51 protein-coding genes and 3 tRNA genes are annotated in these 57,042 nt (G+C 67.7%); 20 read left to right on the top strand and 34 right to left on the bottom strand.

Annotated elements, in window-relative coordinates:
- Nucleotides 1–316: 316 nt before the first annotated feature.
- The 9 genes from ON21_RS07085 to ON21_RS35645 form a co-directional block, all read right to left on the bottom strand.
- Nucleotides 317–1,210: an NlpC/P60 family protein gene (locus ON21_RS07085; RefSeq protein ID WP_157170748.1), complete on the bottom strand. Its 894-nt coding sequence runs from the start codon at nucleotides 1,208–1,210 to the stop codon at nucleotides 317–319.
- 53 nt (nucleotides 1,211–1,263) lie between these two features.
- The gene (locus tag ON21_RS07080) at nucleotides 1,264–3,744 is read right to left on the bottom strand and encodes a hypothetical protein (protein WP_039796596.1); all 2,481 of its coding nucleotides are present in this window, start codon (nucleotides 3,742–3,744) and stop codon (nucleotides 1,264–1,266) included.
- Entirely contained in the window at nucleotides 3,744–6,269 is a 2,526-nt protein-coding gene (locus ON21_RS07075) for an ATP-binding protein (RefSeq protein ID WP_039796595.1), read from the bottom strand. The genes ON21_RS07080 and ON21_RS07075 overlap by 1 nt, the downstream gene beginning before the upstream one ends.
- Complete coding sequence (locus ON21_RS07070) at nucleotides 6,269–6,820, bottom strand: hypothetical protein (protein WP_083880447.1); 552 nt, start codon at nucleotides 6,818–6,820, stop codon at nucleotides 6,269–6,271. The genes ON21_RS07075 and ON21_RS07070 overlap by 1 nt, the downstream gene beginning before the upstream one ends.
- The gene (locus tag ON21_RS07065; protein ID WP_039796594.1) at nucleotides 6,817–7,077 is read right to left on the bottom strand and encodes a hypothetical protein; all 261 of its coding nucleotides are present in this window, start codon (nucleotides 7,075–7,077) and stop codon (nucleotides 6,817–6,819) included. Before ON21_RS07065 ends, ON21_RS07070 begins: the two co-directional genes overlap by 4 nt.
- A gap of 16 nt (nucleotides 7,078–7,093) precedes the next feature.
- Nucleotides 7,094–8,098: a conjugal transfer protein gene (locus tag ON21_RS07060; protein WP_245562493.1), complete on the bottom strand. Its 1,005-nt coding sequence runs from the start codon at nucleotides 8,096–8,098 to the stop codon at nucleotides 7,094–7,096.
- A 69-nt stretch (nucleotides 8,099–8,167) separates the two neighbouring features.
- Nucleotides 8,168–9,292 (bottom strand): GAF domain-containing protein, encoded by a 1,125-nt coding sequence (locus tag ON21_RS07055; RefSeq protein WP_039796592.1) that lies wholly within the window; start codon nucleotides 9,290–9,292, stop codon nucleotides 8,168–8,170.
- A 377-nt stretch (nucleotides 9,293–9,669) separates the two neighbouring features.
- Nucleotides 9,670–10,563 (bottom strand): ROK family protein, encoded by an 894-nt coding sequence (locus tag ON21_RS07050; protein WP_039796591.1) that lies wholly within the window; start codon nucleotides 10,561–10,563, stop codon nucleotides 9,670–9,672.
- A 50-nt stretch (nucleotides 10,564–10,613) separates the two neighbouring features.
- On the bottom strand, nucleotides 10,614–11,066 hold the full coding sequence (locus ON21_RS35645; protein WP_157170747.1) for a hypothetical protein: 453 nt from the start codon (nucleotides 11,064–11,066) through the stop codon (nucleotides 10,614–10,616).
- A 266-nt stretch (nucleotides 11,067–11,332) separates the two neighbouring features.
- Between ON21_RS35645 and ON21_RS07040 the strand changes: the two genes are divergently transcribed.
- Complete coding sequence (locus ON21_RS07040; protein ID WP_039796590.1) at nucleotides 11,333–12,049, top strand: MerR family transcriptional regulator; 717 nt, start codon at nucleotides 11,333–11,335, stop codon at nucleotides 12,047–12,049.
- Nucleotides 12,050–12,421: 372 nt separating this feature from the next.
- Here the strand turns inward: ON21_RS07040 and ON21_RS07035 are convergent.
- A tRNA-Pro gene (locus ON21_RS07035) sits at nucleotides 12,422–12,498 on the bottom strand.
- Between the two features lie 48 nt (nucleotides 12,499–12,546).
- Nucleotides 12,547–12,620 (bottom strand) — tRNA-Gly (locus tag ON21_RS07030).
- Nucleotides 12,621–13,625: 1,005 nt separating this feature from the next.
- On the opposite strand from ON21_RS07030, the gene ON21_RS07025 reads away from it, so the two are divergent.
- Entirely contained in the window at nucleotides 13,626–14,576 is a 951-nt protein-coding gene (locus ON21_RS07025; RefSeq protein ID WP_039796589.1) for a GGDEF domain-containing protein, read from the top strand.
- 16 nt (nucleotides 14,577–14,592) lie between these two features.
- Here the strand turns inward: ON21_RS07025 and ON21_RS07020 are convergent, their stop codons facing one another.
- Both ON21_RS07020 and ON21_RS07015 read right to left on the bottom strand, forming a co-directional pair.
- A complete protein-coding gene (locus ON21_RS07020) occupies nucleotides 14,593–15,405 on the bottom strand; it encodes an Fpg/Nei family DNA glycosylase (protein ID WP_039796588.1) in 813 nt (270 codons plus the stop codon).
- A gap of 23 nt (nucleotides 15,406–15,428) precedes the next feature.
- On the bottom strand, nucleotides 15,429–15,902 hold the full coding sequence (locus ON21_RS07015) for a ribose-5-phosphate isomerase (RefSeq protein ID WP_039796587.1): 474 nt from the start codon (nucleotides 15,900–15,902) through the stop codon (nucleotides 15,429–15,431).
- A gap of 175 nt (nucleotides 15,903–16,077) precedes the next feature.
- Here ON21_RS07015 and ON21_RS07010 point away from each other — a divergent pair, with 175 nt between their 5' ends.
- Nucleotides 16,078–17,184 (top strand): M48 family metallopeptidase, encoded by a 1,107-nt coding sequence (locus tag ON21_RS07010; RefSeq protein WP_039796586.1) that lies wholly within the window; start codon nucleotides 16,078–16,080, stop codon nucleotides 17,182–17,184.
- Nucleotides 17,185–17,223: 39 nt separating this feature from the next.
- Here the strand turns inward: ON21_RS07010 and ON21_RS07005 are convergent, their stop codons facing one another.
- Nucleotides 17,224–17,865, bottom strand: coding sequence for a mycothiol-dependent nitroreductase Rv2466c family protein (locus tag ON21_RS07005; RefSeq protein ID WP_039796585.1), 642 nt, complete (start codon nucleotides 17,863–17,865; stop codon nucleotides 17,224–17,226).
- Nucleotides 17,866–18,043: 178 nt separating this feature from the next.
- Here ON21_RS07005 and ON21_RS07000 point away from each other — a divergent pair, with 178 nt between their 5' ends.
- The 4 genes from ON21_RS07000 (at nucleotide 18,044) to ON21_RS06985 (ending at nucleotide 21,628) form a co-directional block, all read left to right on the top strand.
- Nucleotides 18,044–19,279 (top strand): NAD(P)/FAD-dependent oxidoreductase, encoded by a 1,236-nt coding sequence (locus tag ON21_RS07000; RefSeq protein WP_039796584.1) that lies wholly within the window; start codon nucleotides 18,044–18,046, stop codon nucleotides 19,277–19,279.
- Between the two features lie 106 nt (nucleotides 19,280–19,385).
- Nucleotides 19,386–19,787, top strand: coding sequence for a YciI family protein (locus tag ON21_RS06995; RefSeq protein WP_039796583.1), 402 nt, complete (start codon nucleotides 19,386–19,388; stop codon nucleotides 19,785–19,787).
- The gene (locus tag ON21_RS06990; RefSeq protein WP_051020424.1) at nucleotides 19,784–21,049 is read left to right on the top strand and encodes an RNA polymerase sigma factor; all 1,266 of its coding nucleotides are present in this window, start codon (nucleotides 19,784–19,786) and stop codon (nucleotides 21,047–21,049) included. The genes ON21_RS06995 and ON21_RS06990 overlap by 4 nt, the downstream gene beginning before the upstream one ends.
- 102 nt (nucleotides 21,050–21,151) lie before the next feature.
- Complete coding sequence (locus ON21_RS06985) at nucleotides 21,152–21,628, top strand: NUDIX hydrolase (protein WP_039796582.1); 477 nt, start codon at nucleotides 21,152–21,154, stop codon at nucleotides 21,626–21,628.
- Between the two features lie 3 nt (nucleotides 21,629–21,631).
- Here ON21_RS06985 and ON21_RS06980 read toward each other — a convergent pair whose 3' ends face one another.
- Nucleotides 21,632–22,468, bottom strand: a complete 837-nt coding sequence (locus ON21_RS06980) for a phosphoribosylaminoimidazolesuccinocarboxamide synthase (RefSeq protein WP_039796581.1) — start codon at nucleotides 22,466–22,468, stop codon at nucleotides 21,632–21,634.
- 217 nt (nucleotides 22,469–22,685) lie between these two features.
- Here ON21_RS06980 and pepN point away from each other — a divergent pair, with 217 nt between their 5' ends.
- A complete protein-coding gene (pepN, locus tag ON21_RS06975; RefSeq protein ID WP_039796580.1) occupies nucleotides 22,686–25,268 on the top strand; it encodes an aminopeptidase N in 2,583 nt (860 codons plus the stop codon).
- Nucleotides 25,269–25,323: 55 nt separating this feature from the next.
- Here pepN and ON21_RS06970 read toward each other — a convergent pair whose 3' ends face one another.
- The 4 genes from ON21_RS06970 to ON21_RS06955 form a co-directional block, all read right to left on the bottom strand.
- Nucleotides 25,324–25,788, bottom strand: coding sequence for a DUF5130 domain-containing protein (locus tag ON21_RS06970; RefSeq protein WP_039796579.1), 465 nt, complete (start codon nucleotides 25,786–25,788; stop codon nucleotides 25,324–25,326).
- Nucleotides 25,775–26,053 (bottom strand): aa3-type cytochrome oxidase subunit CtaJ, encoded by a 279-nt coding sequence (gene ctaJ, locus ON21_RS06965; protein WP_039796578.1) that lies wholly within the window; start codon nucleotides 26,051–26,053, stop codon nucleotides 25,775–25,777. Before ctaJ ends, ON21_RS06970 begins: the two co-directional genes overlap by 14 nt.
- A 104-nt stretch (nucleotides 26,054–26,157) precedes the next feature.
- On the bottom strand, nucleotides 26,158–27,762 hold the full coding sequence (locus ON21_RS06960; RefSeq protein ID WP_051020423.1) for a glycoside hydrolase family 13 protein: 1,605 nt from the start codon (nucleotides 27,760–27,762) through the stop codon (nucleotides 26,158–26,160).
- Nucleotides 27,763–27,980: 218 nt separating this feature from the next.
- A complete protein-coding gene (locus ON21_RS06955; protein ID WP_039796576.1) occupies nucleotides 27,981–28,385 on the bottom strand; it encodes a globin in 405 nt (134 codons plus the stop codon).
- 243 nt (nucleotides 28,386–28,628) lie between these two features.
- Here ON21_RS06955 and ON21_RS06950 point away from each other — a divergent pair, with 243 nt between their 5' ends.
- The gene (locus ON21_RS06950) at nucleotides 28,629–29,333 is read left to right on the top strand and encodes an HNH endonuclease (RefSeq protein ID WP_174372135.1); all 705 of its coding nucleotides are present in this window, start codon (nucleotides 28,629–28,631) and stop codon (nucleotides 29,331–29,333) included.
- A gap of 4 nt (nucleotides 29,334–29,337) precedes the next feature.
- Here the strand turns inward: ON21_RS06950 and ON21_RS06945 are convergent, their stop codons facing one another.
- Nucleotides 29,338–29,904 (bottom strand): helix-turn-helix domain-containing protein, encoded by a 567-nt coding sequence (locus ON21_RS06945; RefSeq protein WP_039796572.1) that lies wholly within the window; start codon nucleotides 29,902–29,904, stop codon nucleotides 29,338–29,340.
- A 190-nt stretch (nucleotides 29,905–30,094) separates the two neighbouring features.
- Here ON21_RS06945 and ON21_RS06940 point away from each other — a divergent pair, with 190 nt between their 5' ends.
- Nucleotides 30,095–30,790: an AzlC family ABC transporter permease gene (locus tag ON21_RS06940; RefSeq protein ID WP_039796571.1), complete on the top strand. Its 696-nt coding sequence runs from the start codon at nucleotides 30,095–30,097 to the stop codon at nucleotides 30,788–30,790.
- Nucleotides 30,790–31,098 (top strand): AzlD domain-containing protein, encoded by a 309-nt coding sequence (locus tag ON21_RS06935; protein ID WP_039796569.1) that lies wholly within the window; start codon nucleotides 30,790–30,792, stop codon nucleotides 31,096–31,098. The genes ON21_RS06940 and ON21_RS06935 overlap by 1 nt, the downstream gene beginning before the upstream one ends.
- A 183-nt stretch (nucleotides 31,099–31,281) precedes the next feature.
- Here the strand turns inward: ON21_RS06935 and ON21_RS06930 are convergent, their stop codons facing one another.
- The 7 genes from ON21_RS06930 to ON21_RS06900 all read right to left on the bottom strand — a co-directional run bounded on the left by ON21_RS06930 (nucleotide 31,282) and on the right by ON21_RS06900 (nucleotide 43,577).
- A complete protein-coding gene (locus ON21_RS06930; protein WP_039796567.1) occupies nucleotides 31,282–31,947 on the bottom strand; it encodes a DUF8185 domain-containing protein in 666 nt (221 codons plus the stop codon).
- Nucleotides 31,948–31,995: 48 nt separating this feature from the next.
- Nucleotides 31,996–32,460, bottom strand: a complete 465-nt coding sequence (locus tag ON21_RS06925) for an acyl-CoA thioesterase (protein WP_039796565.1) — start codon at nucleotides 32,458–32,460, stop codon at nucleotides 31,996–31,998.
- Nucleotides 32,457–37,394 (bottom strand): NAD-glutamate dehydrogenase, encoded by a 4,938-nt coding sequence (locus tag ON21_RS06920; RefSeq protein WP_039796563.1) that lies wholly within the window; start codon nucleotides 37,392–37,394, stop codon nucleotides 32,457–32,459. Before ON21_RS06920 ends, ON21_RS06925 begins: the two co-directional genes overlap by 4 nt.
- Nucleotides 37,395–38,163: 769 nt before the next feature.
- Nucleotides 38,164–39,840, bottom strand: a complete 1,677-nt coding sequence (ettA, locus tag ON21_RS06915; RefSeq protein ID WP_039796561.1) for an energy-dependent translational throttle protein EttA — start codon at nucleotides 39,838–39,840, stop codon at nucleotides 38,164–38,166.
- A gap of 80 nt (nucleotides 39,841–39,920) precedes the next feature.
- Nucleotides 39,921–40,418 carry a single-stranded DNA-binding protein gene (locus tag ON21_RS06910; protein WP_039796559.1) on the bottom strand — a complete coding sequence of 166 codons (498 nt, stop codon included), beginning with the start codon at nucleotides 40,416–40,418 and terminating at the stop codon, nucleotides 39,921–39,923.
- Nucleotides 40,419–40,578: 160 nt separating this feature from the next.
- Nucleotides 40,579–41,547: a serine/threonine dehydratase gene (locus tag ON21_RS06905; protein ID WP_083880445.1), complete on the bottom strand. Its 969-nt coding sequence runs from the start codon at nucleotides 41,545–41,547 to the stop codon at nucleotides 40,579–40,581.
- Nucleotides 41,544–43,577 carry a bifunctional copper resistance protein CopD/cytochrome c oxidase assembly protein gene (locus ON21_RS06900; protein WP_039796558.1) on the bottom strand — a complete coding sequence of 678 codons (2,034 nt, stop codon included), beginning with the start codon at nucleotides 43,575–43,577 and terminating at the stop codon, nucleotides 41,544–41,546. Before ON21_RS06900 ends, ON21_RS06905 begins: the two co-directional genes overlap by 4 nt.
- A 201-nt stretch (nucleotides 43,578–43,778) precedes the next feature.
- Between ON21_RS06900 and ON21_RS06895 the strand changes: the two genes are divergently transcribed.
- Nucleotides 43,779–43,852 (top strand) — tRNA-Arg (locus ON21_RS06895).
- Nucleotides 43,853–44,129: 277 nt separating this feature from the next.
- Here ON21_RS06895 and ON21_RS06890 read toward each other — a convergent pair.
- Together ON21_RS06890 and ectB are read right to left on the bottom strand one after the other, a co-directional pair.
- Nucleotides 44,130–44,495: a group I truncated hemoglobin gene (locus ON21_RS06890; RefSeq protein ID WP_051020422.1), complete on the bottom strand. Its 366-nt coding sequence runs from the start codon at nucleotides 44,493–44,495 to the stop codon at nucleotides 44,130–44,132.
- Nucleotides 44,496–44,636: 141 nt separating this feature from the next.
- Nucleotides 44,637–45,893 carry a diaminobutyrate--2-oxoglutarate transaminase gene (gene ectB / locus ON21_RS06885; RefSeq protein WP_039796556.1) on the bottom strand — a complete coding sequence of 419 codons (1,257 nt, stop codon included), beginning with the start codon at nucleotides 45,891–45,893 and terminating at the stop codon, nucleotides 44,637–44,639.
- Nucleotides 45,894–46,162: 269 nt separating this feature from the next.
- On the opposite strand from ectB, the gene ON21_RS06880 reads away from it, so the two are divergent.
- The 3 genes from ON21_RS06880 to ON21_RS06870 are packed head-to-tail and all read left to right on the top strand — an operon-like array spanning nucleotide 46,163 to nucleotide 48,697.
- On the top strand, nucleotides 46,163–46,894 hold the full coding sequence (locus ON21_RS06880; RefSeq protein WP_083880448.1) for an ABC transporter permease: 732 nt from the start codon (nucleotides 46,163–46,165) through the stop codon (nucleotides 46,892–46,894).
- The gene (locus ON21_RS06875; RefSeq protein ID WP_051020420.1) at nucleotides 46,887–47,714 is read left to right on the top strand and encodes an ABC transporter permease; all 828 of its coding nucleotides are present in this window, start codon (nucleotides 46,887–46,889) and stop codon (nucleotides 47,712–47,714) included. The genes ON21_RS06880 and ON21_RS06875 overlap by 8 nt, the downstream gene beginning before the upstream one ends.
- Nucleotides 47,711–48,697: an ABC transporter ATP-binding protein gene (locus tag ON21_RS06870; protein ID WP_039796552.1), complete on the top strand. Its 987-nt coding sequence runs from the start codon at nucleotides 47,711–47,713 to the stop codon at nucleotides 48,695–48,697. The genes ON21_RS06875 and ON21_RS06870 overlap by 4 nt, the downstream gene beginning before the upstream one ends.
- A 25-nt stretch (nucleotides 48,698–48,722) precedes the next feature.
- Here the strand turns inward: ON21_RS06870 and ON21_RS06865 are convergent, their stop codons facing one another.
- Nucleotides 48,723–49,400 carry a DUF4389 domain-containing protein gene (locus ON21_RS06865; protein ID WP_039796550.1) on the bottom strand — a complete coding sequence of 226 codons (678 nt, stop codon included), beginning with the start codon at nucleotides 49,398–49,400 and terminating at the stop codon, nucleotides 48,723–48,725.
- 239 nt (nucleotides 49,401–49,639) lie between these two features.
- On the opposite strand from ON21_RS06865, the gene lpqS reads away from it, so the two are divergent.
- From lpqS to ON21_RS06850, 3 genes are all read left to right on the top strand, one after another.
- Nucleotides 49,640–50,056, top strand: a complete 417-nt coding sequence (lpqS, locus tag ON21_RS06860; RefSeq protein WP_039796548.1) for a putative copper homeostasis (lipo)protein LpqS — start codon at nucleotides 49,640–49,642, stop codon at nucleotides 50,054–50,056.
- 226 nt (nucleotides 50,057–50,282) lie between these two features.
- Nucleotides 50,283–51,332 carry a PLP-dependent cysteine synthase family protein gene (locus tag ON21_RS06855; RefSeq protein WP_039796600.1) on the top strand — a complete coding sequence of 350 codons (1,050 nt, stop codon included), beginning with the start codon at nucleotides 50,283–50,285 and terminating at the stop codon, nucleotides 51,330–51,332.
- Nucleotides 51,329–52,567, top strand: a complete 1,239-nt coding sequence (locus ON21_RS06850) for an MFS transporter (RefSeq protein ID WP_039796547.1) — start codon at nucleotides 51,329–51,331, stop codon at nucleotides 52,565–52,567. The genes ON21_RS06855 and ON21_RS06850 overlap by 4 nt, the downstream gene beginning before the upstream one ends.
- 44 nt (nucleotides 52,568–52,611) lie before the next feature.
- On the opposite strand, the gene ON21_RS06845 is transcribed toward ON21_RS06850, so the two are convergent.
- On the bottom strand, nucleotides 52,612–52,932 hold the full coding sequence (locus ON21_RS06845) for a hypothetical protein (RefSeq protein ID WP_039796599.1): 321 nt from the start codon (nucleotides 52,930–52,932) through the stop codon (nucleotides 52,612–52,614).
- Between the two features lie 376 nt (nucleotides 52,933–53,308).
- Between ON21_RS06845 and ON21_RS06840 the strand changes: the two genes are divergently transcribed.
- Nucleotides 53,309–53,839, top strand: coding sequence for a DUF4254 domain-containing protein (locus tag ON21_RS06840; RefSeq protein WP_039796545.1), 531 nt, complete (start codon nucleotides 53,309–53,311; stop codon nucleotides 53,837–53,839).
- Here the strand turns inward: ON21_RS06840 and ON21_RS06835 are convergent, their stop codons facing one another.
- From ON21_RS06835 to ON21_RS06825, 3 genes are read right to left on the bottom strand one after another with little or no spacing between them, the layout of a single operon-like run.
- Nucleotides 53,840–54,157 carry a hypothetical protein gene (locus ON21_RS06835; RefSeq protein WP_039796543.1) on the bottom strand — a complete coding sequence of 106 codons (318 nt, stop codon included), beginning with the start codon at nucleotides 54,155–54,157 and terminating at the stop codon, nucleotides 53,840–53,842.
- Nucleotides 54,158–55,306 (bottom strand): fatty acid desaturase family protein, encoded by a 1,149-nt coding sequence (locus ON21_RS06830; RefSeq protein WP_051020419.1) that lies wholly within the window; start codon nucleotides 55,304–55,306, stop codon nucleotides 54,158–54,160.
- A 19-nt stretch (nucleotides 55,307–55,325) separates the two neighbouring features.
- Nucleotides 55,326–56,447, bottom strand: a complete 1,122-nt coding sequence (locus ON21_RS06825; protein WP_039796540.1) for a ferredoxin reductase — start codon at nucleotides 56,445–56,447, stop codon at nucleotides 55,326–55,328.
- Between the two features lie 171 nt (nucleotides 56,448–56,618).
- Between ON21_RS06825 and ON21_RS06820 the strand changes: the two genes are divergently transcribed.
- Nucleotides 56,619–57,042, top strand: a 424-nt coding sequence (locus ON21_RS06820) for a TetR family transcriptional regulator (protein WP_039796598.1), incomplete at its 3' end; no start/stop codon positions are given.

Raw genomic sequence — 57,042 nt, 5'->3', positions numbered from 1 at the left:
AGGCACACCCCCAGGCAACCCCGCCTGACCAGGCACACCCGGCGAACCCGGCACAGCCGGACCACCAAGCGCCCCAGACGAACCCGGAACCCCGGCGTCACCGCCACCATTCGGCTGTCCGGACCCTGGCTGCCCCGCTCCGGGAGACTGCCCCGGCCCGGGAGAAGGACTGCCAGGCGACCCCGGCACCCCGCCCGGCCGCGGCCGCTGCTGATCCGGCCGGTTGGACCACGGCGTCATCGGCACCGGCGGCGCCTCGGCATCCTCGCCGGCTTCTATCTGGGGCTCTACCTCTGTTGGCGGCATCGCTTACTCATCACATCCCGCTGCCGAGTACTCGTTTCACCCGCACGTCGTACGTGCTCGGGATGGTCAGTTCGACCAATTCACCGGTCGCCGCATCGGTGGTGACGAGCCGCGTGTCGCTGACCGCGATGCCGACCTGGGTCGGCGCGTTTCTTCGATAATCCCAGAACACAAGGTCGCCGGACGATACCGCGGCGGGATCCACCCGCTGACCGCAAGCGCCCTGTGCGGCGATGGTGTTCGGCAGAACGACAACTGCCGACACCCCGTCGAGCTGTCCACATGCCCGCCGCGGCGAACCGCTCGATTGCCCCGCACCGTCCGCGTCCAGCGGCTGCGTCGCCGCACTATCGGCAGTCGTGCATCTCCCCGTCGTTTGCGCGACCGATGCCTGGTAGATCACCGATCTCGTGAACTGCGCAGCGTCTCCGCGGCCACCCGAACCGTTCCTGGCTCCAGCCGCCATCAGCTGTGCCACCGCAAGCTGACGGGCACACTCCGCGCCGATCCCCGAGTTGGCGTACAGCAAGGGAGGTTCTTGGCGCGGGGCGTCTTTCATCGCTGTGGCGCAGGCGCGCTGCCAGTCGGAGGCGCTGGTGTCGTCCGGCGCAATGGTCAGTTGCGCGTATGGATTCGTGGTCGGAGTGGCGCTCACCCCACCCACCGGTGCGCTTCTCACGCTCGGCCGGGCCGCCGTCGTTGCGCGACTGGGGGTCACCGTCTGCGAAGGGTCGGGCCCCACCGCACTGTCGCACTGATAGTTCAGGTCGGAGGCGATCGCCGAAGTCGCGCCGCCGATGACCAGCACTATGGCCACCATGAACACGAGTAGGACTCCCACGCCCCCCAACACCACCCATATCCAGAGCGGCATCAGTACGAACGTCAAGAGACGACCGATCATCGACTACCTTTCTGTGATATCAGCCGCACTGTCTTGCCCTTGTCGAGGACTGATCAGCGGCCCCGCGGGTTTCGGAGGGGATTCAGGATCGTGTCCGGAATGGCAGGCAGCGGGTTTGCGTCGGAGTCCGGCTGGGGGAGCGAGACAGCACCCGTGATACTCCGGCCCGCCTGCCATTGATCGGTTTGGGCAGCTTTGTCGATTTCGGAACGCAGTACCCGGAGCCGATCGAAGTCACGAGGATTCTCGGCTACATTCCTGCTGGCCGCCAGGACGTTCAACGCATGCTCGTTGGAGATCCACTCCCTCAACCTGTCCGCCTCGAGCTGAGTGAGGTCCCGGCCATTGACCCGCAACCGAGGGGTGGAACTGTCCCTGATCGGCCCCTGTGCATGGGCCTGCAATGCATCGATCCATTCCTTGGTTGGATTGTTGATGTATTCCCTACCGAGTTCGGCCAGATCTTCCGAGATCCGCACACCGCCCTGATAATCCCCTCGATACCGATCGACGCTGGCCTCCAACGCGTGGAACCTGGCCATGTACATCTCCCGATCATTCGTGTAAAAGTGATTCTCGAAATGCTTCTGTGCGGCAACGAGGTTGGCAAGGTGCTTCGAGGCGAGGGGCTCCGCGTCGGCATGCCGAATGATGTCCGTCCGAGCTTCGAGCGCCCGCTGCGCTATGCGCTCGGGAACTCCTGCCATCAGCAGAGCGTGGTACCCACCGTTCTGCGGGCCGCCACTACCCGACAGGTGCGTGTAGTTCTCCATGGCGAAGGCGGCGGCTCTCTCACTGCGTCTGCTGTTGCCGGAGCGTTGGATACCGCGCCGGGCCGCGTTCGCCCCAGCAATTCGATCGTAAAGGCTAGCGTGTGAGGCCTCTCGAAGATCCTTGGTCTTCAGGCCCTTCTTCTTGAGCTTCTTGTCGACCTGGTCCGTGCGGGAAAACGGATTCAACGGGTTGAGGCGGCCACCGGCAAGCCATGCGGTGAGCGGCGAGCTGTTGATGGTGCTTATCGCGCCGACCATCGCGAGCGGACTCATCGAGCCGGCCGCATTCGAATTGCCCATGCCCAAGCCCATACCCAGTGCGGAGCCACCACCACCGCCGGCACCCTGTGACGATCCACCGCTCTGGATCGCCGCTCCGATGCGGTTGGTGACCCAGTCGTTGGCCTCATCGATATTTCTGCTCAGCCGCCGCACCTGGACGATGGCGACGATCTCGACGCCCGCCCCGATCACGAATATCACCATGATCTGGCCGTTCGCCGCGCGGAACAGGCTGCCCAGCAATAGCTCGTAGATGCCGAGGGCGATGACGAAGAAGGCCATTTTCCCAGCGGAGATGAAGCCGTGGACCACGCAACGGACAGTAAACGTCTGCGTCGGACCGTAAATGTACCCACCGGCCGCGAAACCGAATACCGACGCGAACCCATAGTAGATGAGGTCGAGAACAGCCCACATGATCTTGAAAGACAAGTACGCCGCGAAGGCCAGGAGAATGACCGCGCACAGCAGCAGCAGCAGTCCGGCTCCGATCTGACCGACGCCCGGGTTCTCCACCGCGGCGTACGCGGCGCTGTCGCCGCACGATCTCATCCCGTTCTTCACCCGGTCTTCGCTACCGGCCGTCATGCCGGACGACCACGCCGCCCGGCAGGACGGATTGCTGTCCACGACATGTCCGAAATTCCAGACCTGCAATGGGAGTCGAACGAAATTGTCGGCCATCGTCGCTTGCAGTGTGGCGACCAACTGTTGCGGATTCGGATTGTTGTTCCCATTCAAACCCGCCGCGACCGAGAGTCCCAGGTCGCGCCCCTGTACCAGCAAGCCATGGTCGGACAGCGCCTCGGCCAAGGGGTTCGCCAGGAAGAACACGCCGACGATCGCGACTACGATCATCGTGACGACCTGCATTGCGGCCTTGGCGTACAAGGCGCGAATGATGAAATACCCCACGAAGAACGCGCCGATCGTCACCGCCGTGGCCGCCAGCAAAGGTGTCGCGACCTGCACCGTCAGGTTGCGGGCCATCGCTTGCAATGGCGCGCTGATCAGGTTCAGCCACCCGAAACCCATTGCCTCGCCGGGAAACCAGACTCCAGTCGTCATCGTGACCAGCCAGAGCGCGAACATCGGCATGAGGATGATCCATAGTGCGAAATTTCCCAGGTTCCACACGCCGCCGTGGTCGATCACCAGCATGTAGCTCGAGACGTTGACTCCGTTCGAGTCTTTGACATTCATCCAGCTGGTCGCACTGTTGGGTGTGGCGCCCTGGGCCAGCGTGCCACTCTGCGCAATGGACACCGCGTGTATGAGACCAGGAAAGACGAACAGCCCGAAGAGGGTGAGGCCGATCCACGCGGTGCGGCGGCGACGGCGGGACGCGGCGACCCAAGCCCGGAAGCGCCGGAACACCATTTGCGGTCGCCAACGTTCCACGTCCCAGAACTGCGGTTCCCAGGGCATCCCGAAGGAAGACTGCGGTGCGCGCATGCTGGTCCCGAGCAGCGATCTCATCAGCGCACCGACCGCTCCGGTAGCACCGAACGCATGCCATTGGCACTGGTCGGAGTACTGGTGATCGCCGCAGCACGGTCCGGACGCGCCGGACCTAGCACCTTACCGCGACCGATACGGTTCAGCGCGTCCCGCATGAACATCTCACCACGGCGCTCCTCGGGAATCTGACGTCCGGGACCAACGGGGGGCGAGGTCTCCTCGCGGAGAATCTGCAAGAGAAACGGGGCTTCCTCCAGATCGACGCCAAGCCACTCCAAACTGTTGCGCGCCAGCGTCTCATCGCGCTGCCGGAAGACGAACCGGTTCGGGATGAGATTGTGCGCCGCGCCCTGGAAGTCGGTGGCCGGGTCGTGCGAGGCGAGCCCGATCGCGGCCAGGTGCTTGCGGCCGTCACGGCTGAAGTCGGAGGTGACCGCGGAGCCGACCTGTGTCTGCGTGAAGTGGTGTGCCTCGTCGCCGACCAGCAGGCCGAACCTGCCGTTGTCGGAGAGGAAGGCCTCCCGCGCCGCCACGCCGACCAGTTCGTACAGCGCCGTGCCGAGCCGTTTCGTCAGCGGCAACCGGTTGTACAAGTGTGGCGTGGTGAGTTCCTCGGCGCTCGGCAGTTGCAGATTGTGGCTGCGGACGACGGTCGCGGCGGCGTCGAGACGCAGCGGTCGGAGCTTGGGGTCGAACAGCACCGGTACCCGCTCCACCACGGTGCCCAGCCGCGCCGCGAGATCCGCGTACTCCTCGCCTCGATCGGGGTGCTCCCGTAACCGGCGGACGACGTGGAACAGATCGAGCAGGCTCTTGATCTTGTGCTCGGCCATGCCCCTGGGGGACAGCAGATTGCTCGCCGCGGCGCCCGCACCCGAAGTCGGTGACAGATCCAGCAGCGGAAGGATCGAGTCCAGCGCCCGCTCACCCGCGATGCGCGGGTTGAACAACCGCAGCGGATCCAGCGACACCGTGGGATTGGCCAGGTCGATGACGACCGCGTCGTCGATCGACCGCGCGAAATGCTCCCACTCGCCGACCTGACTGCGGTCGATGGCGAGGAACTGGCCGCCCATGTCGTGCACGAGCACGGCCATCAGTTTGAGGAAATACGACTTGCCCGAACCGAGTTCGCCGGTCACCGCGAAGGAGGCGGACAGGTCGTGCAGCGCGGCCTCCATGATTCCGAAGTGGATCGGTTCGAAATGGCCCGACAGCAGGTTGACGCCGATCACCGGCCCGCTGTCGTCGCCGATCTGACTGGTGGTGAACGGCACGAAGCCGGCCCACATGTCCGAGGGGACGATATGGGCGAAGTCGTCGAAGGCACGGCGCGGCGGGCTGCCGGGAACCAGCATCGACCATAGATCGACCTGCGCCCCGACCGGTGCCGTCATGTCGACCTGGAACCGCTTGTAGCGCCGTCTCAGCGTGTTGACCGCATCCATCGTGGCGTCGCGCGTCGGTCCGCCGATGGCGATGACGGTTGTGAACGAGACCTCTGATTCACCACCGTTGACCTCGAAGTGCTGGTTGTACTCGCCGAGCATGTGCGCCTTCGATGCCAGCGTGTTCTGTGCGAACGAAATCTCCTGGTCGCGTTGATCCATCTGCTCGCCGAGCCTGCGCAGGCTGAGCTCGTTGTTCTTGAGCACCTCCTCGGCGGGCTTGGTGGAGATCCGCATGCCCCAGTCCACGGTGACGTCGCCGAGGCCCTCCAACACGTTCAGGAACTCGCTGCCGCCGGGAAATGTCATGCCCGCGTATGGGAACGAGTGCGGCGTCAGCATCGCCTGGTATGACGGGCGATAATCGAAATCCGGTTGCACCACCTTGATCACGGGGACGAACGACGGCCGGATACGCCGGTTGCTGTCGGTTTGGGCCCCCTCGTCGAGCGCGGCGGAACGGAACACCGCTGCCGTCGCGTCGTCCAGCGCACCGGCCCGCGTGGGCGCCACCGGATCCCCAGCCGCACCGCGGGAGAGATAGTGCTCCCACAGCCATTGGAACAGCGCCGCGGGCACCGGCACCGGATCGAAGTCGCCGCCGATCCTGGACAGTATCTCGTTCGCCTTCTCGTCGTATTGGTCCAGGTCGGCGCGGGAGATCGCGGTCGCGTCGATGGTGGGGGTGCTGCCGCGCCACAGGCGCGACAGCGCGGAAATACTGGAGTTGCTGGCGCCGACCGGAATCGACAGCAGGAAGATACGGGTCTGCGGCATGATGGCGTGCACGCGCTCGTAGGAGGCCACCACCTCGTCGGCGTAGTCCTCACACTCGTCCAGGTCGACGCCCTCGACCATCTTGGTGAGCACGTCGATCGTATTCAGCCGCGCCTGGATCCCGAGCAGCAGCGATCCGCTCGGCAAGTTGGTGACCAGCGCATGATGCGCCATCTTGACGTCGTACTTGTCACCGGCTTTGCGCAAGCCATAGCCGAGCGGATTGATGAAATACGTCGCGGTGACCAGACCGGAATGGGTGAACTGGAGATTGCCGCGAATCGCCGCGGTCGGCTGTAGATCTCGTCCGAGTGCCATCAGGGACGTCCTCCGGGGGGCGGGCCGCTGCCGTTATCGTTGCCTTCGTCGTTGCCATTCAGTCGCAGCCACAGGTCGGTGACTTTTCCGCCGCCACCTATCACCTCAAGCATCCGGACGCCCGACTTCGGCTCGGTGGCCACTGCCGCATCAGCGTGGTCGGGCAGCAAGAGGACCACGCTCTTCTCGACGAATACGGTGTGGCGCACCGAGTCGCTGCCGATCGGCATCCCTGAGGCGGACACCGGCTTGCGGTAGACGACGAGCCTACCGAGCCACAGGGCGCGCGAGGTCATCCGGACGCCCGTGTACGGCACGAGCCCGAGCACGAACACCGCCAGGACGGTCAGCGCCAGACCTGTGATGAAAGTGACGGCCGGATTGACCGGGAGGGTCATGGCGCCGACCGAAGCCACCGACATCATCGCCACACCGGCGGCAACCTGTGGCAGGGTGTAGGGACCGAACGGAAGCTTCTGCCCGTTCTGCGCCTTGCCGATCATCGTGGGCACACGTTTGATCGGCGTGAACACCTTGATGACTTGGGTCATCGATAGCCACCGATAGGGTGATCGGGGACGATGAGGTTCGCGTCCGTGCGCGCGTAGTTGATGGTCGTGGGCAGAATCCAGATCACCACCCCGGCCATCAACCCCGAGCCGAAGACGACGATGATCCGCGCCGGTGACAGCCTCGATTTCGCCGCCTCGGAGATCACCACACCGATCGTGACGATGGCGATGATGATCATTCCGCCCCATCGGACAAAGATCAGGATGCCATAGAGGATGTTGCTCAAATTACCCATCGGGCTGCCTCTCGGATCAGTTCTGTGTCGCCGGCGGAATCGTCACCGACGTCGAGGGGGACGAGGACGAGGTGGGCGGCGCTCCGCCGCGGGAATCCTGACCGACGACCACCGCCAGCGGACTCGACAAGGCGGGAATCGGATCTATGGACACCACCTGCCACTGGCCCGCGTTGCGAATCATGGTGAGCGGGTAGGCCAGCGTCGCGGTCGCTCCCGTATCGGCTTTGGGATTGACGGTGGCCAGCACTTGGGCCTTCGCACCGCCGGAGCCGCAGCTCGAATCGTCCGTTGTGAGCGAGGTCAGCTCGACGGCGGTGAAGGGGGGCGGTTTCAGTGCGGCCAGCCCGGCATCCGGTGTGGTGTAGCGCGCCACGTCACCGTTTCCGGCCAGCATGGCGCTCAGGAAGCCCGCCGCGACCTGCCCCAGCACGGTGTCCGGTGCGCAGGGCGCGCCGTAGGCCAGTTTGAGATCGACGCCCTTGGAGGGGGCTTGGACCAAGGCGGGCGTCGACAGCGCACGCAGCCGCCCATCGGACACCGAGACCGCGACACGGTAGAACTGCCGCTGATCCTGTGCGGTCGCGGCGCCGACTTTGCCGACCCGGACCGATACCGTGACCGACCATACTTCGAGCCCCCCGGCCGAGAGCGCCCGAGAGACGTAGACGACCGACGGGTCGGACACTTGGCGCGCGGATGAAGGCAAGGTGATCTGCTGATTGGAGCCGACATATTCGCCGATCCGATCCTGCTGTCCCGCAACGGCAGTGAGGTATGCGACGACGAACTGCTCGGCATAAGAGCCTGCCAAGTGCGCATGCCCGATGATTGCCGTCGTCGAGTCATCCGACGGCGCGGGCGGCCCGGAGTCGAAGACACTCAGGATTGCATGTCCACCGCCGAGCACCGCGAGAACGGCGAGCACCGCGACCACGATGTTGTCGCGACGACGGCGAGCGGCCATCCGGCGAAGCAGGGCCTCACCCGAATCTGCCGACTCACGAATACCTGTCCTCACTCCCGAAATGGTAGAGAGCACAGGCGTTCCCAACCGGCCAGTAGTTCCCACTCATGGGAATGAAAACTGTCAGCAGGCGGGGTTGCTTTTCATCCTGCCCGCCAGCCAATGCCGCAATTGTTCGTCGTATCCGATCGGCGCGCTGCGCTGCCGCGGCTCCAGCACCTGGCGATGGGTTTCCAGCAACGGTACGTCGTCGGCGACCCGGACCAACTGGGCGATCGCCAGCTGTCTGCTCGAGTACCCGGGATAGGGGTACAAGAGCAGCGATGTGGGCGTGTAACCACCGCCGTAATTGAGTACCCGCAACGTGACACCCGCACTGTCGCCCGACCGCAGCCGGTCGCCGAGTTCGGCCAGCCGCGGACGGTCCTCGGGATGGAAGACGTCGACGGGCCGGAAGAGATAGTCCCACCGTACCCAGGGCGCGGGATCGGTGAGCCAGTGCGAGATGCTGGTGTGCTCGAGCTGCACCACGGCCAGATGCGTTCCCGCCCGCCGATGCGCCTCGCGCAAACCGATCCGCTCCAAGGTCGGCCACGTCGCCTGCGCGTTCTCCGACGTCACGTCCTCGATCAGCCACCAAGCGCCACGGGTGCGCTCGTCGTCGCGCGCGCGAATGGTGATCCGCCACTGAGCCGCACGCCCGAATCCGTGAATCACGTTGGTGTCGAATTGCATTCGCTCACCGGGCTTGGGGTCGTAGAGCAGATCGAGCACCTCGGCGTGCCGGTCGAAACTGGACACCCGGTGGAACAGTTCCGCGATCGACATCCTCGGGACGTACTCTTCGGCGCTGCTGCCGGACAGCCGTGTGATACCACTCGGTTGCTGAATGGTCTGACTACTCAGGTCCCAGATCGCTCCCACCGCCGGGCGCAACGCAGGCACCCGCTCGGACGCCGGGCCCAACCACAGCCGCACCGCGTGCACGTCTCCAGCGGGGCCGAAGATCGGACGGATGAACAGTTGATGCCGTCCCGATCGGGTCTGAATGGCCAGGTCGACGTCTTGCGCCTGATCATGTGCGGTTTGGATCGCCTCGGTCAGTCCGGCGGTCGTCAGTTTGTCGTACAGCGCGGGCGTTTTGGACAGCGTCCGCTGCAGCACTCGCTGCCAGCTCGCGAACTCACGAGGTGCATCCCCCACCGACGCCACGGACATGCCGTCCGGCGCCAACGTCTCGATCGTCACCCATGGAATCACTGCGCCACTTCGCTTCGCACTTGCCCGACCAGCCGTTCCTCCGGGTCCGCCTCCCCGGATGAGACATCTTGTGACACTAGGCAATGTACCGTTATTTAGCGGCTCAATCAACCTGTGACCGCGCTGCCTGTTAGTACGAAGTCTCCATCATGTTCATACGACATGCGCAGCCGAGTTCATTTTGTTCACGTCGAGTTCGAGAGGAACCTCCCTTCGACCGGCGCACAGCGCAACGGCACATCTGTCGCAAACCAGCGAACAAGATCACCGGAAGCCACCGGCCGAAGCCGACGGCATCCCCCCGGCAATCTCACCCGCGGCTGAACTCACTCCCGCCCAGGGCATTACGCCACCGCGGGAAACGATCAGGCATTCCTTCCGACCAGGGCCAGCACACCCGCGCCCATGATCGTCGCGGCGTCTCCGAGCTGCGAGGGAATCACCCGCAATCCGGGCAGGAAGCTCAGCCTGGCATGTATTGCGACCGCCTCGCCGAGCGGTTTCCACAGCACGGGCCCCGCTCCGGCGAGCGGGCCGCCGAGCACGACGAGGTCGAGATCGAGCAGTGCCGCCACCGAGGCGATCGCCCGGCCGAGCGCCGTACCGGCCCGGCCGAGCGCCGCGGCGGGAATGTCCTCACCCACGCCGGCGGCATCGAGCAGTTCCTGCACCGACGTGCCGGCCCAGCCCTGCTCCCGCGCCCAGCGCACCACGGCCAGGCCACCCGCGACCGCCTCCAGGCACCCGCGGCCCCCGCAGGAGCATCGATCGTCGAAGCCGGGAACCAGGACGTGACCTACGTGCCCCGCGTTGCCGGTGCGCCCCACCAGGATGAAGCCGCCCACCACGACCCCGCCGGTGATGCGATCGGAGACACTGATCGCAAGGCTGTCCATCACTCCGCTCGTCGCGCCGAAACCTCGCTCCGCCAGCGCCAAGCAGACGCCGTCCAGCGCGAGTGGAACCTGCGCTTTCGGGAACAACTTCCGCGCCGCTTCGACGATGCCGAACCCTCCCCGCCACTCCGGAACCTCGGCAGGAGCGATCACACCGGCCGCCATATCGATCGGCCCGGCCGAAGCGACACCGAGGGCGGTGACCTCGCCACCGTCCGCGACCTCGAGCAGCAGCTCCTGGCATCGAGCCCAGGCGCCCGTCGCTGGGATCGGGATCCTCCGGATGTCGTCGGTGTCGACATCGTCGGCGACCCGAGTCGCCGCGAAGCCCGACGACCCGATCTCCAATGCCAGCACTGTCATGAGTTACGCACCACCGAAGGACTCGACACGAAAAGGTGGACGCAGCATAGTCACAGACCGTCGGTCCCGGTCGACTTCAGGGGTTGCCCGAGCACGATGTGCCGACGGGGCGCGGGAAGAGTGGATACGGTACGCAGCGGACGCGGCCCGGTGCGGATGATGCGCATCGGGCGCTTGTGGTCGATCGGCGCGGCGCGGTGCCGGTCCAGGTTCTCGATCACGCTGCCGGAGTTGTCGTAGGCGACGCCCGCCCAGATCATCGCGCGGGGACCGTCACCGCGGGTGGTCAGCGCCTGCGCCAACTGGCGGCACTGCACGAGGAGCGGGCAGCTCTGGCAGGTGCGCACCGCTGCTCGCCAGGCATCCGGATTCCCGGTGTCCATGTCCCAGTTGTCCGGGACGTCGGCGCACGGGGGCCGCTGGTTCGACTTTGCCGGAATCGACGAGACCTTTGCTGACGCAATGGATCCCGTGTCCATCGGAAGGGTTCGCGTAATGCTCATAGCCATCTCCGGGGATGCCGAGCACACACCTCTGGCAGGTGCGTGGCCCATGGATCGGACGTCATCAGGGCTGCTCAACAGTCCCCGGAACCCAGCCGCGATAAGCTGGTCTACGCACGGTAGCCCACTGTTGCCCAGCACACAACCTCTTGTGCCGCTATGTAACGGCTCGTTGACCTCGAAGCAACACCCAGCTACCGTGTTTAACGGCACGTTATGAAACGGACCGTTTTCCCCGGGGGCCCTACTATGGTTTCCTTTTAAACATGGCTGCAGACTCTGAATTCACGATCGACGAACTGGCACGGGCAGCCGACACCACCGTGCGCAGCGTCCGCGTCTACCACGAGCGGGGCCTTCTGCCCTCGCCCGAGGTGCGCGGGCGGATCGGGTATTACGGGTCGGACCACCTCAACCGCCTGCAAACGATCAGCCGTTTGCTGGGGCGGGGCATGAAGCTGAACGGGATCAGGGAACTGCTCGAAGCCTGGGACCGGGGTGACGGGCTCGCCGATGTACTCGGCGTGAAGAGCCAGAACGCAGCCGAGCCGGAACCGGAAGCCACCACCGAGCCACAGGACAGCTACGCCGAGTTGCCGGACTACGCGAAGCAGGCGCTGGCCTCCAGCGAGGACCCGCTCGAGGCGTACCGGGTCACGAATCCACGGTGCTGCGATCTGGCCACCAGGCTGCACGACACCGGACTGCCGATGCAGGACACGTTCCAGCTGGTCGAACGTCTGCGCGCCGATTGCGATCGCATCGCCGACCGCTTCGCCACCGAGTTGTTCTTCCGCCTGGCCGGGCAGACCTACGAAGAATCGGCGCGGACCCCGCGGGATCGCACGAAGTTGGAGACCGACCTGGCCATCGCCCGGTTGATCGTCACTCGCGCCACTTCGGAACTGATCGATCAGGCGTTCGCGCGGCATTCCGACCTGCCGCCGGTGACCACCAGCCCGCAGGCGCCTGCCGAACAGTGACGGCGCAAACCGCGAACCGACCGTTCTCCTATTTCCATCCGGCACTGTCGAATACTTAGGTAGACAAATCCGTTCGAGCCTTTCGAGCTGCTCCGGTGGCGGCCGCGCGAATGACTTCTACTCGCGACCGGCGAATCATCGAACTCAGCTCGCGTCTGACCAGTGCCGAAGGGTTGCCACGGGGTGCCCGACAGCCGGAACCGAAGGCGGCAGCGGTGATTCGACCGCTGCGCGCGTCCACCCATGGCCGCCGTCCCGCACGCGCGAAAGCCGGTGGAATACGTAGGTATGCCGATCCGGTGATCAAGACGGCGCGGCAGCGCCGCTACCGGCTGCCGATGGAGACCCGAACACGAACCTCACCCCCAACGATGGTCGGGGTGACAGGATTTGAACCTGCGACCCTCCGCTCCCAAAGCGGATGCGCTACCAAGCTGCGCTACACCCCGTGGCCCTCGCGGCGACGGGGACGGCCGCCGACGAGGATGAATGCTCCGTGGAGCGGGTGACGGGAATCGAACCCGCACCATCAGCTTGGAAGGCTGAGGTTCTACCATTGAACTACACCCGCAGGCATACGACACCGATGGGATCGCCACGATGTCGTGTGCGATCCGACTGTACCGAACCCGGCTTCCGAAACGCCAATCAGCCCCCCGCGCAGCGCGATCTCGCAGGTTGCCGCCAGCGCGCTCCAGGGTTGCCACGCCCAGTGTCGCACGGCGGGCCCGCCCGCACGCGGTAGCGCGCTCGCCGAAAATTTTAAAGGTGATTTTTCAGTGAAACTCTGGCGTGTCGGATTCCGGTGGGCGAAACTCGAATGACACACATGTCACGCCAGGAACGTCGCTCGAGGGAATTCCGATGAGGACCGCACGACTCGCCGTCACGGCCGACGCGCTCGGCGTGTCGCACAGCCACGGCCGCGACACCGAGCAGGGATCCGGGTGGTGCGCGCAGGGACGTCCGCCCGGCGAACCCTCGGCCGTCCGCACGGCAACCCGATCCCCGGGAACGCGGGCGCGGCGACCGGTCCACATCGCACACCCGGAGGCATCCGGACTCGCGGCCCCGGGCCGCGGACGCGACCCGAGCCGGCTCGGCCGGACGACCGACGGCAGGCGACCACCCCGAGCACGCCCGGAACAGCCATTCGCAATTCGACAGGGAAGACGAGGACGTCGCGTGCGAGAACAGATTCTCGTGAAGCAGGCGCGGCGGGGGCCGTGGCTCACGCACCACCCTCGGCACACCTCGTACAGCGTGTCGCCAGCGCGTCGCGGCGCGATTTTGCAGCGAACGGGAATCCGGTGTAACACCAACGCGACGGGAACGATCACATACCCGATCGCCATTCACCAGGCGTCGAGAACACGTTGCAAATCGCCGCTTTTCGATGCCGAGTGGCTTGCTAGGATCCTTTTTGCCGGACGGGGGTATCTGGAAAGGGGGCGGTGAACGTGCGCCGAACCAGGTGGACGCAACCGCGTAGCAGTGGGAACGATCAAGGTGACGCCGGCACCTGTGTGACTACAGGGCACCTCGGTACCGACGTCGCCCACACCGGGTGAGTCCGATGTCGACCGACATCGAGCCCCCGGTAGCCGCCATGGCCCGAGCATGGGCCCGTGCGGTCTGCGCCGAGCCCGGTTCGGGCGCGGCGCCCCAGCAGTTGGAACCGGTGCTGGTCGAGATCGTCGAGCGCCTGCTCACCCTCGCCAGGTCCGAGCCGTTCCCGGTCCCGGAAGCGCGGATGCTCGGAGCGCGGCTCGCCGAGGCGCCGTTCGACCGGATTCGGATGCTGGCGCAGGCCACGCGCTGGCTGCTCGGCTTCCCCTCCGGCACGCCCGGCTCCCTGGTCGCCACCCGCTGGCCGTTCATCGCCAGCCAGGCCATCGACAGCTACGCCCAGGCGCTGCAGGAGCGCGCTCTCGCGCAGCAGGAGCAGAACCTGTCGGCCAAGGTGTCGCTGCGCGTTCAGGAGATCGCCGCGCTGCAGCACCGGTTGCGCCACGAGGCCACCCACGACGCGCTCACCGATCTGGCCAACCGGACGCTGCTGCAGGACAAGGTGCGCCTGATGGCCACCGACCCGACGCGCGGCGTCGGGTTGCTGCTGATCGACCTGGACCGGTTCAAGCAGATCAACGACGGCTACGGGCATGCGATCGGCGACGAGGTGCTGGTCGAACTGGCGAGCAGGCTGCGCGAAGCGTGCCCGCCGGACACGGTGATCTGCCGGTACGGCGGTGACGAGTTCGTGCTCGCGACCAACCCGCACCACAACAACCTCGGTGACCTGGCGCATCGGATCGTGGCCGCGCTGCGCGACCCGGTCTGGTCGTCGGCCGGGCCCGTTCCGGTGTCGGCCAGCGTCGGCACGGCCTACAACCCGCCGGGCAGCCCGCTCGATTTCACCGATCTGCTCCGCCGCGCCGATCGCGCGATGTACTCCGCGAAAACGGCCGGTGGTCGCCGCTTCGCCCTGGCGGACGAGCCGGACATCGACACCGCCGTCGCAGGCTGACCCGGGCCTGTCCGCGTCAGCCGGGCTGGCAGCTGGGGCACCAGAAGAGATTCCGCGCCTGCATCACCTGATGGGCGATCGGCGTTGCGCACAGACGGCACGGGGCGCCCTGGCGGCGGTAGACGTAGGTACGCGGACGATCCGGCGCGTACGAGGGCTCACCGTGATCGTGCTCGGGCCGCACCACGACCATCTTCCCGACGCGTACCCCTACCCGCATGAGCGCGACCAGATCGGACCACATGTCCGCCCACTCGGCCGCGGACAGATCCGTGCCCGGACGATGCGGCGAGATCCGGTGGCGGAACAACAGTTCCGCGCGATAGACGTTGCCGACCCCGGCCACCACCTGCTGGTCCATCAGCAGCGCGCCGATCGGCCTGCGGGAACGATGGATGCGCCGCCACGCCCGGTCCGGGTCGGCGCCGCGCCGTAGCGGGTCGGGACCGAGCCGGTCGGTGAGCGCCGCCACCTCCGGCGGCAGCAGGATCTCGCACGCGGTGGGCCCGCGCAGGTCGGTGCCGAAGCCCGGCTGCCCGTCCGGCCCCCCGTACATGCGCATCCGGACCTGCCCGACCGGCTCCCCCATCGGCAGGGCGGATTCGGTGAACGTGCCGTAGAGACCGAGATGCACGTGCACGACCAATCCCGAGTCGTAGTGGTGCAGCAGGTGTTTGCCCCACGCCTCGGATTTCGTCAGCACCTGCCCGTCCACCCGGGCAGCGTCCGCGGCGAACTTGCCCTGCGGGCTCGATACGCGCACCACACCGCCCGCGAGGCGACGCTGATGCAGCCGCGCGAGGCGGTGCAGCGTATGTCCTTCCGGCACAGCCGATTACGACCTCGGTGCGCTCAGTACGCGGGAACCGCCGGAGCGATGCCGGTCTTCTCGTACTCGGCCAGGATGTCGATGCGACGCTGGTGGCGCTCCTCGCCCGACCACGGGGTGGAGACGAACGCGTCCACGATGGCCAGCGCCTCCTCGGTCGAGTGCATGCGGCCGCCGATGCCGATCAGCTGCGCGTTGTTGTGCTCGCGGGCCAGCTTCGCGGTCTCCACGCTCCAGGCCAGCGCGCAGCGGGCGCCGGGCACCTTGTTCGCGGCGATCTGCTCACCGTTGCCGCTGCCGCCGAACACCAGGCCGAGGCTGCCCGGATCGGCGACGGTCCGGCGGGCCGCCTCGATGCAGAAGGCGGGGTAGTCGTCCAGCGCGTCGTACTCGAGCGCGCCGCAGTCGACGATCTCGTGGCCCGCCTGCTCCAGATGGGCCTTGACGTGATTCTTCAGTTCGAAACCGGCATGGTCGGCACCCAGGTAAACGCGCATGGCAGGCATTGTGTCAGGTGGCCGCGGCGCGGCGGCGAGAGGGCTTGCCCCGCGATCAACACCGCGGCGGGCCTGCGCGAATCGACTGATGTGCCAGTTGTGTTCGCGGCCACAGCGCCCGGTGACACGGCCGACGCCACGACCCCGTTCCCGGCAACTGAATAGAGTTCATCCCATGCAGCCGTTCGAACCCCAGCCGTCCGACCAGGCGGGCCGACAGGCCGACCCGTACGCCCAGCAGGGCGGGTGGGTCCCGGCCCAGAACACGCCTGCCGCGTCCTACGCTCAGCAGTACACCTCGGGCTCGTATCCGTCCGCGCCCCCGGCTGCGTATCCGGCGCCCTACGGCTCCTATCCCGGCGTCCCGGTGCCACCCGCGCCGCCGCAGCGGCAGCCGCGCGGCCTGTCGCCGTTCGGCCTGCCCGCGCGGCACAGCTGGGAGATTCCGATGCTGGTCGTCGTGGTGGTGCTCACCGCGTTCGCGTATCTGATCGCGCTCGTGCTGCTGGCCACCGGGAACTTCGACCAGTACGTCCTCGCGTTCGCGGCCGCACCGCTGCTGCTGTGGTTCGGTCGCGGCGTCAACTACGCGAGCCAGCGGGTGAACGGCGTCAAGATGTCGCCGACCCAGTTCCCCGAGGGTTACCAGATGGTGGTGGACGCCGCCGCTCGCTTCGGCATGGCGAAGGTGCCGGACGCGTACGTGGTGCTCGGCAACGGCCAGATCAACGCGTTCGCCAGCGGACACGGCTTCCGGCGCTACGTCGTCGTCTACAGCGACCTGTTCGAGATCGGCGGCGCCGCACGCGAACCCGACGCGCTGGCGTTCATCATCGGCCACGAGGTCGGCCATATCGCGGCGGGACACACGTCGTATTGGCGGCAGCTGGGCATGTTCCTCGTGCCGTTCCTGCCGATCGTCGGCAACAGCCTGATCCGCGCGCAGGAGTACACCGCCGACAACCACGGCTTCTGCAATCGGCACACCGGTGCGTCCGCCGCGATGGGCACCCTGGCCGCGGGCAAGTACATGAACAGGCTGGTCGGCTTCGACGAGATGGCCGATCGGGCGGCCGTCGAGAAGGGTTTCTTCGTCTGGATGGTGAACGCTCTGTCCAGCCACCCGGTGCTCACCTGGCGGATGTGGGCGCTGCGCGATCGCAGCAGGCACGGGAAGCTGTTCCTGCGGCCCGCGCCGCCCGCGGGCGCCGGCGTGCCCGCGGGCGGCTACGCGAGTTCCTACGGCCAGGTGCCCGCGAGCCCGCCGAAGTCCGCGTTGTGACCGGCCGGGTGCCGCGCACCGGCACCCGGGGCACGTCGCTCAGTCGAACGACGGATCTTCGGTCCGCGTGCGCTTCAGCTCGAAGAAGTGCGGATAGGACGCCAGCGCCACCGCACCGTCCCAGAGCTTGCCCGCCTCCTCGCCGCGGGGAATCCGGGACAGCACCGGACCGAAGAACGCGGTCCCGTTGATGTGGATGGTCGGGGTGCCGACGTCCGGACCCACCTTGTCCATTCCCTCGTGGTGGCTCTTGCGCAGCGCCTCGTCGTAGTCGGTGCTCTCGGCGGCCGCGGCCAGCTCGGCGGGCAGGCCGACCTCCGCCAGCGCGTCGGCGATCACGGCGGCGAGGGACTCCTTGCGGCTCTCACGTTCGTACTCGGCCCGCCGATTGTGGATGCGCGTGCCCATCGCGGTGTACAGCGGCGACAGCACCTTGTCACCGTGCTCCTGCGCCGCGGCGATCGCGACGCGGACCGGACCCCAGCCCGTGTCCAGCAGTTCCTGGTACTGCGGCGGCACATCCTTGCCCTCGTTCAGCACCGACAGGCTCATCACGTGGAACCGGGCTTCGATGTCGCGGACCTGCTGGACCTCGAGGATCCAGCGGGACGTGATCCAGCACCACGGGCACAGCGGGTCGAACCAGAAATCGGCGACGTCCTTGGTGGCTTCGTCGGTCACGGGCGGCTTCCTCTCGATCGCATGGGGACGGGCGGCGGCACACTGCGCCGCCCTACCGACCAACCACGGCGGCTCGCGATTCGTTCCCATCCGCGGCGCCGTTTTCCCGAGCCGCGCCCGCGGCTGCCAGTAGGGTTGACCGGCAGGAGCTTGGTTCCCTTCGGAGAAGGAGTCCGCGATGAGTTCTGACCGGCATTTCGTCATAGTCGGCGGCGGGCTGGGCGCGGCCAAGACAGCGGAAGCGTTGCGGGCCAAGGACTTCGACGGAAGCGTGACGCTCATCGGCGCCGAGGAGCACCTGCCGTACGATCGCCCGCCGCTGTCGAAGGAGCATCTGCTCGGGAAGAAGTCGCTACCGGAGTTCATCGTCGACCCCGCGCAGTGGTACCGCGACCACCACATCGACATCCGGCTCGGCACCACCGTCACCGGTTTGGATCCCGCGGCCAAGACGCTCACCCTGCCCGACGGCTCCTCGCTGTCCTACGACAAGCTCGCGCTCGCCACCGGTTCCACGCCGCGGACGCTGCCCGTCCCCGGCGCCGACGCGCCGAACGTGTACACGTTGCGCACCATCGAGGACTCCGACACGTTGATCGAGCTGTTCAGCGCCGCGACGCGGCGGCTCGTCATCATCGGCGCGGGCTGGATCGGGCTGGAGGTCGCCGCCGCGGCTCGGGCGGCGGGGGTCGAGGTGACCATCGTCGAACGCGCGGACCTGCCGCTGCTGGCGGTGCTGGGGCCGGAGATGGGCGAGGTGTTCGCCGAGCTGCACCGGGCCAACGGCGTCGACTTCCGGTTCGGCGCTCAGGTCGAGGCGATCACCACCGAGGACGCCATCGCGACCGCGGTCGCCAACGGGGTACGGCTCGCCGACGGCAGCACGATCGAAGCCGACGCGGTGCTGGTCGCCGTCGGCGCGCGCCCGAACGTGGAACTGGCCGCCGATGCCGGGCTCGCGGTCGACGACGGCGTGCTCGTCGACGAACACCTGGCCACCAGTGATCCGGACATCGTCGCGGTGGGCGACATCGCTTCCCAGCAGCACCCGGTGCTCGGCAGGCGGGTCCGGGTGGAGCACTGGGCGAACGCACTCAACCAACCCGCGGTCGCCGCCGCGACCATGCTCGGCAAGCAGGCTTCCTACGACCGGCTGCCCTATTTCTTCACCGACCAGTACGACCTGGGCATGGAGTACACCGGGTTCGCCGCGCCGGGCGAGCACGCCAGGGTCGTGGTGCGCGGCGACAAGGCGGCACGCGAGTTCGTGGCGTTCTGGCTGGACGGAGACAACCGCGTGCTCGCCGGGATGAACGTGAACGTCTGGGACGTGACCGACCGGATCAAGGAACTGATTCTGGCGGGCGAGCCGGTCGACCCGGATCGGCTGGCCGACACCTCGGCCGAGCTGTGACGTGGATCACCGAAGAGATGAGTCGAAAGCGCGCGCCGTGCTCCGACCTTCTCGCGGGCGCCAGCGGAGCGCTCCATGCCACCGAACGCCGGAGAGGAAATCGACCATGAAATACATGCTGCTGAAGACCTACGCACCCACCGCGTACTGCGACACACCGATCAACGAATGGTCCCCGGAAGAGATCCAGGCGCACATAGACTTCCAGCGCGCGCTGGGTGCGCAACTGGCCGAGGCGGGCGAGTTGGTGGACGCGCAGGGATTGGCCGGGCCGGAGGAGGCACGGATCGTCAGTTCGGACGGCCGGTCGGCGCCGGTGGTCACGGACGGGCCTTTCCCGGAGACCAAAGAGTTCTTGGCGGGGTACTGGATCGTCGACGTGGACAGCCCCGAACGGGCCTACGAGATCGCGGCGCAGGCCTCCGCCGCACCCGGCCCCGGCGGTGAACCGATCGGCGAGTACATCGAAGTTCGCGCGGTGATGGGCGCCCCCGCCACCGAGCAATGAGCGACCGGAGTGCGGTGCCCGACGACACACCGCTCCCGGCGAGCACCGAGGACCTGCTGCGCGCACTGGCGCCGCAGGTCCTCGGAACGCTCGTCCGCCGGTTCGGTGACTTCGACACCGCCGAGGACGCGCTGCAAGAAGCGCTGCTCGCGGCCGCGACCCAGTGGCCGCGGGAAGGCCTGCCGGACAATCCGCGGGCCTGGCTGATCCAGGTCGCGCAGCGCCGCATGGCCGACGCCGTGCGCGCGGAGGTGGCCCGGCGGCGCAGGGAGACCACGGCTTTCGACCGCGAGGTGACCGACGCCGTCCCTGTGGACCACGACGACACGCTCACCATGCTGTTCCTGTGCTGCCATCCGGCGCTGTCGCCCGCCGCCGCCATCGCGCTGACGCTGCGCGCGATCGGCGGCCTGGGCACCGATCAGATCGCCCGCGCCTTCCTGCTGCCGGAAGCGACCATGGCGCAACGGATCACGCGGGCGAAGAAGAAGCTGGCCACGGTCGAACGGCCCTTCGCGCAGCCGGGTGACCAGCGGTGGCGCGAGCGGCTCGGCGCGGTGCTGCACGTGTTGTACCTGATCTTCAGCGAAGGCCATACCAGCAGCTCGGGGCACACGTTGCAGCGGACGGACCTGTCCGACGAGGCGATCCGGCTCACCAGAGCGGTGCACCGGCTGCTGCCCGACGATCACGAGGTCACCGGTCTGCTCGCGTTGATGTTGCTCACCGACGCCCGCCGCGCGGCGCGCACCGGCGCGCACGGCGAGCTCGTACCGCTGGCCGAACAGGATCGCGCGCTGTGGGACCGGGCGCTGATCACCGAAGGGACGATCCTGGCCACCGGCACGCTCGCGGGCGGCTTGCGCGGGCCCTATCAGATCCAGGCGGCCATCGCGGTTCTGCACGCCCAGGCTCCGCGCTCGGAGGACACCGAGTGGACCAAGATCCTGGCGCTGTACGACCAGCTCGAACGGCTTTCGGACAATCCGATGGTGACGCTGAACCGGGCGGTGGCCACGGCGATGGTGGCGGGTCCCGAAGCGGGTCTCGCGCTGGCCGAGCCCCTCGCCGACCAGCTGTCGGGTACGCACCGGCTCGACGCCGTGCGCGGCCATCTGCACGAGATGGCCGGTGCGGTCGACGCGGCCATCGCCTGCTACACGAAGGCCGCCACCCGCACGACGAGCGTCCCTGAGCGCGACTATCTGACCATCCGTGCGGCACGGCTGCGCCACGAAGCGCGGGTGGACCTCACCGACTGAGCGGATGCCCGAATGGCTGTGGCGGCGCGTCTGCTCCGGCGACGCGCCGTACACCAGCATGCGAGGGCCCTCGGCCGATCGCGACGGGGCAGACTACCCGGTGTGGCAGGCAAACACAGTGCGGGAGTCCTTCTCTTCCGCCGCAACTCCGGCGGCGGCGTGGAGGTATTGCTCGGACACATGGGCGGTCCATTCTGGGCGCGAAAAGACCTGGGCGCGTGGTCGATTCCGAAGGGCGAGTACGAGCCCGAGGCGGAGGACGCCGAGGCCGCGGCGAGCCGGGAGTTCGCCGAGGAACTCGGGCTGCCGGTCCCGGCGGGCACGTGGCTGCCGTTGGGCGAGGTGCGCTACAGCGGCGGCAAAAAGATCCTCACCGTCTGGGCGGTCGAAGGCGATCTCGATCCCGCCGCGGTGGTACCGGGAACCTTCCAGCTGGAATGGCCGCCGCGCTCCGGTCGCCTCGCGGAGTTCCCCGAGGTCGACCGCGCGGAGTGGTTCGACACGTCCACCGCGCGAGACAAGCTCGTCGCGGGGCAGCGGCCCTGCCTCGACCGGCTGGCCGAGTTGCTCGCGAACTGACCGCTACCGCGGCAGGTCCGCCCAGGCCCGGCCGGTGACGAGTTCGTAGGCCTCCACGTACTTCTGGCGCGTCGCCGCGACCACATCGGCCGGGATCTCCGGACCCGGCGCCTCCTTGTTCCAGCCCGTGGAGGTGGCCCAGTCGCGGACGAACTGCTTGTCGAACGAGCGCTGCGTACGGCCCGGCTCCCACTCGTCGGCGGGCCAGAAACGCGACGAATCGGAGGTGAGCACTTCGTCGCCGAGGGTGAGCACATCACCGTCCCAGCCGAATTCGACTTTGGTGTCGGCCACGATGACGCCGCGTTCGGCGGCATGCTCGGCGCCTCGGGCGTAGATGTGCAAGGTCAGCTCGCGCAACCGCTCGGCGACCTCGCGTCCCTCCTGGTTCACCACGTCCGCGAAGGTGATCGACTCGTCGTGTCCTTCGGACGCCTTGGTGGTCGGTGTGAAGATCGGCTCCGGCAACTTGTCGCCCTCGCGCAGGCCGGGCGGCAGGGCGATCCCGCACACCGCGCCCGTCTGCCGGTATTCCGCCAGCCCCGACCCGGTCAGGTAGCCGCGCGCGATGCACTCCACCTGGACCATCTTCAGCGGCTTGACCCGGATGCCGCGGCCGGCGAACTCGGTCGGCACGTCGGTCGCGGAGACCACGTGGTTGGGCACATCGGTGAAGTACTCGAACCACCAGTTCGACAACTGCGTGAGCAGAGCGCCCTTGTCCGGGATCGGCGTCGGCAGCACCACGTCGTACACCGATACCCGGTCGGACGCGACCAGCAACAGCGTGTCGCCGTCCTCGTACAGGTCACGTACCTTTCCGGCGTGCACATGCTTCAACGTCGAGCCTCCGAATCCGTGGGGTGAACCTGCGCTGTACCAGGCACAATACCGTCGCCCCTTACCGCGGCCGCCGGGCCGTCCGCGTCGCACCGCCGTACCGGCGCGCACGTGCCACGAACATTAGGGTTGATCCGGAAAGTCCCGCGCGTCCTGCCACATCGGGGTGGCATTGTGGGTGTCGCCCGTGCCAGTTCTTCGACCACGAAGGAGCCTTATGTCCGCACCCAACCTCACTCGCGACCAGGCGATCGAACGCGCCGCGACGGTGTCGGTCGAGAACTACCGCGTCGAACTGGACCTCACCGACGGCGCGGGCAAGCCGAGCGAGCAGACCTTCTTCTCCCGCAGCACCGTGACCTTCACCGCGACGCCGGGCGCGAGCACGTTCATCGACATCGTGGCGCGCGGCGTGCGCTCGGCGGTGCTCAACGGGACGGCGCTGGACGTCTCCGGCTACGACGAGTCGACCGGGATCACGCTGACCGACCTGGCCGAGCACAACGAGCTTGTGGTCGAGGCCGACTGCGAGTACTCCCACACCGGCGAGGGCCTGCACCGGTTCGTCGACCCCGCCGACGACGCCGTGTACCTGTACTCGCAGTTCGAAACCGCCGATGCCAAGCGGATGTTCGCCTGCTTCGACCAGCCGGACCTCAAGGCCACCTTCGACCTCGCCGTCACCGCACCGGAGGACTGGCAGGTCATCTCCAACGCCGCCGTCGTGCAGACGCTCGTGGCGGAGCCCGGCAAACACGTCTTCCGCACCACCCCGAAGATGAGCACCTACCTGGTCGCGCTCATCGCGGGCCCGTACGCGCGGTGGACCGACGTCTACACCGACGACCACGGCGATATCCCCCTCGGCATCTACTGCCGCGCCTCGCTGGCCGAGTACATGGACGCCGAGCGGCTGTTCACCGAGACCAAGCAGGGTTTCGGCTTCTACCACCGGAATTTCGGCGTCCCGTACGCGTTCGGCAAATACGACCAGCTGTTCGTCCCCGAGTTCAACGCGGGCGCGATGGAGAACGCGGGCGCGGTGACCTTCCTGGAGGACTACGTCTTCCGGTCCAAGGTCACCCGGGCGTCCTACGAGCGCCGCGCCGAGACCGTGCTGCACGAAATGGCGCACATGTGGTTCGGCGACCTGGTCACCATGAAGTGGTGGGACGACCTGTGGCTGAACGAGTCGTTCGCCACCTTCGCGTCGGTACTGTGCCAGTCCGAGGCCACCGAGTACACCAGCGCATGGACCACCTTCGCGAACGTGGAGAAGTCCTGGGCCTACCGGCAGGACCAGCTGCCCTCCACCCATCCCATCGCCGCGGACATCCCCGATCTCGCCGCGGTAGAGGTCAACTTCGACGGCATCACCTATGCCAAGGGCGCCAGCGTGCTCAAGCAGCTCGTCGCCTATGTCGGCCTCGAGCCGTTCCTGGCCGGGTTGCGCGCGTACTTCGCCGACCACGCCTACGGCAACGCCACCTTCGACGATCTGCTGTCGGCGCTGGAGAAGTCGTCCGGCCGCGACCTGTCCACCTGGGGCGCGCAGTGGCTCAAGACCACCGGACTGAACATCCTGCGTCCGGACTTCGAGGTGGACGCCGAGGGCAGGTTCAGCTCCTTCGCCGTCGTGCAGGAGGGCGCGCAGCCGGGCGCGGGCGAGCGGCGCGTGCACCGGCTCGCGATCGGCGTCTACGACGACCAGGACGGCAAACTGGTGCGCATCAAGCGGGTCGAACTCGATCTCGACGCCGCCGAACGCACCGAGGTACCCGAGCTGGTCGGCGTGCCGCGCGGCCAGTTCGTGCTGGTGAACGACGACGACCTGACCTACTGCTCGATCCGCCTCGACGCCGATTCGCTCGACGTGCTGGTCAACCGCATCGCCGACATCGCGGAGCCGCTGCCGCGCACGCTGGCCTGGTCGGCGGCCTGGGAGATGACGCGCCAAGCCGAGTTCCGCGCCCGCGATTTCGTCGCGCTGGTCGAGCGGGGTGTCGGCGCCGAGAGCGAGATCGGCGTGGTGCAACGGCTGCTCATGCAGGCCAACACCGCGCTGAGCAGCTATGCCGAGCCCGAATGGGCCGCGACCACCGGCTGGCCGGAATACGCGAACCGGCTGCTGGAGCTGGCGCGCGAAGCCGAGCCCGGCTCCGACCACCAACTCGCCTTCGTCAACGCGCTGACCGGCGCGAAGTTGTCGGCTTGGCACACCGAGGTGCTGAGCGAGCTGCGCGACGGCGACCCGGCGAAGGTCGGCCTGCCCGGTCTGGTGGTCGACACCGACCTGCGCTGGCGGATCCTGACGGCGCTCGCGGCGGCGGGCGAGATCGACGCCGAGGGACTGGATACGCCGGTCATCGACGAGGAGCTGGCCAACGACCCCACCGCCGCGGGCAAGCGGCAGGCGGCCGCCGCGGCCACGGCGCGTCCGATCGCCGAGGTGAAGGAGCAGGCGTGGGCGACGGTGATGGGCGACGACTCGGTGCCCAACATCACCGCCCGCTCGATCGTCGGCGGCTTCGCGCCCGCCGGACAGGGTGAGCTGCTCGCCTCCTACGTGGAGCGGTATTTCGCCGAGGTCCCCAGCGTCTGGGAGCGTCGCTCCAGCGAGGTCGCCCAGACCGTGGTGGTCGGGCTCTACCCGCACTGGGCGATCAGCGAGGACGCGGTGGCCGTCGCCGACAAGTTCCTGGCCGGCGATCACCCACCGGCCCTGCGCCGGCTGGTCAGCGAGGGCAAGGCGGGCATCGAACGCTCGCTACGCGCCCGCGCTTTCGACGCCCAGGCCTAACTGAAACCGGCGCGTCCGCCCTGATCGGGCGGACGCGCCGGTCCGGGCGTTCTTCTTACCTACCGATGGCGGCGGCCATCACGCGGACGGCGGAGACCACGCCGTCGATCAGCTGGCCCTGCCGGAACGAGCTCAGCGCGGCGGTCACGCCGAGCTGGCAGACACGATCGTTCGCGCGGTCGGCGACCGCCCGGCCCGAGCGCACCTCGATCGCCTTGTCGTTGGGCGAGACGGCGATGAGCACCGAGTGCGCCGCCTCGGGAGTGCCGGGGAAGATCGCCTCCGCGGACGCGGCCGGGTCCTCGCCGAGATCGCCGATGTAGACGTTGAAGCGCACCTTCGTCGCGCGGGTCGCCTCGGTGAGCACGTTGTCCATGAGGAGCCGCTCTTCGTCGTTGAACGGCGCTTCCTTGAACACGTCGCCTGCCTCGTGCACGCCGGAGACGCGTCCGCTACTGGTGATCGCGTATCCGTGCGGCAAATCGGCTTCGACCACCGCGGGCCACTTAGAACCTGCCACTTGCCCGTCCTCCGATCAGCTCCACCGCGGTGGACTCGATGGCCGCATGCTGCTCATGCGGCGTTTCCGCGAAGTGGTGACCCGAGCCGATCACCTCTTCGGTGGCACTCCACAGCACCGGCGATGCGGTCCACTTCTGACCGAGGGCGAAGTGGACCGGCTTCTCGCCAGGCAGCGGCTTACCGAGGAACGACAATCCGGCGATCACGCCGTAGATCACCAGCGGTATGCCGGCGAAGATCAGCACTGTCTCGAGAATGCTCACGGATCAAAGGTAGACGATCCTCTGTAGTAGTTCTCCGTCCGGTCGAGCCGGATCGCCATCCGTGTCGATTCCACCCGCTCCGAGCTGGCATTTTCCGACGCCCCTCAAACCAACCAGGCGGTCGCGTTCGGTGGCAGCTGGCCTCCGTCGGTCGGCGCGCTGGCCAGCAGCACGTCTCCCGGCGGTAGCTGGATGGGCGCGTCCGAGGCATTGAGCACGCAGACCAGTCCTCCCGGCCTGCGGAAGGCGAGACAACCCGGCGGGCTGCCGTACCACTCGATCCGGTCCCCCGCGAACTCCGGCCGCTGCGCCCGCAGCTCGATCGCCAGGCGATACAGCGACAAGGTCGACCCCAGCTCCTCGAGCTGCGCCTCGACGGTCAGCGGCGCCCAGTCGGGCGGAATCGGCAGCCACGGCGTCCCGCTGGTGAACCCGTACGCCGGCGCGGCGCCCTCCCAGGGCAGCGGCACCCGGCAGCCGTCGCGGCCGCGCTGGGTGTGGCCGGAGCGCTCCCACACCGGATCCTGCAAGACATGGTCCGGCAGGTCGTCGACGTTGGGCAATCCCAGCTCGGCGCCGTTGTAGATGAACACCGCGCCCGGCAGCGCGAGTTCCAGCAGAATCATCGCCCGCGCCCGCGCGACGCCGAGCGCGCCGCCGCCGTACCGGGTGACCTCCCGCTCGATGTCGTGGTTGGACAGGGTCCAGGTGGGCACGGCGAAGACCGGCGCGACGGCGGACAGCGAGTTGTCGATCGCGTCGCGCACCGCGTCGGCGTCGAACGCCGATTCCGCGAGGCGGAAGTTGAACGCCAGGTGCAGCTCGTCGGCGCGCACGTACTCGCCGAAGCGGGTGTTGTCGTTCACCCACACTTCACCGATGAGCACCGCGTCCGGATACTCGTCGACGACCTTGCGGATCCGGCGGTGGATGTCGTGCACGGCGGGATTGTTGAACCGCGGGTCGCTGTCGTCGTGCGCGAGCAGGGCCGACACGGACAGCTCGGGCATGTCCGGCAGACCGTCGGGTTTGGCCATGCCGTGCGCGACGTCGATCCGGAATCCGTCCACCCCGCGGTCGAGCCAGAACCGCAGCGTCTGCTCGAAATCGGCGGCGACCTCGGGGTTGGCCCAGTTCAGGTCGGGCTGCTCACGGGCGAAGATGTGCAGGTACCACTGGCCTGGCGTGCCGTCGGGTTCGGTGATCCTGGTCCAGGCGGGGCCGCCGAAAATGCTCGGCCAGTTGTTCGGCGGCTCGGCGCCGCCGGGGCCGCGGCCGTCGCGGAAAATGTACCGGTCGCGCTCCGGACTGCCGGGAGCCGCGGCCAGCGCCGCGCGGAACCACGGATGCTGGTCGCTGGTGTGATTGGGCACCAAGTCCATGGTGACCTTGATCCGGCGGGCATGCGCCTCGGCGATCAGCGCGTCCATCGCGGCGAGCCCGCCGAAGAGCTGATCGATGTCGCGGGGATCGGCAACGTCGTAGCCACCATCGGCCATCGGCGAACGCATCACGGGGCAGATCCACAGCGCGTCGACGCCGAGCAGCTCGAGATAGCCCAGTTTGTCCCGGACTCCCCCGAGATCGCCGACCCCGTCTCCGCTCGAGTCCGCGAAAGATCTCGGATAAACCTGGTAGAACACGGCCGACCGCCACCACGACTGTGTGGTGCGATCCACCGTCGCCGTTAAGGCTGGTGCATCACTCACATCCGCAATAGTGCCAAAGTTTCGAGGCGAAAGCCTTCACCCGGCACACGGTTTCGAATGGCGGGCAAATGTCCAGCACCGACAGTCGTTCCGGCGAAAGGCGCTGTTCCGGCCCGACTCTCGCACGCAACCGTCAGGTCACCCGGTGTTCACCGGCGAATGTCTCGCCACCACAACGCGGTAGAAAACACACCGTCGCCGCGGTGTGGCGCACGTCCTCAGAACGGGGCGTTCACCAAGGAGTTGGCCGCCATTTCCAGGTAGTCGAGCAGCGCCTTACGGTGCTCGTCGTCCAGAGTTTCCGGCTCGATCTCGGCGACGGCGATACGCATGCACCGCAGCCACGCGTCCCGCTCGATCGGTCCGATGGTGAACGGCATGTGCCGCATGCGCAGGCGGGGGTGACCGCGCTCCTCGGAGTAGGTGCGCGGACCGCCCCAATACTGCTCCAGGAACATTCGCAAACGACGCTCCGCCGGACCGAGATCCTCCTCCGGATACAGCGGGCGCAGCACCTCGTCGGCGGCCACCTCGCGATAGAACGTCGCGACCAGCCGCCGGAACGTCTCCGCCCCACCGACCGCCTCGTAGAACGACGTCGCCGTTTGTTCGCCCGAAGTCATAGACCCTCTCGCTTCACCGGATGCGCCGCTGTCCATTGTGCCCGCGCCCCGGCACCGCCGCCGCACCGCCCTTGCGCCGCCGATCGGCAACCGGAACATCGCGCCGGAACGGCACTTCAGCCACAGTTAACCGGACATTGTCGAAAATCACCGTGCAATGCCCGACATTCCATGGTCAACTGGGTGACAGTCTCTGCTTTGCAGATACCACATGATCCTGCCAATCATGAAATCGAGGTCGAGATGAAGCAGCGGCACAGCGCCCGATCACATGAGGCGCGAGCGCACCGACAACTCGAGCCCGCCGACGTCCACAATCGTGGGTCGGGGGCTACTCCGCTGCACATCTTGTCCGAACGATATCCGGGTGGACATCGTGGCCATCACGACCACGGACCCCGCCCCACCGCCCCGCCCGTCGAGGGCACGAACTGGCTCAAGACCAGGGTGTTGCTGTTGAACGCCACCTACGAGCCGCTCACCGCATTGTCCGCGCGCCGCGCGATCGTCCTCCTCATCTGCGACAAGGCCGACGCCGTTCACCACAACGACGAAGGGCCGATCGTGCACTCCGCCGATACGTCGGTGGCCATCCCTTCGGTGATCCGCCTGCGCACCTACGTGCACGTTCCCTATCGCGCCCGGGTGCCGATGACCCGCGCCGCGCTCATGCACCGGGATCGTTACCGCTGCGGCTACTGCGGCGGCAAGGCCGAGACCATCGACCACGTCATCCCGCGCAGCCGCGGCGGAGAACATTCCTGGGAGAACTGCGTCGCCAGTTGCGCGCCGTGCAACCATCGCAAAGCCGACAAACTGCTCAGCGAACTGGGCTGGACGCTGCGCGCACCGCTGGTCTCCCCGAAGGGTCCGCACTGGCGCCTGCTGTCCACCACCGCCGAACTCGACCCCGTGTGGTTGCAGTATCTCGGCGAAGGCGCCGCCTGACCGATCAGGTGTACTCCACCACCAGCGTCGCCCAGGTCGGCGACGCCAGCGCCTCGAACACATGCGGCCGATCACCCGGGTAGGCGATGTAGTCGCCCGGGTGTAGTTCGACAGGTGCGTCGACGGGGCCGACCAGAGCGCGCCCTTCGGCGAGCAGCACATGCTCGACCACACCGGCGATATGGGGATCCGATCGGCGCGCATGCCCCGGTTCCGCGGTGATGCGAAACAGGTCACGGCGGGAATTGGCCGGCCCGGCCGCCAGGAGCGTCGCCCGGTACTCCGACTGCTCGGCCGCCACCACCGGGCCCTCACCGGCGCGGATGACGTGTACGTTCGGGCGGGGCGGGTCGAGCAATCGGGAAAACGGCATGTCCAGGGCGACGCACAGCGCCCACAAGGTTTCCAGGCTCGGGTTGCCTGTTCCCGATTCCAGTTGCGAGAGGGTGGATTTCGCGATACCCGCCCGGCCGGCGACCTCGCTCAACGACAGTCCGGCCCGAGTGCGCTCACGGCGCAGCGCGGCGGCGATCACCGCCTGAGGTGTTGTCGTCGCGTCCTGCTGCGTCATTCCCCACTCCGTTGTTTGCCGCGTTGCCGATGCGCTTGTGCTGGCCGTGATTATGCCGTGGGGTCCAGGTGAGGTTGTTGCGCCAGGGGTGCCGGGGGTTGCGGTGTGGGCGCTGTTCTCCATTTGCCCGACGGAACCCTCGGCAGGAAGCCAGTTGACGAAGTGCGGCGGTATGTTCACTATAAACTACATGCGTTCGATATGGCGAACACTCGACCGGAATGCGCTGCTCGGGATCGGGGCGGTGTGCCTCGCGGTCGGGGTGATCGGGATCTCCTACGGGGCGACGGCGGTCGCGGCGGGCTTTCCGGTCTGGCTGCCCGTGCTGCTCGGGTGCGTGGTGCTCGCCGGAAGCTCGGAGTTCCTGTTTCTCGGGATCGTTGCCGCCGGCGGCAGTCCTATCGCGGCGGTGCTGGCGGGACTGCTGGTGAACGCCCGGCACGTGCCGTACGGGCTGTCGGTCCCCGACGCGGTCGGCACGGGTTGGCGGCGCCCGCTCGGCGTCCATCTCATGAACGACGAGTCCGTCGCGATGACCATCGCGCAGCCCGACGCGCCGCGCAGGCGCGCGGCCTACTGGATCACCGGCGCGGGAGTGCTGCTCGCTTGGCCCGGCGGCGCCGCCATCGGAGCGCTGATCGGTTCGGTGGTCACCGACACTTCGGCGCTCGGGCTCGATGCGGTGTTCCCGGCGGTTCTGCTCGCGTTGGTGCTGCCTGCGCTGCGGGACCGGACCACCCTCGCGGCAGTGGGTGTCGGCACCGCGATCGCGCTGGTCAGCGCGCCGTTTCTGCCCACGGGCCTGCCGGTCCTGCTCGCCCTGGCCGGGGTACTGGCCGCAGCACGGGAGAAACCCGAACCCGCGACCGTCAAGGGAGCGGCGTGATGCTCGCTGCCGGAATCGTCGCCCTCGCCGCGGGCACCTACGCGTTCCGCTGGGCCGGGCCCGCACTGCGCGACCGAGTGCGCCTTCCGGCGCGCGTGGTGCGGCTGCTGGAGATCGGCGCCGTGGTTCTGCTCACCGCGCTGGTGGCCGTCACCACCCTTCCGCTCGGCACCCCGAACCTCGGATTCGCGGTGCCCGCAGGGGTTCTCGTCGGCGGAGTTGTGGCTTGGTTCCGACGACCCATTCTGTTGGTCATCCTCGCCGCCGCCGCGACAGCGGCATTCGTCCGCCTGCTCGGCATCTCCTGAACGGCCGGAATTGCTCGGCGACCGGTTTCCTGCACCGAGATAGGCGGCGCCGTCCCCTCCTGCCGACGGCGCCGCCTACCCCATCGATCGTTTCCGAGCAATTATTTGCTACCCGAGAATTCACGCGGTGGCCCGCACCTGCGAACTGCTCTGGACGCCCGCTACCGACGCCGCGCGTCGCCGTCAGTGCGGCAGCAAAGGAATTCCTCCGCCGAGCCGACGGGCCACCGAACCGTAGCGAGCGTCGAGCCGCAGCCAGGTTCTGGTCGCGCGGACGCGGACGATCTCGGCGGGTGGGATGCGGCGGGGGTCGGCCTTCTCCCCCGAATGCGGGATGAAGTCCATCGCCGTGAGCGCGAAGACGACACGCATCGGCACCTGTACCCGGGTGCCCGCGCCGGACACGGTCAGCACCGCCTGATCCAGCAACGAGGCGGGCGGGCCATGGCCGCTGCCGTGTTCCTTCGCCAGCTGCGCACCCTGCTCGGCGAGTTCGACCAGGGTGCGCGCGGGCACGTCGTCGACGTGCGCGAAACCGTCGGCGGGTGGCAACGCACCGCGCCACGCGGAGTCCATGGGATATCCGAGGTCGATCGGACTGCCGCCGGCCGAACCGGCCAGCACGAGATCGGCGCCGACCGTCACGTCGTCGACCTCGAGCCGGGCGACCACGGTGCGCATCGCCAGCGCCTCGAAACCCGTCGACACCCAGGCCGAGACGTACTTCTCCCCGCGGCGGCGCAGGCGCACCACCGCCGCGGGGTCCAGCCGCACGGCCCTGGTCAGGAAGGTCGCGAGATTCTCTCGCTCCGCCGGATCGGGAACGTGCAGTACTCGTTGTTCCGCCATCACGGCTGCTCCGCCGTCAGCACTCGGTCACCACCGGCGCGCCGTCGCTCACTCCATCCATTCGGACAGGTAATCACGCTCTGCGTCGGTGAGTCTGCGCAACCGCTGCGCCCGCATGTCGAACGCCGCGATCTGCGTGGACGCCACCACGGCCGCGGGCGAGTCGGGCTCGGCGCCCGCCGCGCGCACCTCGTAACCGATGGTGAAGTCGACCGCGCGCAACTGCTCGATCCACATGGCGATGTCCAGCGGCGTGTCCTCGTGCCGCAATTGACCGCGGTAGCGGACCCGGAGATCGGCGAGGACACAACCCTCGCGCAGCGGTGCGGTCGGTCGGCCGTCCTCGAACAGCCACGGAATCCGCGCCTCTTCCAGCAGCGTCACCATCCGGGCATGGTTGACGTGCTGGAACACGTCCATGTCCGACCACCTGACGTCCACCTTGGCGTGGAACCGCTTGGGCAGCACCAGGCTGCCCGCGGCCTTCCCGCTTCCGCTCGACGAACTCGTCAACGTGGTACCTCCGATTGAGCGCCCACCCCGCTCACCATGCTTCGCACTTGCCGCGCTGCAACCGACAACGTGGCGAGATCGTGGGTTCCGGACTCGAACAATTCCGACAGCGCCGCCCTGGCTCGCCCGAGGCGGGACTGATTCTTCGACTCCCAGTATGCAATCTTCTCGTCCGCCGTCTCCTCGGGGTCGCCGCCGGAGAGCACGTCGAGCGTGAGCGAGCGCAGCGACCCGTACATGTCGTCGCGCAGGGCGAGCCGCGCCAGCGCGTGCCAGCGGTCGCCGCGTTCGAGGTGGCTGACCGCCTGCAGCAGCCAGTCGATCTTGAGGTGATCGTTGAGCGCGTAGTACAGCGAACCGACCTCGTCGCCGTCCCGGTCGGTGATGTCGGCGATGTCGACGATGTCCAGCAGCGGGAAGAGGTGAAGCAGGCCGAAGACCTCGGTGGCCAGGTCGGTCGGCGCGCCGCGAGCGATCAACTCGGCGGACCGGTCGGTGAGGGAGAACACGTGGTGGCCGCGCAACCATCCCGGCACCTTGGGGGCGAGTTCCCGCACGTCGGCGCGGTACCGGCTGATCTCGGAGCCCACCGCGATCGGCTGCGGGCGATTGCTCAGCAGCCACCGGGACGCTCGGTCCAGGGTCCGCTTCGTCTCCAGTTCGAGCAGGTCGCGCACCGGGGTCGGCGCGTCGCAGGCGCGAATTCGCGCCCATCGTTCGTCCAGGTCGAAGATTCCGCTCGCCGCGGCGAAGGCGCGCACCGCGTCGGTGGTAGTGGCGCCGACCTCTTCGTTCAAACGGTGCGCGTAGGTGATGCCGCCGTAGTCCACCATCTCGTTGACGATCATGGTGGTGACGATCTCCCGGCGCAGCCGGTGGCGTTTGATCGCCGCTCCGAAACGGTCGCGCAGCGGCGTGGGGAAGTACTCCGGCAGCCGCGCGGCGAAGTACTGGCTGTCGGGCAGGTCGGAATCGAGCAGATCGGCCTTGAGCGAGAGCTTCACATGCGCCATCAGATTGGCCAGCTCCGGCGAGGCCAGTCCGGCGTTCTCGTCCAGCCTGTGCTTCATCTCCTGATCCGAGGGCAGCGCCTCGAGTTCGCGGTCCAGGCCGCGGCGCTGCTCGAGTTCCTCGATGAGCCGCATCTGCACGCTCAGCATCTGCGGCGCCTCGGTGCGCGAGATGCCCATGAGGAAGTTCTGCGCCACATTGTCCTGCAGGACCATCCGGGCGACCTCGTCGGTCATGGAGGCCAGCAGCGGGTTGCGCTCGTCCGGCGGCAGCTGACCGCCGGAGACCACGGCGTCGAGCAGGATCTTGATGTTGACCTCGTGGTCGGAGCAGTCCACACCCGCCGAGTTGTCCAGCGCGTCGGTGTTGATCTTGCCGCCGTTGCGATTGAACTCGATGCGGCCGAGGGCCGTGGCGCCGAGATTGCCGCCCTCGCCGATCACCTTGACCCGCAACTGATCCCCGTTGACCCGGACCGCGTCGTTGGACTTGTCGCCCACCTCGGCGTTGGTCTCGGTGCTCGCCTTGATGTAGGTGCCGATACCGCCGTTCCACAACAGATCCACCGGAGCGAGCAGGATCGCGCGCACCAGATCCGGCGGCGACAGCGACACGACGTCATCGCCCAGGCCGAGAGCCGCCCTGGCCTGCGGGCTGATCGGCACGGCCTTCACGGTGCGATCCCACACACCGCCGCCAGGGCTGATCAGCGACGTGTCGTAATCGGCCCACGACGACCTCGGCAGCGCGAACAACCGCTGCCGCTCCCGGTACGAGCGGGCCGCGTCGGGGTCGGGGTCGAGGAAGATGTGGCGGTGGTCGAACGCGGCCACCAGACGAATGTGCTCCGACAACAACATGCCGTTGCCGAACACGTCACCACTCATGTCACCCACACCGACCACCGTGAAATCCTGGGTCTGAGTATCGATCTCCATCTCGCGGAAGTGCCGCTTCACGCTCTCCCACGCACCCTTGGCGGTGATCCCCATCGCCTTGTGGTCATACCCCGCCGAACCACCCGAAGCGAACGCGTCACCCAACCAGAAACCGTAACTCTGCGCCACATCGTTGGCGATATCGGAGAACGTCGCGGTGCCCTTGTCGGCGGCCACCACGAGATAGGTGTCGTCACCATCACACCGCACGACCCGGGCCGGGGGCAGTACCTTCCCGCTCGCGCGATCGACGTTGTCGGTGATGTCCAGCAGGCCGGAGATGAACGTGCGATAGCAGGCCACACCCTCTGCGCCCAGCGCCTGCCGATCCGCGACCGGATCGCCGGTGGCCGCCGGTGGCTGCTTCACCACGAAACCGCCCTTGGCGCCGACCGGCACGATCACCGCGTTCTTCACCGCTTGCGCTTTGACCAGACCGAGGATCTCGGTGCGGAAGTCCTCCAACCGGTCCGACCACCGCAATCCACCGCGGGCCACCGGCCCGAAACGCAAGTGCACGCCTTCCACCCGCGGCGAGTACACGAAGATCTCGAACTGCGGCTTCGGCCTGGGCAATTCGGCGATCTCGCGTGGCTCGACCTTCACCGAGACGAAGTCGCGCGGTCGGCCTTCCGCGTCGGTGACGTAGTAGTTGGTCCGCAGCGTCGCCTTGATCAAGCCGAGGATCGCGCGCAGGATGCGGTCCGCGTCCAGGCTGACCACCTCGTCGACCCGCCCGCGCACCTGGGTCTCCAGCTGCGCGGCGTGCTCGGCGGACACGGTGTCGGGATCGAAGCGCGCGGCGAACAGGTCGACGAACAGGCGCGCGATATCCGGATAGGTGAGCAGCACACGGCAGATGTTGGCCTGGCTGTACGGAAAACCGGCCTGCTGCAAGTACTTCGCGTAGGTGCGCAGGATCGACACGGCCCGCCACGGCAACCGGGCACGCAGCACGAGCTCGTTCATCCCGTCCGCTTCCGCGCGGCCGTACCACATGGCCTCGAAGGCTTCCACGAACCGTTCCCGCAGCCCGCGCACCTCCGCCTCCAGCACGTCGGCGCGTTTGGAGGTCTCGAGCAGTTCGGCGTCCAGATCGCGATCGAGCGAACTGCGCAGCAGTTCCGGGCGGGCGAGCAGACCGAAGTCGTAGATCCACCGCTCACCGCCGGTGCCGTCGGCCGCGGCCTCCAGCTCGATCCGGTAGGGCCGCTCGTCGACCACCTCCACGCCGAGGCTCTGCAACAGCGGAAGCACCTGGCTCAAGGAGATGCCGCTGCCACCGACGTAGAGCGTGAAACGCCACGAGCCCGGCGCCGAATCCGGCTTCCGGTACAGGTACTGGTCGATGACGCCGTCGCGCAAACGCTCCAGGCGCACGATGTCCCCCAGCGCGCGTGCCGCGGCGAAATCCTGTTTATAGCCCTCGGGGAAGGCTTCCGCGTATCGCTGCACCACCGCGGGATCGAGCACCGTCGACGTGCTCACCTCGTCGTTCAGGCGGTCGTCCCAGGTACGGGTGGCCTCGGCGAGCAAGTTCTGCAAACGCAGCCGGTTGGGCTCGGAGGTATCGGCGCCCGGCGGCGTACTACGCGGGACGCCGAGCTCGGCCTCCGGCATGCGCACGGTGAAATACACTCGCGCCAAATCGCTTTCGCCCACCCGCGCGGAATAGTCGATGGACACGCCCCCCAGTTCGCGGACCAGGATCTCCTGCATCTCGAGCCGCGCGCGGGTGGTGTACCGGTCGCGCGGCAGATAGACCAGGCAGGCGACATAGCGGCCGTAGGTGTCCGCGCGCAGGAACAGGCGCACCTGGCGCCGCAGGCTGACGCTCAGCACGGCGGTGGCGGTGCGGCGCAGCGTGTCGGCGTCGGCGGAGAACAGCTCGGTGCGCGGGAAGGACTGGATGACCTCGAGCATGGCCTGACCGGAGAACGAATCCAGGTCGAATCCGCTTTCCTCGATCGCCGAGCGCACCCGGCGTTCGATCACCGGGATGTCCAGCACGTTCTCGTGCACGGCGGTGACGGTGAAGACGCCGATGAACAGATGTTCACCGACGATCGTTCCGTCGGCGTCGAAATCCGCCACTCCGACGAAATACGGATACACGGCACGGTGCACAGTGGCGGGGACCAGTCCCTGGGTCAGGGTGAGCAACGGGCGGTCACCACCGTTGACCGGCACATGGAAGTCGGTGCCCACGTCCGGCCGCAGCACCCCGAGGCAGGTGTCGGGCACGACGGTGGACATCTCCCGGCCCTGGTCGGTGCTCAGCCGGTAGCGCGCGTAACCGAGGAGGGTGAAGTTTCCCCCGGCCAGCCAGCGCAGCAAGTGGGCGGTGTCGGTCAGTTCGGTCGGCTGGAACGGCGCGGACCCGGATTGCGCGGCCAGTTCCAGATCGTCGGCCAGTTTGCTCTGCACGTCTTCGATGGCCTCGGTGTCCCCGATCACCTGTCGCACGTCGTCCACCACGTCCGGTACGGCGGACTCGACCTTGGCCAGCAGCGCCGCACTGGTCGACGGGTGCAATTGCACGTGCATCCACGATTCGCGCAGCCCCGCCCCGCCGGTGCCGTCCACCTCGTGCGCGGCTGCGTGCGTCAACCGACCCTCTTCGTCCCGCTCGACCTCGAAGATCGGGTGGATGATCTCACTGACGCTGACACCGATCCGGCTCAGCGACGAACTGATCGACTCGACCAGCAGCGCCATGTCGTCCGTGACGATCTGCACCGCGGCGCCGATTCCGGAACCGTCGTCCGGGTGATACACCCGCACCAGCGCGCGACCGGGGCGGCGCGTCACCGCCAACTCCAGGTGCCTTCGGAAGATCTGGGTGATGCCGGTGATCGCACAGTCCACATCGCCCGCGTCGACGTGGCGGAAGTACGCTTCCTCGAGCGTCGCGAGCTCGCCGCGCAGCGACTGCGGCAAACCCGCGGCCCACGCCGCGCTGGACAATTCGGACGAGACGGTCATTTTCGCCAACTCCCTCGGATATCGGTTCCGTAACAAAGTGACGCCGGTCCGAGAGTAACTGTGCGCCGGAGACGCGCGGGTGAATTCCCTTCCAATATCGAGGTTTCACCGCGACCACGGAGTTCGACGCTCGTGTGCCGAGGTCGGAGGAAATGACCCCGGGCACCGCACAGGAATCGGACCCGCAAACGTCAGGTGTGCGCCACAGGTCGTATCCGCGGCGGCAACGGCGCCGCAGCGGTACCTCGGGTCAGCTCGACCACCGCGTCGGCGGACGAAGCCACCGATTGCTCGAACTGCGCCTGTGCATTCACGACTCCCACCCTAGCGAGCTACGCGCGGGTAGGTGTCACTCCTGTTCCGCGTTCCCGCCAAGACTTTTCGCGCCGCCCCCGCCGAGGCGCCCACCCCGACTTCCGACTCGGATTCGCTGCCTCCCAGGCAGCATCAGCAAACACCAGGCAGCGCCCGGTCGCGTGCCCTCCGCGCAGCGGCAGCGGAAATGGCACGCAACGTGACAATGTCGCCGCCACCAGGACCAACGGCGACGGCAGTACCGTAAACGCACAACAAAACGCGGAGGAGCGCAGTCCCCGAATCACCGCGATACGCGGATCGAGCGACCTCACGAAGCTCCGCACGCACGACCCTGGCCGGTGCGGACCCGGCATCGCACCCGGTCTTCCCCCTATCGTGCCGAAGACCCCCGGATAGTGCGGCGAGCACGGACGGGTACGGGTGACACCCCGCGCCCGCCCGTGCGACGAACTCAGCCGCGGGTGAGCTTGCGGTGCGTAACCCGGTGCGGGCGGGCCGCTTCCGGGCCGAGTCGCTCGACCTTGTTGGCTTCGTACGCTTCGAAGTTGCCCTCGAACCAGAACCACTTGGCCTCGTTGTCGGAGTCGCCCTCCCACGCGAGGATGTGGGTGCAGGTGCGGTCCAGGAACCAGCGGTCGTGCGAGATGACCACGGCGCAGCCGGGGAACTTCTCCAGCGCGTTCTCCAGCGAGCCGAGGGTCTCGACGTCGAGGTCGTTGGTCGGCTCGTCCAGCAGGATCAGGTTGCCGCCCTGCTTGAGCGTCATCGCCAGGTTCAGCCGGTTGCGTTCACCGCCGGACAGAACGCCCGCGGGCTTCTGCTGGTCGGGGCCCTTGAAGCCGAACGCGCTCACGTAGGCGCGCGACGGCATCTCCTGCTGGCCGACCTCGATGTAGTCGAGGCCGTCGGAGACCACCTGCCAAACCGTCTTCTTGGGGTCGATGCCCGCGCGGTTCTGGTCGACGTAGCTCAGCTTGACCGTCTCGCCGACCTTCACCTCGCCGCTGTCCGGCGACTCGAGCCCGACGATGGTCTTGAACAGCGTGGTCTTGCCGACGCCGTTGGGCCCGATCACGCCGACGATGCCGTTGCGCGGCAGGGTGAACGACAGGTCCTTGATCAGCTGGCGGTCGCCGAAGCCCTTGTCGAGGTGCTCGACCTCGACCACCACGTTGCCCAGGCGCGGGCCCGCAGGGATCTGGATCTCCTCGAAGTCCAGCTTCCGCATCTTCTCGGCCTCGGCCGCCATCTCCTCGTACCGGCCGAGACGGGCCTTGTTCTTGGCCTGCCTGGCCTTGGCGCCGGAACGGACCCACGCGAGTTCTTCCTTGAGCCGCTTCTGCAGCTTCTGGTCCTTCTTGCCCTGCACCTCGAGCCGCTCGGCCTTCTTCTCCAGGTAGGTGGAGTAGTTGCCCTCGTACGGGTAGGCGCGGCCGCGATCCAGCTCCAGAATCCACTGGGCGACGTTGTCCAGGAAGTACCGGTCGTGGGTGACCGCGAGCACGGCGCCCTGGTACTGCGCCAGGTGCTGTTCGAGCCAGTTCACGCTCTCGGCGTCCAGGTGGTTGGTCGGCTCGTCGAGCAGCAGCAGGTCGGGCTTGCTCAACAGCAACTTGCACAGCGCCACGCGGCGGCGCTCACCACCGGACAGGTTGGTGACGGGCTCGTCCGGCGGCGGGCAGCGCAGCGCGTCCATCGCCTGCTCGAGCTGGGAGTCCAGGTCCCACGCGTCGGCGTGATCCAGATCCTCCTGAAGCTTGCCCATCTCCTCCATGAGCTCGTCGGAGTAGTCGGTGGCCATCAGCTCGGCGATCTCGTTGAAGCGATCCAGCTTCACCTTGATCTCGCCCATGCCCTCCTCGACGTTGCCGCGGACGGTCTTCTCCTCGTTGAGCGGCGGCTCCTGCTGGAGGATGCCGACGGTGGCGCCGGCGGCGAGGAACGCGTCACCGTTGTTCGGCTGGTCCAGTCCGGCCATGATCTTCAGCACGCTGGATTTACCCGCGCCGTTCGGGCCGACGACGCCGATCTTGGCGCCGGGAAGGAAGTTCAAGGTGACATCGTCGAGCACGACTTTGTCGCCGTGCGCCTTGCGAACCTTCTTCATTTGGTAGATGAACTCAGCCATAAGTGTGAAGCCTATCGGTGCGAGAGATGGGAGGACGAAGCAGAGCTACCCTGCCGCCGGGACGAAAACCGGTCATGCGATCAAGCGTCGACCGGCTCAGGCGAGCTGCCGCGCGGCGGTGCCGAATCGGTGACAGCGACATTCTCCCCCGGCGCGTCGCCGACCGGCACCCGACCTTCAGCGCTCACGACCCCGGAAGTATTCCGCGGCGCCAGATCGGACAACCGCGTCGGTCGCGCGACACAGCGGGACAGGTCCGGTCCGACCGCGGTGGCGCGCATCTCGAGATCCCGTCGCTCCACGCCGTCCTTGCTGCGGTACTCGTGGGAGCGCAGCTGACCGTAGGCGATGACGGGATCGCCGCGCCGCAGCGACGCGTCGACACCCGCCACCAGCCTGCGCCAGCAGCTGACGGTGAGATACAAAGTGCCGTTGTCCACCCACTGCCCCGACGTGTGGTCCAGCCGGCGGGAATTGCTCGCCAGCCGGAAGGTGACCACCTGCTCGCCATTGGTCAGATCGCGCTTGACCGGATGGGTGGCGATCGTTCCGATCACGGTCGCGTTCGCCTCGTACATCTCTACGCCCCTTCACATTCGGATCCGGAACCGCCCGGAAATTCCTCCCCCTCCAGGAGGGCACTTCCAGGGTGCGCCGATTCCGCGAACGCGAGCGATTCGATCGAGGAATGTGGACAACTTCCGCGAATGTGAAAACCGAGTATTCACACCGGCGCGATCAGAACACCGCCACGTCGGTATTGGCACCGCAGAGGACGATCACCGGTCGCTCGTCCGGCGCGGGAACGTAGGCGCCGCTGTGCACGGCGGCCAGCGCCGTGGCGCCCGCCACTTCGACCAGGATGCGGAACTCGCGCCACAGATATTCCCGCGCCGCGCTGATCGCGTCGTCGCTGACCAGCAGCGAGCGCACGCCGTGGCGGCGGGCGACGTCGAGTGCGATGTCACCGATCCGCGTCGGGCCGAGCGAGTCGACGGTGATCCCGGACCCGACGATGTCCACCGGGCACTCCGCCGCCAACGCCGCACGCAGGATCGCGGCGCCTTCGGGCTCCACCCCGATCACCCGCTGGCGGCGCCCGACCGCGGCCGCGATCCCGGCGACCAGTCCGCCGCCGCCCACCGCGGCCAGCACCGGGGGCCGACCACGGACCTGCTCTTCGAGTTCCAGCCCGACCACACCGATGCCGGCGACCACCGCGGGCAGGTCGTACCCGTGCAGCAGCAGCGCGCCGCGTTCGGCGGCCAGCTCGCTCGCGTGCTGCAGTGCCTCGGCGTAGGAGGTGCCGTGCCAGAGCACCTCGGCGCCGTGCGACCACATCGCGGCGACCTTGGTGTGCGGCGCCGTCTCCGGGACGACGACCGTGCAGGACTTGCCGAGCCGCGCCGCGGCCAGCGCCGCCGCGATACCCGCGTTACCGCCGGAGGCGATCACCACCTGATCGATCCCGGCGTCCGACTCGAGCAGGGCGTTGAGGCTGCCGCGTACCTTGAACGTCCCGCCGTGCTGGAGATGCTCTAGCTTCATCGTCACCGGCACGGGACCGGACGGGCTCGCGATGGAGGTGTGGAAGACCGGCGTCTTGCGAATATGCCCTGCCAGCCGCCTGCGTGCGGATCGTACGTCCGACCGTTCCACCCGCCCGACCGGTCTGTGTGGGTGGACGGTGGTGGCGCGTTCACTCACTTACGCACTTCTCCATCTCGCTTGGCCAGTTCGGCGAACATCGCGTTGTGTGCGGCGAGTGCGGCGTCGTTGTCGCGTTCGGCGGCTCGATCGGTGCGCTGCGCGAGCCGTTGGTCGCTGCGCGACCATTGGATCAGCAACGCCAGCATCACCACCACCAAGGGGACCTCACCGCTCGCCCAAGCCAGACTGCCGCCGGTGCGCTGGTCGCCGAGCAGATCGCCGTTCCAGCCGAGACCGAGGCCGCGGTAGAACCAGCCGCCGAGCACCGTGGTCATGCTCATCAGCGCGATGCCGAAGAACGCGTGGAACGGCAGCGAGCCGAACACCATGGCGAGCTTGGTCAGCGGCTCCACCTGCCGAGGCTTGGGATCGATGCCGATCACCACCCAGTAGAACAGGTAACCGCTGAGCAAGAAGTGCACGTTCATCAGCAGGTGCGCCGCGTGCGAATCGGCGTAGGCATCGAAGATGCCGCCCAGGTACAGCGCGTAGAAGCCGCCGACGAAGATCGCCGAGGCCACGATCGGGTGGGTCAGGAAACGCGACACCGGGTTGTGCACCGCGGCCAGTAGCCATTCCCGTGGGCCGGGCACGCCACCGCGGCCCGCCGGGGGCAGCGCGCGCAGCGCCAGCGTCACCGCGCCACCGAGCGCCAACAGGATCGGCGCGAGCATGGACAGCGCCATGTGCGCTCCCATATGCACGCTGAACATCGCGGGCGAGTACCGGCCGACGCCGGAAGAAGTGGCGACGAGCAGCACCACGCAGCCGGACAGCCAGGCGAACGTCCGCCCGGCCGGCCACGCGTCGCCCCGCGCGCGCAGCCGCCGCACGCCGAGCAGGTACAGCACCGCGAGCAGGACCGACAGCGTTCCGAAGATCAGATCGAACCGCCAGTCGAACACCAGGCGGGCGAAGCTGGGTGGCCCGGCCAGGTTGTAGCCCAGCTCCACCTCGACGGGGGTCGGAACGGAATCCGGCGGTGGCGGCGGCGTGCGGCCCAGCCCGACCGCGAGGCCGATGGTCGCGGCGAAGATCAACACTTCGACGCCCGCGTACCGCACCAGGGCCGACCGGTCGCCGGGATCGGCCGCCAAGGCGGGCAACGAGGCGCGGCGCTGGAGGTATCCGAACACACCGAGCAGCACCAGCGCGGCGGCCTTGGCCAGCACCAACCTGCCGTAGGTGCTGGAGAGAAGTTCGTCCAGCGGCACGCGGACCAAGGAGTTGATCACGCCGCTGACCGCGATCACGGCGAACGCGACCGTGGCGGTCAGCGAGAAACGCCGCGCCGCGACATCGGTGTACGCACCGCCGCGCACGGCGTGCGCCAGCACCGCGAACAGACCGCCGACCCAGACGGCGGACGCGATCAAGTGCAGGATCAGGCTGTTGGTCGCCAGGTCGTGCGACCCGCCGGAGGAGGAATGGCCGGTCAACGCCAGCGGCATCATGGTGGCGATCGCGGCGCCGAACAGGACCGGAGTCCAGCCCCAGCGCAACGCGAGCCGGCAGCCCACCGCGACGATCACCGCGAACACGACGGTCGTGCGCCAGGCTCCGGCCAGTTCGACCCGATCGATCGCCTGCCACAGGTCCTGCGGCCCCAGGACGTCTCCCACCGGCCGCCCGGTGGTGTCCGAAACCGTCAGCGGCACCAGCAGCGCCGCGCAGCACGCCCAGACCAACGCGAAATCGGATGCCCTGCGCACCGCGCGATACCCGCCGACGTCCAGCAGCCCGTTCGACTGCGGCGGCACCAGGAAGGCCGCGAACAGCAGCGAGCCGACCGTCAGCGCGGCCGACAGATCGGCTAGCGCCCGGACCGCGGGCAGGCCGTAGGTGGTCGCCGCGCCCGGGTCGGGGATGCCGAGCAGACTCAGTGCCTGCGCCGCCGACAACCCCACCACCAGCGCCGCGACCACGGCCGCGATGGCGCCGGCCAGCGCGGTGATCGTCGCGAACGGCGCCCCGGACCGAGCGGTCTCGGTTCGGGCAGCGGCGGACGACGTGGGGGCGGACGGCATACGACTGAGCGTAGTTCGGCGAGTATTCCGTGGCCCGGTCGGGTTTGTACCGATATCCTTGGCCCCGATCACCACGGGCGCCTCACCTACTGTCTCGGGATGGCTGAAACGTTGCTAACGCTAAGAATCTGACCATCTGGACGGTCGCTATACTCGACCCGCTGGACAGTACGGCCAATGTCGGCCATCGTAGAACCCACTGCCTCCGTAGCTCAGTTGGATAGAGCAAGGGCCTTCTAATCCCTAGGTCGCAGGTTCGATTCCTGCCGGGGGCGCAACACCCCTGTGACCTGCAGAAACATATGGTCACAGGGGTATTACCCACTCGGCGTCATCCTCAAACACCGACGAACTGCGCCCGGTGGGCTTCGTCCGCCGCGAGCGATTTCGACACTCGAGCCCAGCCGCGTCGACGACTTCGCGAGAGAGTTGCGGCAACACGACAAGGATGCCGAGGGGGATCCGGATGGCCGCATTACGCTGGCGCCGATGAGTTCCCCGGTCCATAACGCTGCCCGCGTGCCCGCCACCGGGCACATGGCAGCGCGGCCGCTAGATCTTCGCGGGCGACGAAGCGATGTCGTCGGCCAGCGGTGCGATGGCGCCCAGGATCTGGGCGACCAGGTCGCCGGGCACACCAGCGGCGGTGAGGGACGCCTCGAGGTGACCCGCCACCAGGCCGAAGTGGTGCATGGTGATGCCCCGGCCCTGGTGCACCTGTTTCATCGGAGCACCGGTGTACGGGATGGGGCCGCCGAGGGCCGCGGCGAAGAACTCGACCTGTTTCCCTTTCAGTCGTGACATGTTCGTGCCGGTGAAGAATCCGGCCAGTTCGTCGTCGGCGAGCACGCGGGTATAGAAATCCTCCACGACGACCTCGAGTGCCTCGTGACCGCCGATCTTGTCGTACATTCGCATGGCTACCAGGACACCACCGGACTGTTGCGTCCGGATTAGTACGATGTCGCGAGTCTTTTGCCTTCGTCGCAGCGCGATTACTCGCACCTCACCGCCACGCACGCGGCGCTGAGATACTTCCGCAACACCCAGGAAGGATCTCTACCCGCACACCGCTTCCATCGCCGCCGCCAGCAGATGGATGCCGTGGTCGATCTCGTCCTCGGCGATCGTCAAGGGCGGCATCAACTTGATCACCTCGTCCAGCGAACCGGACGTCTCCACCAGCAAGCCACGATCGAAAGCGGCGCGGCCCACCTTCTCCGCCACCGATGCGTCCTCGAACACGACGCCGTGCACCAGGCCCCGCCCCCGCGTCGAGACTCCGGGAAAGGTCGAGACCAGCTCACGCAGCGCCTGTGCGATCCGGTCCCCCTTGGCCACGGTCGCGAGCTCCAGCGCGGAATCCGACCAATAGTGCTCGAGCGCGACGCGTCCGGTCACGAACGCCGCGTTGTTGCCCCGGAACGTGCCGTTGTGCTCACCAGGCGCCCACTGATCGAGCTCGGGCCGGAAGAGCACCAACGCCATCGGCAGACCGTAGCCGCCGATCGACTTCGACAACGTCACGATATCGGGCGTGATCCCGGCGACCTCGAACGAGAAGAACGGCCCCGTGCGGCCGCAGCCCATCTGCACATCGTCGACGATCAACAGAATGCCGCGGTCCGAACACAATTCGGCCAGCCAACGCAACCACTCCGCCCGGGCCACATTGATGCCGCCTTCCCCCTGCACCGTCTCCACGATCACCGCCGCGGGCTTGTCCAACCCCGACGACGGGTCGTCCAGCGCCTTACGCATCCACAACAGATCGTCGGCGACACCGAGATACCCGTCGTACGGCATCGGCATCGCATGCCCGAGCGCGACCCCGGCGGCCGACCGCTTGGCGGCGTTCCCGGTAACGGCCAGCGCGCCGAGCGACATCCCATGGAAAGCGTTGGTGAAGCTCAGCACGATCTGCCGCCCGGTCACCTTGCGCGCGAGCTTCAACGCGGCCTCGACCGCGTTGGCTCCGGTCGGCCCGGGGAACTGGACTTTCCAGTCCATCCCGCGCGGGGCGAAGACGTTGTCGCGCAACGCTTCCAGCAACCGCCGCTTGGCCACGGTGGACATGTCGAGCCCGTGGGTGATGCCGTCCCCGGCGATGTAGTCGAGCAGCGCTCGCTTGAGCACGGGGTTGTTGTGTCCGTAGTTGAGCGAGCCCGCGCCCGCGAAGAAATCCAGGTACTCCTTGCCGGTCTCGTCGCGCAACCACGCTCCGCTGGCGGTGTCGAAGACGGCGGGCCAGCAGCGACAGTACCCGCGCACGTTCGATTCGAGTGCCTCGAAAACAGTCATCTCGGCGACGGTCATCGGCGTTCCTTACTCGTCGTGCGCGAGCGCTCCACAATCTGAAGTGAGAGTGTTTCTAACATCGAAGCAGCCCGGATGTGGCCTTTTCTTCAAAACGCGCCGAAGCCTTTCGGGCTCCACGCCGCGGCCAGTAGAGTCAACTCCTTGTGCGCGGCAGACCGGAGGGGGGCGGACAGCGTGCCGTCAGGGAACGATTTCGCAGCGCCGTCGCCCTCTACGCATCACTCGTGGGCGCCGGATTCCGCAGACAGTGGCAATACAAAATGGCCATGTTCGCGGGGCTGTTCACCAACTGCGTGTTCGGGTTCGTCCGCGCGTCCGTCCTGGCCGCGGCGGTGGACGCCGCCGGCGACTTCGGCGGGTACGACCGGGGCAGCGTCGGCGCCTACGTGTGGCTCTCCCAGGGGCTGCTCGGCGCGGTGCAGTTCATGGGACCGCTGGGACCGCTGGACGATCGGGTGAAGAACGGCGACATCGCCATCGATTTCCTGCGCCCGGTCGACATCCAATGCGGTTATCTCGCCGACGATCTCGGGCGCGCGGCGTGCACTTTCCTGCCGCGCGGAGTGCCGAGCGTGCTGGTGGGCACGCTCACCTTCGGGCTGGCGATGCCGGTCACGCCCGGTCCCTACCTGCTCGGAGCGGTAAGTGTCCTGCTGGCGGTGGTCATCTCGTTCCTGTGCCGGTTCCTCGTGGTACTGATCGGATTCTGGGTCGTGGAAACCCGCGGCATCCGGGTGCTGTACTACGCCGCGGGCACGTTCCTGGCCGGACTGTTCGTGCCGGTGCACATGTTCCCATCGTGGCTGGGCGCCATCGCGGCGGCCACGCCTTTCCCGTCGATTCTGCAATCTCCGATCGACGTGCTCTCGGGACGGATCACCGGCGCGGAAGCACTCTCGGTCGTCGGGATCCAAGTGTTCTGGGTGGTGGTCACCGCGATCGCCGGACGTGTGCTGCTCGTCGCGGGCCGACGCAGGCTGGAGGTGCAGGGTGGGTGACATCGTTGCCCCGCGCACCGAGTCGTGGTCGACGCCCTACGTGGCCGTGTTGCGCTCCAGGATCCGGGCGCAGCGCAGCTACCGGTTGTCGTTCGCCAGTGAGCTTCTGAGCGCATTTCTGGTGGGCCTGGTGGAATTGGCCGAGGTGTGGCTCATCTTCCGCACCGCACGCGTCCTCGGCGGCCTCGACCTGGACGGCGCACTGCTTCTGTTCGGGTTGAGCAACACGAGTTTCGCGCTGTCCCAGGTGCTTTTCGGCCACCTCGACACACTGCCGGTGCTGATCCGGATGGGCCAGCTCGACGCCTACCACCTGCGGCCGCAACCATTGCTGCTGCAATTGATCACCAGCGACATCTCCCTGCGCCGGTTCGCTCGCGCCTCGGTCTCGATCGTCGCGCTGGTGACCGGTGCGGCACGCAACGACATCGCCTGGAATTCGGCCACGGCCGCGCTGCTCGCACTCACGCTGGTCGGCGGAATCGCGCTGTTCGGCGGGGTGTTCGTCTGCGCCGCCGGATTGCAGTTCTATCTGATCGACGGCTCCGAGCTCACCAACAGTTTCACTTACGGCGGCTCGTTCGCGGCGACACAACCCGCGTCGGTGTTCCCCACCCCCATGCGACTGCTGTTCGGGTTCGCGATTCCGGTCTCGTTCACGGCCTATCTGCCCACCCTCGCGCTGCTCGGCCTGCCCGGCCCTCCGCTGCTGCCCGCCTGGCTGGCCTGGCTCACCCCGGTGGCGGCGCTGTGGGTGTGGCTACTGGCGCTGGGTTTGTGGCGATCGGGCACTCGGCATTACCAGGGAGGCGGCGGATGAGCACGGGCAGCCCGGAGGCGATCATCGACATGGAGGGCCTCACCAGGCAGTTCATCCTGTATCGCAAAGACGGCCGCCGCTGGCGCAGGCGCCGCGAGACGCTCACCGCCGTCGACCGGATGACCGTCCGGATCGACCGGGGCGCCGCCGTCGGCTACATCGGCGCCAACGGCGCGGGCAAATCCACCACGATCAAAATGCTCACCGGCATCCTGGTCCCCACCGCGGGCACCGTGCGCACCTGCGGGCTGGATCCCGTGCGGCAGCGGCGTGAATTGGCCGGGCGGATCGGCGTGGTGTTCGGCCAGCGCTCGCAACTGTGGTGGGATCTGCCCCTGCGCGAGTCGTTCTCGATCCTCGCCGCGATCCACCGGTTGGAGCCTGGCGCCGCGCGCAAGCGCGCGCACGAACTGATCGAGCAGCTGGAAATGGCCGACACGCTCGACACACCGGTGCGCCAGCTCTCGCTGGGCCAGCGCATGCGCGCGGAAGTAGCCGCGGCACTGCTGCATTCGCCCGAACTGGTCATCCTGGACGAGCCGACCATCGGCCTCGACGTGCTGTCCAAGCAGCGGCTGCGCGAGTTCCTCCGAGCCGAGCGCGCCGAGCGCGGCACGACCCTGCTGCTCACCACTCACGACATGGGCGACATCGAAAGGCTCTGCGAGCGTGTGCTCGTCGTCGATCACGGCCGCATGGTGTACGACGGGTCCCTCACCGGATTGGCGGCCACCGTCGGCGCGCGCCGGGTGCTGGTGGTCGACTTGGCCGAACCGACGCCCGACCTCGACGATCTCCCCTCGGCCCAGTTGCTCGGCACCGAAGGCGACGGTATGCGGCAGCGGCTGGCCTTCGATCCCGAGCAGATCACGGCCGCGCAATTGCTGGCCGCGGTGTCGGAGCGCGCCGAAGTGCGGGACCTGTCGATCGAGGAGCCCGAGATCGAGGACGTCGTCCGGCGGATATACGAATCCGCCCGCTGAACAGGCGGGCGGATTCGGTACCGGTTCAGTCGGACTCGCGAGCGCCCTGGTCGAGCCGGAAGGGCGGGTACTCGTCGCGCATCAGACCGGCGTAGGCCTGCACGCGGATGATCCAGCGATTGATGCCCATCACGAAGTCGTAGAGACCTTGCGGGTAGCGCGCCGTGAACAGCAACGCGACCAACGCGACGATCAGCAGGATGCCCAGCAGCGAGATCGAGGCGCCGCCCCAGTCGTCACCGTCGCTCCCCGCGATCGCGATGCCGCCGCTCAGCACCGCGCCGACGATCAGGTAGTGCGGAATCGCCAGCAACCACCACTTCACCAGCACCAGGCCGCGGTGCAACGTCTCCGGATAGTCGATCTCCAGATCGGCCGGGTACTCCGCGTTCGGTTGCAGGCTGAACGGCGGGTACTTGTCGGTGCCGAGTACCGAGAGCGCGTAGAAGGTCACCCGCCATCCCCAGCGCATCACGCCGACGTTGAAGTCGAACAGCCCCCGCGGGTACTTGCCGGTGATCAGGATGGCGAAGAAGGCGACCACCGTGAGCACCGCGTACGCGATGTGCAGGAAGAACAACACGATGTAGTGCGGGATCGCCAATAGCCACTTGACCAGCCACAGCCACCGGGACAGTGCGGGGTCCAGATCGCCTCGTACCCGAATCGGGCTGGGCGGCGCGGCCGGCTTCTCGAGTTCCATGAGCAACGCTCCTTACGGTTGCTGTGATCCATGCCACAACCAGTAGGTGTCCTGATTGTCGCGTATCCGGCCGCCCGTGAACGGCACCATCCGATACCGACACGCCAACGAATCGGGGTGCACGGCCGCATTCGGCGAACGAGGAGCATTGCGCCGCAGCCGAAATCACCCGGAGCGCGCACTCATACCGATTCCCACCCGCGAATCGTCGTGCGAACGGGCTTGTACCATCGGAAAGCGTGACGTTCGGCGCGCAGCGGCTACCGGTGATCCGGGTGATCGTTGCTCTCGCGTACACCGTCTGGGTGGTCGCCATGGCGGTGCCCCAGTGCCACGTCTTCGGCCACGCCGTCGCGGCACACGCCCACATCGAAGCGTCCGGCCCCGTCGTGGCCTCCATCGTCTCCCCGGCGATCCTCGCCGACCGGCATCAGCACGCCGCCGAACCGGACCGGCACGTGCCCGCCGACGGGGTGCTCGCCGCCCTGCCGCGCGCTGTCACGCTGCTGCTGTTGCTGCTGCTCGCGTCGGTGTCGGTGCTGCTCGCGGCGCCCGCGTCCGCCCGCGCGGGCGGCGTGCGCGCACCCCCGGTCGCGACCCTGCCGGTGTATCCGGGCAGAGACAGACTCACTCGATTCGGCATCGATCGGAACTGATCGGTCAGCGTCAGGCCGGAGCCTGCCGGGGCCCGGCCGGTGTTCGTGCGAAGTCCGCACTCACACCGTCGCTGCCACAGCGACCGCACAGAATCGACGATTCCTGATGACTTCTGCGCTGCAGAACCCGGCTGTGCCCGATCCGGCTCCCCGCGAACCGGAGCCTGCCCTCGCGAGCCCGGCGAGTCTGCTCACGGCGGCCCAGCGCTGTCCGCGTCCGGCCACCATGGTGGGCAACACGCCCGTGCTCTGGATCACCGAACCGCTCGACGGCACAACGAAACCGGACGGCCGCGGCTTCTGGGCCAAACTGGAGGGCGCCAATCCGGGCGGAATGAAGGACCGGCCCGCGCTGCACATGGTCGAGCGCGCCATCGCGCGCGGTGCGCTCGCGCCTGGCGCTCCGATCATCGAATCCACCAGCGGCACGCTCGGTCTGGGCCTGGCGCTGGCGGGAATGGTGTATCGCCACCCGGTCACGCTGGTCACCGACCCCGGCTTGGAACCGCTCATGCACCGCATGCTCGCGGCCTACGGCGCGCGGGTGGAACTGGTCACCGAGCCGCACCCCACCGGCGGCTGGCAGCAGGCGCGGCGCGACCGCGTCGCCGAACTGCTGGCGCGCGATCCGCGGGCTTGGTGCCCGGACCAGTACCGCAACCCCGACAACCAGGACGCCTACGAGACCCTGGCGCTCGAGTTGGTCGCCCAGCTGGGCAGGATCGACGTCCTGGTCTGCTCGGTCGGCACCGGCGGCCATTCCGCGGGCATCACGCGCACGCTGCGCCGGTACTTTCCGCACCTGCGTCTGGTCGGCGTCGACACCGTGGCGTCCACGATCTTCGGACAGCCCGCGGGGCAGCGGCTGATGCGCGGGCTCGGTTCGAGTATCCACCCGGACAACGTCGACTATTCGGCGTTCGACGAAGTGCACTGGGTCGCGCCCGCGGAGGCGGTCTGGGCCTGCCGCCGGCTCGCCGCGACACATCACGCCAGCGGCGGCTGGAGCGTCGGCGCGGTCGCCCTGGTCGCGGGCTGGCTGGCCCGCACCGGCGATCCGGCCACCCGGATAGCCGCGGTCTTTCCCGACGGTCCGCTGCGCTACTTCGACACGGTGTACAACGACGACTACTGCCGCGAGCACGGCCTGCTCGACATCGCACCGCCCGCCACACCGCTGCGCATCCCGCATCCGGCCGACGCCGTCGCGGTCTCGTGGACCCGGTGCACGACGGTCGTCGATCCCCGTGGCGCCGGGAAGGAGCGGACGCGATGACCGACCTGATCGCCACCTTCCGCGGCTTCAACCGCCCCAGCCGCATGCTGATGGTCAATCAGTTCGCCATCAACACCGGCTTCTCCATGCTGATGCCCTACCTGGCCGGTTACCTGGCCGGGCCGCTCGGGCTGGCCGCCTGGGCGGTCGGACTGGTCCTCGGCATCCGCAACTTCGCCCAGCAGGGCATGTTCCTGTTCGGCGGCACGCTGGCCGACCGACTCGGCTACAAACCGCTCATCGTGACCGGATGCCTGCTGCGCACAGGCGGTTTCGCGCTGCTCGCGGTCGCGGACACACTGCCCGCGCTGGTCGCGGCCTCGGCCGCGACCGGCTTCGCGGGCGCGTTGTTCAACCCCGCGGTCCGCGCGTACCTGGCGGTGGACTCGGGTGAGCGCCGAGTGGAGGCGTTCGCCGTGTTCAACGTCTTCTACCAGGCGGGCATGCTGTTCGGTCCGATCGCCGGGCTCGCGCTGATGGCCGTCGACTTCCGCGCGACCGCGACGGGCGCCGCCGTGGTGTTCGGCGTGCTCACGCTGGCCCAGTTGCGCGCGCTCCCGCAGCACCGGGCCGAGCCGAAAACCACCTCGGTGCTGGACGATTGGCGCGTGGTGCTGGCCAACCGCCCGTTCCTGCTGTTCGCAGCGGCGATGATCAGTTCCTCGGTCCTGGCCTTCCAGGTCTACCTGGCGTTGCCGGTGCACGCCGCACGGATCGCGGGCGACTCGGCCACCGTGCTGATGACGGCGGTGTTCGTACTGTCCGGGTTGATCGCGATCGCCGGGCAACTGCGCATCACCCGCTGGTTCGGGCAGCGGTGGGGCCGCGCGCACAGCCTGGCGCTCGGCATGGCGATACTCGCGTCCGCGTTCGTGCCGCTGGTGGTGATCCCGGGCACCGGCTTCGGCGTGGGGCCCGCGATCGGCGCACTGCTGTTGACCTCGGTCGCGCTGGGAATCGGTGCGGCAGCGGTCTTTCCGTTCGAGATGGACACCGTGGTCGCGCTGTCGGGCAACCGCTTGGTGGCGACGCACTACGGCCTCTACAACACCATCGTCGGCATCGGCATCCTGCTCGGGAACCTGGGCATCGGAACGCTGCTCGACCGCACCCGCGAGGCCGGGATGAGCGCACTGGCGTGGGCCGCGCTCGTCGCCGTCGGCGCGGCCGCGGCAGGGAGCCTGTTCGCGCTCGCCCGGTCCGGGCGACTCGACGCGCCGGTCCCGGTCGGATGATCGGTCGGACCGTCCCGGCTGCGCGCCATCCGGGACGGTCCGCCTCAGGCCGGTCCGCTCGACTGGCTCGAATACAGGCTGACCTCGCCGTCCTCACTGAGAAAGGCGTTGACCAGCATGGTGCGGGTGGTCCGCAACTCCTCTTCGTCCGGCGCGGCGGTGGTGATCGAGATCTGCGGGATGACCGCCCAGTTGACCACGTAGCGCTCCGGCGGGCCGTCGTCGTCGGACAGCCGGGCGAGACGGAAGACCGAGACGGTCTTGCGGACGATCAGATTACGCACGACCTCCGCGATTCGCTCGGGGTCTTCCAGCGCGAACATGAAGCCGAATGTCAGCTCCGGCGATGACACGTAGGCGGGCACGAATACCGAGGCTAGCCGATCGGGCAGCAGCGCGCAGTGCTCGTGCCGAATCGGTTGCTGCCCATACGCTCGACAATTTCGCGAACCCGTGGTCCGGGTGACCGATCCGTAACGGAACATAACGATTTCCCGGCAGCTTTCGGATTCGCGAACCAGAGTATTGCGCGGCTTCGGCTACCGCGCTTTCCTGAAAGTGTCCCGATTTCTCGGACCGTCTTCTCTCGCATCGTCGCGGATTTCCCGGTTTCTCTGCCGTGCTGGTGAAACGTGGGGTGGCATCCGGGTGCGGGACTGCGCCGGAGCCGAGGGGAGCCCCTCCCCGAAATCCCCCTCGGCCCTGGCGCATCCAGGATTCGTCGTGTCGCAGAGGTATGTCATGCCCACCCAATACGCTCAGCGCAGTTTCGGAGCCGGAGAACTTCCGCCGCCCGCCGCACTGCTTCGCGCGATTCGCGAACCCGGCGAGAACCAGCACCGGCACAGCGTGCTGCACGCCGCGCGGAAACTCGTCGACTGCCATGAGCGGCGGCAGCGGGAACTCGAGCGAGCGCACGCTCCGGGGGCATCCAGCACCCGCGTCGCGGCGTGCACCCAGGAAGTCGAGGACATCGACGGCTGCCGCGCCGAATGGATCGGGCGGATCGACGCCTGGGTGGCCGAGAACGTACAGCACCGCGAGGGCGCCTCCCTGCACACCGAGACCCTCGGCGCGGTCATCGACCGAATCGCGGCGAAATGGGTTTCGGCTCGACACTCGCTGGACGACGAGATCACGACCGGGCCGCATCCGGCGCAGGCGGGCGGGGAGGCCCACCTGCAGTGGAGCAGGCTGGCCGAGCTGATCGACGGCTATCAGGATCTGATCACCGACGTCATCCAGCATCGGCGCAGGCTGCCGGTGTGGTGATCAGCGCGGCTCGTCGACTCCCGGCTCGACCACCTCGGCGTCGAGGAACGACTCCGTCGCGTCCGCCCGCGGTTTCGTCACCGTGACCTCGGTCTCCTCCCCGAGGTCAGGATCGAGATCCCGCTGCGCCGCCGCGTCCCGGCGAGCCGCGGCCGCCGCCTCGTTCATCTCGATGGCGTCGGTGATCCACTCACCGATCTCCCTGGTGACCTCGGCGACGGTCCCCGTGATGATGTTGGCGATATTGCCGACGTGCCGCGCGCCGGACGAGGTCAATTCCTGAATGAGATCCTTGTTGCTCTCGAATTTCCCGATCATTCACACGCCCGCTTCGCTCGCCTTTCGCTGACGCATCACGATAACACCGGACGATGGCTCGCTCTCGACCCAGCGCGGCGGAAGTGCCAGCTTGAAAATCTTCTTCCACACCGAGCCGATCTGCTTACCGAGCGGGCCGGTGTTGTACGGCAAACCGTACTTTTCACACAATGCCCGCACGGTCGGCGCCATGTCCGGATAACGACTCGCGGGCAGGTCGGGAAACAGATGGTGTTCGATCTGATGCGACAAATTCCCGGACATGATGTGGAACAGCTTGCTGCCGGTGATGTTGGCCGAGCCGAGCATCTGCCGGATGTACCACTCGCCACGCGTCTCGTCCGCGGTCTCCTCCTCGGTGAACGTCTGTACGCCGGTCGGGAAGTGACCACAGAAGATGATCGCGAAGGCCCACACGTTGCGCACCAGGTTTGCGGTGGCGTTACCCGCCAGCGTGTGGAAGAACAGCGGCCCGGTCAACGCGGGGAACACCAGGTAGTCCTTGAGCACCTGCTTGCCCGCCTTGCGCCACTGACCGAGCAGCAGCTTCTTGACCTCCGGCCACTTCTTCTTACCCGCCAGGATGTTCTCCACCTCCAGGTCGTGGCCCATCACGCCCCACTCGAACAGCACCATGAGCACGAAGGCGTACAGCGGCTGACCGAGCCGGAGCACGTTCCACTCCTGCGCCTCGTCCATGCGCAGGATGGAGTAGCCGATGTCGCGGTCCTTGTTGTGGATGTTGGTGTAGGTGTGGTGCAGGTAGTTGTGCGAATGCTTCCACTGGTCGGCCGGGCAGACCGTGTCCCATTCGAACACACGGGAATTCAGCCCCGGCTCGCGCATCCAGTCGTACTGGCCGTGCATCACGTTGTGGCCGATCTCCATGTTGTCCAGGATCTTCGACACGCTCAGCGCCGCCACCGCGGCCAGCCAGAAGGGCGGAAGGAAGCCGAGATACATCAGGCCGCGCCCGGCGATCTCGAATCCCCGCTGCGCCTTGATGATCGAGTACAGGTATTCCCGGTCGCGCTCACCCAGATCGGCGACGATCGCGGCGCGCAGCTCGTCGAGTTCGCGGCCGAGTTCCTCGATCTGGTCCGGGCTCAGGACCAGCGGTCCGTTCTCGGTTTCGGTCAGGATGGTCATGATTCGCTCCCCTTCGTGATCAGATGTCGATGTCGACGTCGCCGACCGGCGCGCTGATGCACAGCTGGATCGGCTGGTCGGGGTCGGTGTCGGTCTCGCCGGTGCGCAGATTGCGCGTGCAGCCGGAGCGGCGCACCGCGGTGCAGGAGAAGCAGATCCCCATGCGGCAGCCGTACTCCGGACTGAGTCCGGCGGATTCGGCCTGCTCGAGCAGCGTGGCGCCGTTGTTGCGCGCGGTCACGCCGCTGGCCGAGAAGCTGACGGTGCCGTGCGCGTCGGCGGCGTCCACCGGCGCGACCGACAGCGTGAACTCCTCGGAGTGCAGCCGGTCGTCGAGTTGCTCGGCCTGATAGATCGTGCGCACCGCCTCCATCAGCGACGGCGGGCCGCAGACGAAGGTCTGCGCGTCGGCGAACCAAGGCGCCACGCGCTCGAGTTCGTCATAGTCGAAATATCCGCCGGTCTTCGGTCGGGCGAGGTCCACCCACGGCGCATCGGGGTCCACCTCGGGCGGCAGGTCCGGCGTGCGGTGTGGATAGCGCAGCTCGATGCGGAAGTTCGGGTGCCGTCGCGCGATGGCGTCCAGCTCCGCTCGATGCGGCAGCACCGCAGGCGACTTCGCGTAGTGCAGGAAGACGACCTCGCCCGGATGATCCTCCGCGGCGAGCGTGCGCAGCATGGACAGCACCGGCGTGATGCCGCTGCCTCCGCTGATCAGCAGCACGCGCCGCGGCCGCGGCTCCGGCAGCCGGAACACGCCGCCGGCGGGTGTCAGGTCGACCACCATGCCGGGTGCGGCGTGGCGGTAGAGATACTGCGACACCAAGCCGTCCGGGTGCGCCTTCACGGTCAACTGGATTTCGCGTTCCTGACCGCGTTCCGGGTTCACCGGCGAATAACACCGCGTGTGCCGCACACCGTCGATCACCACGCCGATCTGGACGTACTGTCCGGCGACATGGCCCTTCCACTGCCGGGTCGGGCGCAGCGTGAGCGTGACCGAGCCCGGCGCCGAGCGGCGCACGTGAGTGATTTCGGCCCGCATGTCCCGCACCGTGAGGGTGGGGCGGACCAGTTCGAGGTACCGATCCAGCGGGTGCGGCGAGGTCAGGGTCTGCACCAGGTTGATGAGATCCACCATTAGTTCTCCGTGCCTCTTGTCGGGCTGACGACGTGCGACTGAATTTCAGTGCACGTCTGTACACTCAACTAGTGTGCCGGATGACCCGGGCTAGGTGTCAACCGGCGAAACATGTGACTCGAACTACATCTGGGGATAGGTCGAATGGTGAACGGATGTATGCTCACCGAGATGAGTGAGCAGGCAGCGACGCGAGGCGAGCGCAAGGAGCGGACCAGGCAGGCACTCCTGGACGGCACCCTCGCGCTGGCCGCCGAACGCGGATTCGCCGCGCTCAGCCTGCGGGAGATCGCCCGCTCGGCGGGCATCGTGCCGACGGCGTTCTATCGGCACTTCGCGTCGCTGGAGGACCTCGGCGCCACGCTGGTCGACGACGGCGTCACGGCGCTGCGGCTGGCGCTGCGCGAAGTCCGCCGCAACGCCGATGCGGGCTTGTCGGACACGGTGCGCTTCGTGTTCACGCAAGTGGGCCCCAAACGTGAGCTGTTCGGCTTCCTGACCAGGGAGCGCCGCGGCGGGTCCGCGGCGCTGCGCACGGCCATCGCCAGGGAGATCCAGCTGATCGTCCGGGAACTCGTCGCCGATCTCTCCCGCA

The sequence above is a fragment of the Nocardia araoensis NBRC 100135 genome, from assembly GCF_000308435.1.
Lineage (GTDB): Bacteria > Actinomycetota > Actinomycetes > Mycobacteriales > Mycobacteriaceae > Nocardia > Nocardia araoensis.
The sequence above is the reverse complement of the archived record's forward strand: the minus strand, read 5'-3'. Positions and strand labels throughout refer to the sequence as shown.

Bases quoted from the DNA above. Each gene is read 5' to 3' on its own strand.
- ON21_RS07085 (WP_157170748.1), bottom strand. From the start codon at position 1,210: ATGATCGGTCGTCTCTTGACGTTCGTACTGATGCCGCTCTGGATATGG.
- ON21_RS07080 (WP_039796596.1), bottom strand. From the start codon at position 3,744: ATGAGATCGCTGCTCGGGACCAGCATGCGCGCACCGCAGTCTTCCTTC.
- ON21_RS07075 (WP_039796595.1), bottom strand. From the start codon at position 6,269: ATGGCACTCGGACGAGATCTACAGCCGACCGCGGCGATTCGCGGCAAT.
- ON21_RS07070 (WP_083880447.1), bottom strand. From the start codon at position 6,820: ATGACCCAAGTCATCAAGGTGTTCACGCCGATCAAACGTGTGCCCACG.
- ON21_RS07065 (WP_039796594.1), bottom strand. From the start codon at position 7,077: ATGGGTAATTTGAGCAACATCCTCTATGGCATCCTGATCTTTGTCCGA.
- ON21_RS07050 (WP_039796591.1), bottom strand. From the start codon at position 10,563: ATGACAGTGCTGGCATTGGAGATCGGGTCGTCGGGCTTCGCGGCGACT.
- ON21_RS35645 (WP_157170747.1), bottom strand. From the start codon at position 11,066: ATGAGCATTACGCGAACCCTTCCGATGGACACGGGATCCATTGCGTCA.
- ON21_RS07040 (WP_039796590.1), top strand. From the start codon at position 11,333: ATGGCTGCAGACTCTGAATTCACGATCGACGAACTGGCACGGGCAGCC.
- ON21_RS07025 (WP_039796589.1), top strand. From the start codon at position 13,626: ATGTCGACCGACATCGAGCCCCCGGTAGCCGCCATGGCCCGAGCATGG.
- ON21_RS07015 (WP_039796587.1), bottom strand. From the start codon at position 15,902: ATGCGCGTTTACCTGGGTGCCGACCATGCCGGTTTCGAACTGAAGAAT.
- ON21_RS07010 (WP_039796586.1), top strand. From the start codon at position 16,078: ATGCAGCCGTTCGAACCCCAGCCGTCCGACCAGGCGGGCCGACAGGCC.
- ON21_RS07000 (WP_039796584.1), top strand. From the start codon at position 18,044: ATGAGTTCTGACCGGCATTTCGTCATAGTCGGCGGCGGGCTGGGCGCG.
- ON21_RS06995 (WP_039796583.1), top strand. From the start codon at position 19,386: ATGAAATACATGCTGCTGAAGACCTACGCACCCACCGCGTACTGCGAC.
- ON21_RS06990 (WP_051020424.1), top strand. From the start codon at position 19,784: ATGAGCGACCGGAGTGCGGTGCCCGACGACACACCGCTCCCGGCGAGC.
- pepN (WP_039796580.1), top strand. From the start codon at position 22,686: ATGTCCGCACCCAACCTCACTCGCGACCAGGCGATCGAACGCGCCGCG.
- ON21_RS06955 (WP_039796576.1), bottom strand. From the start codon at position 28,385: ATGACTTCGGGCGAACAAACGGCGACGTCGTTCTACGAGGCGGTCGGT.
- ON21_RS06950 (WP_174372135.1), top strand. From the start codon at position 28,629: ATGAAGCAGCGGCACAGCGCCCGATCACATGAGGCGCGAGCGCACCGA.
- ON21_RS06945 (WP_039796572.1), bottom strand. From the start codon at position 29,904: ATGACGCAGCAGGACGCGACGACAACACCTCAGGCGGTGATCGCCGCC.
- ON21_RS06940 (WP_039796571.1), top strand. From the start codon at position 30,095: ATGCGTTCGATATGGCGAACACTCGACCGGAATGCGCTGCTCGGGATC.
- ON21_RS06935 (WP_039796569.1), top strand. From the start codon at position 30,790: ATGCTCGCTGCCGGAATCGTCGCCCTCGCCGCGGGCACCTACGCGTTC.
- ON21_RS06930 (WP_039796567.1), bottom strand. From the start codon at position 31,947: ATGGCGGAACAACGAGTACTGCACGTTCCCGATCCGGCGGAGCGAGAG.
- ON21_RS06920 (WP_039796563.1), bottom strand. From the start codon at position 37,394: ATGACCGTCTCGTCCGAATTGTCCAGCGCGGCGTGGGCCGCGGGTTTG.
- ettA (WP_039796561.1), bottom strand. From the start codon at position 39,840: ATGGCTGAGTTCATCTACCAAATGAAGAAGGTTCGCAAGGCGCACGGC.
- ON21_RS06910 (WP_039796559.1), bottom strand. From the start codon at position 40,418: ATGTACGAGGCGAACGCGACCGTGATCGGAACGATCGCCACCCATCCG.
- ON21_RS06900 (WP_039796558.1), bottom strand. From the start codon at position 43,577: ATGCCGTCCGCCCCCACGTCGTCCGCCGCTGCCCGAACCGAGACCGCT.
- ON21_RS06890 (WP_051020422.1), bottom strand. From the start codon at position 44,495: ATGCGAATGTACGACAAGATCGGCGGTCACGAGGCACTCGAGGTCGTC.
- ectB (WP_039796556.1), bottom strand. From the start codon at position 45,893: ATGACCGTCGCCGAGATGACTGTTTTCGAGGCACTCGAATCGAACGTG.
- ON21_RS06880 (WP_083880448.1), top strand. From the start codon at position 46,163: ATGTTCGCGGGGCTGTTCACCAACTGCGTGTTCGGGTTCGTCCGCGCG.
- ON21_RS06870 (WP_039796552.1), top strand. From the start codon at position 47,711: ATGAGCACGGGCAGCCCGGAGGCGATCATCGACATGGAGGGCCTCACC.
- ON21_RS06865 (WP_039796550.1), bottom strand. From the start codon at position 49,400: ATGGAACTCGAGAAGCCGGCCGCGCCGCCCAGCCCGATTCGGGTACGA.
- ON21_RS06855 (WP_039796600.1), top strand. From the start codon at position 50,283: ATGGTGGGCAACACGCCCGTGCTCTGGATCACCGAACCGCTCGACGGC.
- ON21_RS06850 (WP_039796547.1), top strand. From the start codon at position 51,329: ATGACCGACCTGATCGCCACCTTCCGCGGCTTCAACCGCCCCAGCCGC.
- ON21_RS06840 (WP_039796545.1), top strand. From the start codon at position 53,309: ATGCCCACCCAATACGCTCAGCGCAGTTTCGGAGCCGGAGAACTTCCG.
- ON21_RS06835 (WP_039796543.1), bottom strand. From the start codon at position 54,157: ATGATCGGGAAATTCGAGAGCAACAAGGATCTCATTCAGGAATTGACC.
- ON21_RS06830 (WP_051020419.1), bottom strand. From the start codon at position 55,306: ATGACCATCCTGACCGAAACCGAGAACGGACCGCTGGTCCTGAGCCCG.
- ON21_RS06825 (WP_039796540.1), bottom strand. From the start codon at position 56,447: ATGGTGGATCTCATCAACCTGGTGCAGACCCTGACCTCGCCGCACCCG.